We start from the raw sequence: 57,671 nt of genomic DNA, 5'->3' as shown, positions 1-57,671 counted from the left end.
GTCTTTTGAAATTCCATTACCATTGTCTTCTACAGTAATACACAATTGCGATTCATGAAAAACCATTTGCACAATCGCCTCCGTGGCATTCGCATGTTTGATAATGTTGTGCACCAATTCCTGTATAATGCGATAGGAGGTAAGTTCCATGTCGCCCGGAAGTCTTTGCACCTTGCCCCAGATTTCAACGTTGATATTCAACATGTGGCCCTTGCGAACACGTTCGCAGAAAAGCTCCGAAGCTTTTGCCAAACCTTCATTGAGAAGAATTTCAGGCATTAGATTGTGCGCGGTTTTTCGCAAGTCGATAGAAGCTTCTTCAAGTAATTGCAATACTTCTTTAAAATCGCCGGTAACATCTGTTGTGGTATGTTTTCTAAAGATGGCACTCACTCTTGTGCGAATAGCCGCAAGTGTGCCGCCCATGCCGTCGTGCAGTTCACGTGCAATGCGGCTGCGCTCTTTTTCCTCGGTGCTGATAACAGCTTGCAGGTTCGAGATCTGCAATTCCTGTCTCAGGTTGCGGATTTTTTCGGCCTGTAGTTTTTGCTTGTGATGTATATTTCTGTACACTAAAAAACAAAAAACCAAAAGAAGTAAGAAACCAAGAGAAAAGCCAATGATCCAGAAGTTTTTTGTTTTTATGCGGCTCTCGTTCCTTGCAATCGCAAGCTCCTTCTGCGCAATCTCTTTATCCTTATCTGCAATGCGGTATTTCATTTCCACGTTGTACACAAGCTCCAGTTTTTCCGCCTTCATCAACGAGTCCTGCACTTCTGAATACAATCGCCTGTTAATGGCGGCCTTTTCATAGTTTCCAATTGCCTCGTAAGCATCTGCCAGTGTTTTGTACGCATGATCGGTGATGTGCAGCACTTTTTGTTTATTCGCCATTGCAAGTGCCGGCTCAGTAATGGCAATAGCTTTGGCGTAATTGTGTTGCTTGCCATAAGCTTCTCCTAAAAAGATATTCGCGAAGAAATATTGACGACTTGTACCACGCACGTTCTCAGGTATTTCATCCAAAGACCGTTGCATATAGGAAATCGCTTCATTCAGTTTGCCATCTTCCATATAGGTGATGCCAATGTTCATCAGTGTAGCAGCCGGAATAGAGAAACCTGTTTTCAGTTTTCGGGCCAGTTGAAGATTAAGATTGCAATAATATCGCGCAGAGTCATTTTGCTGAATATTATTGTAATAGCCGCCTTTGTAAAAATAAATATTCATCAACTGCGCACTGTCATTGGCTGCCAATGCTTTCTGTTCGAGTTTGTTGATCCGTTGTACTACCTGCAGAATATGTTTGTCGTTGGTAATGTCTCCATGCGCATTCAGCCAGAATTGCAAAATGCTGCAATAGACTTTCATTTGCATCCGCGGGTTGTCGATGTGGTTTGCATCCAGCTCATTCAACGCGGCGTAGCGGTAATAGGCACAAGAGTCATAGCGTCCCTTGTAATAATAATTTTCAGATAACAACACGTAGAGCGACGAGATCATTTCGTGATCTTCAATATCATCACCGCAAAATCTGAGGGCTATTTGTGAATAGTACACAGCTTTTTCCTGCTCATTTTTATTGCTGAAACATGCGCCCAGACCGTAATAGGATTTGGCAATGCCCTTATTATAGTGAAGAAGTTTGCTGGCAAAAAGTGTTTGACGGTAGAGCCATTCAGCGCTGTCAACCGATGATATGCGTATTGAGTTGGCTGTTTTAATGGCTTTATTGATACTGCCGGTATCACGAAGAACAAGTCCGTTGTAGATGACTTGATCACGAGTTTCATGACTCGAAGATTGCGAATAACCGCGCCCATAGCACAGCGCACCTATACAAAAAATTATACAGATCCTGGTTACAAGCCATTTGCCTTCCGGCAAATTGAATTGTGTTCTCCTCATAAGCATACTCATTTGGTTCTTGTCAACAGGCAGCAATGTTTGTTTTGATTGAATATAGCGAAAGGTCTAGCTACGGAACACAGATTTTAAGATTTTCATGAGTTGAGTGATTTGATATTTGAAAACATAGATTTGAAATTTTCGTGAGCATATTGTTGCCAAGAGGCTCACGCTTATTATCTTAAACTTCAAATTTCAAATAAAAAATCTTGATCAATCTTGACAATCATGAAAATCTGCGTTCCTGTTGTTTAAAGTGTCAGGAAGACAAATATGCCGTGTTTTCTTGGAAAAATACCCGTGCGTGTTCCCGGATCACTTCGTCGAGTAAATTAGTAGGATTTAACCGTTCTGACAAAATAAATAGTGGTTTTTCTCTATTTTCTGATTTGGTGGTTTCTCGTAATGGAATTTTAACCGCACAGAAATAATTTTACAAAGCCTGCAAATTGTTCTGAATTTTGTGCCCTTCGGCAAATGTGAGCGCACCTTGCATGGCCATTTATCAACCAAAACTGAGCGTGAGAAAGGATGGGTTTAATTAAAACATGGCAAAAGCACTGCAGGAAAATATTGATTCTCTTTTTGTTATCGATTCCCCTGTCAATGTACTCGCAAAACTTTTCCAACAAAGGAAAAGAATTCTGGATCGGTTATGGTCACAATCATCTGTTCAATTACAATGTAGCCCCGAATAGCCAGCAAATGGTTTTGTATTTAAGTGCTGAGCAAGCGGCAAATGTAAAAGTGAGCATCAATGGTACAAGCTGGGTAAAAACCTATTCCATACCTGCCAATACCGTAATGCCTTCTGATCTTATTCCTAAAACCGGTGCAGAAGATTGTCGCCTGCTGAATGAGGGATTGTCCGACAAAGGCATTCACATCGAAAGTGATGTTCCCATCGTGGCATATGCGCATGTGTACGGACAAAACAGCTCAGGCGCTGCAATGCTCTTGCCTGTTGAATCATACGGCTATACATACATTTCATTAAATAGTGAGCAGAATTACGAAGATGGTTGCTACTCATGGTTTTTTGTAGTAGCATCTGAAAACAATACAACCGTGCGCATAACACCGTCGAAGCCAACCGTTGGCGGCAAACCCCAAGGCGTACCATTTGAGGTGAACCTGAAGAAAGGGCAGATCTATAACGTGATGGGCGTGGGTTTGGGCAATGGCAGAGGCAATGATATGTCGGGAAGCAAAATACAATCCATCGAAGGCTCTGATGGTATATGTCATCCTATCGGCGTTTTTTCCGGTAGCAGCAGAAGTTATATTTGCCCTGTAAGTTTCGGTGGCGGGGGCGACTTTATAATGCAGGAAGTGTTTCCGGTAAGTGCCTGGGGCATGCAATATCTCACGGCCGTTACTTCTTCCACAGATGGGCCATCGGTGCTCAATACCAATAAATTCAGGGTGTACGTGAAAGATTTGAACACGCTTGTACGTCGCAATGGCGCAGTGTTATCTGGCATTACCAATAATAGTTTCTACGAATTTTCATCATCAGGGGCAGATAACATCACAGCAAACAAACCTGTGATGGTGGCGCAATTCATTCCTTCATCCGGTGCCTGTAGCACTACAGGCGATGGCGATCCTGAAATGTTTTACCTAAGTCCCTTGGAGCAAGCCATTAACAAAGCTGCGTTTTATAATACCAATAAAGAAGCCATCGGAACGAATTACCTTACGATGATTGTGCCCAATGGAGGGCTATCAACGTTAAAGATAGATGGAAGCCCGGCTGTTGATTATAGCTATACGCATCCCAACCTCGCTGGCTATACAGTTGTTGTAAAGAAGATGCCAACGCAGCCAATGCAGCACACCATTCAAAGTGACTCTGCGTTTACGGCCATCACCTATGGGCTTGGTTATGTGGAATCGTATGGATACAACACAGGTACTTACGTAAACAACCTTACAACGATTTCGCAGATCAATAATGTGCAATCACAAAATGGAGGATCGAGTGCCTATACATGTCCGAAGACGCCGTTTAAAATTTCCATCAAAACCATTTATCAGCCGTCATCACTTACATGGCAGTTTAGTAAAGCGAGCCACATAACACCATCGCAGGATGTTACGGTTAACAACCCTGTGCCAACAGGTTCGCAAGTGATCAATGGAAAAACATATTACACATACGAATTCGACAAACAATGTTTTGTAGATACGCTCGCAGACGTAGTCATTCCGGTTATTATCAGCGACATGCAAATTGATAATTGTAGTCATGAAGAATTGGTGAGCGTCAAAATACCTATTCAAAAAGGGCCACAGGCGCAGTTTTCAGTGAAAGAGGTTTGTGCAGGAGATACCGCCTATTTCAAAGACGCAACAGCCGAAACGGGCATGTCTGGCTGGAATTGGAAGTTTGGAGATGCATCTATTTCAAGTGTTCAGAATCCTTCAAAGTTGTACAAAGCTGCTGGCAAGTATGATGTGAATTTTTCAGTCGTAAGAACGGTGGACGGATGCGTGGGAGATACTACCGGAAACGTCAGTATTCAAGTATTGCCAACGTCTTCGTTCAAATTGCCCGATGTTGTTTGTATGCCAGGCGGCATAGCTGCTTTCACCAATCAATCGACCATCAACGAAGCAAATAGTTCGTTGCAATATGCATGGAACTTTGGCGATGGTAATTTCTCTGCAGATCAAAACGCCTCCCATGTATACACAACGGCAAAAAATTATACAGTGAGTTTAATTGCCAAATCTTCTTTTGGTTGTGCAGATACTGCAACTCAGTCCTTGAGTCATTTCGTTGATAAACCTGTTGCAAGTTTTGGTATAAAAGAAACAATCCTTTGCGAAGGCAGTGCTATTTCATTTATCAACAACAGTAAAGTTAGCAATGCCGAGTCTGCCAAATGGGAGTGGAACTTTGGAGATGGCACACACAATACGGTCGCAGGGCCTGTTAAAACATTTGCCGGCGGCGGATCATATGCTGTCACACTCAGTGTGAACGATGAAGGCTGCATGTCGGATGAAGCTGAACAAACAGTGGCGATCAACAGAAAACCTTTGGTGGATGCTGGTCCGGATGTATTGACAGAGCCCGCACGCCCTGTCACGCTACAGGCAAATGTAGATGATGCGCAAGCTTCCATTCAATGGACACCCGCGCAATACCTGTCGTCTGCAACAGTTTTACGCCCGCAGGCATCGCCCATGAACTCCCAGGAGTTTTATATCACCGCAACCAACGCAGCACATTGCAGCAGCACAGATAGCGTATTGGTAAAGGTTTTCAGAGAATTGAAAATTCCCAACGCGTTTTCTCCAAACGGCGATGGCGTAAATGATAAATGGATCATACCGGGATTGTCGGATTACCAGGAATCATCTGTTGAAGTGTTCAACCGGTGGGGGCAGGTTATATTCAGATCAAAAGGATACAGCGTGCCATGGGATGGAACGCTTAACGGATCGCCATTACCGGTAGGCGCTTACTATTACATCATTGCTCCGAACGCGAAGGGCTATGGCAGGCTTTCGGGAAGTGTTGTGATCGTTAGATAAGTTGAGAATGGAGAGTTGAGAGTTGAGAGTTATGAATGAAAACTATAAAGTTTGAGGTTTGAATGTGTAACAGGCCCCATCTTATGTTTGTATCGTGTGCGTTGAATAGTCCAATTCTTAATTCCTAATTCACTAGTGGTTTACTCCTGTTTTTTATTTAGGCGACTTTCCATCATGTTATTATAATGTTACTAAGATAATTTTACGAGGATAACCAAAACAAGCATAGGCAAGGAAAAGCAACGAAAAATCTTTGTGTTTTTCGGTAGACGATGAGCCGTTTAGAAACCAACAATTTTTGTTCTGTTATGAGAAAAGCTAAGCATCTTTTGCAGGTAAGTATTTTTTTATGTGCCATTCTTATAAGCTCCGCCTTTAATGAGAGCAGCGCACAAACAAGTCCTGTCTCAGGAAAATTTACCATCAACTCAGCATTGCCCACTTCAGGAAAAAACTTTCAAACATTTGCAGAAGCGGTGTTTTCGCTTGCAAATGGTGTGAATGGTGCCGTAACGTTTGATGTAGCACCGGGTAGCGGTCCCTATACCGAGCAGGTAGTGATTGGAAATGTGAAAGGTGCCTCTGCTACGAACTCGATTACATTTAATTGTAACGGTGTTGTGCTTACATTTAATTCCACCAACTCTTACAACCGCGCGGGTGTTAAGTTTGACAGTACCAACTGGGTAACATTTGATAGCCTTATCGTAAAACCACAGGTAAGTACTTACGATGAATTTGGCTATGGTTTTCATCTCGTGCGCAATTCAGATCATAACACTGTAAGGAAGTGTACAGTGGACATTCCGTTTAAACAGCCTTCTGCGCAAAATACAAGTGGTATCGTGATCAATGGTTCAGATGAGTTGGGCAGCGATCTTGGCGCCAGCAGATGTGACAGCAATATCATTGCCAACAACACAATCATTGGTGGTAATGATGGTATTATGGTTTGGAGCTTCACTGGTTATGTAACAGGTTACGGCGATCCCAAATATTTTATCTCGTACAACCAGATATTAAACAACAAAATTATCAACGCACAGGAAGCGGGGATTTATTTGGCAGGGGGTATCAATACCATTATAGACGGTAACGAAATCACATGCCCTGCTGCAACGGGTTATTCTATCTCCGGTATCAACATGACGGAGACCAATTATAAAACGATCATCCGGAATAACCGCATTCATGATTTTTATCCTGACGCTGCTTTTGTGAGTGGGTTCTATGAATCCACTGGTATCAGTATAAGTTACTCATATGCGGTGTCTGACAATGAAACGATTGTTGCCAACAATCTCGTGTATGGTTTTAAAGCGCCTGCCACACAATACGGTATTAAAATAAGTACGGCAAGCTATGTGAAGTTGTTTCACAATACAGTGTCATTGGATGATGCAGCAACAACAACTTCTGAATCGAGGGCTTACTTTTTTGAAGGTGCGTTGACAAATGTGACCATGCAAAATAACATTGCCAATGTCACACGTGGTGGTACCGGAAGAAAGATTGGATTGTATATGGAGAAGAACGGAACACGTGTAAATATTGATCGAAACGTTTACAATGTTGCAGGTAGCGGAGCAAGTATCAGCTCCATCGGAGGTACGAGGTATTCGACGCTTGCTGCTATGCAAACAGCCGCGGGCATTGACTTTCAATCTGCTTCTGCTGATCCGGTGTTTACAAATGCAGCCAACGGAAACTATATGCCTACCAATCCTGCGATTGATAACATGGGCCTAAACGTTGGTCTGGCAAAAGATATCGTAGGTGCAACAAGAGACCAGGACCACCCGGATGTTGGCGCTTATGAATTTCTTACGCCTCCATGTACTTCACCGGTTACGGCAGGTACAACTAAAATTTTACCGGGGACAACCATTTGCGTAAACAATCCTTTGGTGTTGAACGTAAACGGAAATTCAGTTGGCAGCGGACAAACATATCAGTGGCAAACAAGCGATACGCAAAACGGGACTTACACAAACATTGGAAGCGCTTTGGCTTATCCTGCCACGCAAATCAATCCGACAGCAACGGTTTACTACCGTGCTGAAATTACCTGCGGAACTTCTAAAGTGTACAGCGATCCTATCCAGGTAATTGTGAACCCTGCTTTGCCAGCCGGTACTTACACCATCAATTCAGCTTTGCCAACAGCCAATAAAAACTTCAAGAGTTTTAATGATGCGCTTCTTTCAATGGGTTGTGGAGTTGGCGGTCCTGTTGTGTTCGATGTAGCACCGGGGTCCGGTCCATACAATGAACAAGTGATCGTTAAAGCAATTGCAAATACTTCTCCAACCAATACTGTAACATTCAAAGGGAATGGTGAAACGCTTACTTATCTTTCAACCAATACCAATCAAAGAGCTACTGTGAAACTGGATGGTGCAGATTATATCGTGTTTGACGGACTGAAAATTGTTGCAGAAGCAACCAGTACTTCTAACTATGGCATTGGAGTACAAATGCTGAACGACGCAGATTTTAACGTAATCAAGAATTGTACGATCAATGTGTTAACGAACCAAAGCTCAAGCAACTTTGCAGGAGTTGTGATAAACGGAGCCGCAAATAGTTCTACAGGTTCAGCGATATCACTTTGTGATAACAACGTAATTGACAGCAATAAAATAACTGGTGGTTATTACGGCATTTCAATGGTAGGAGCGCCAGGCACCGATCAGTTGGCTAAGAACAACAAGTTTACCAACAACACAATCCTTGACTTCTATGAAGATGGTGTGTACACATACGGAACTGACGGCCTTGTGATAGAAGGCAACGATATCAGCAAACCGACGGTTACAAAAACAACCAACTCTTATGGTGTAAGATCGATTGGTACAACAACCAACATGTTTGTTTCTAAAAACAAGATACATGACCTTTTTGCCGGAGCGCTTACCAACACCAGCACAGCTTATGGCGTTTACATTTCGAGCACTTCACCGGCAACAATAAGCAACAACCAGATCTATAATTTCTTTGGAGCGGGCCCGCAATACGGTTTCTACAACAGTAGTTCAAGTTCTGCCTTGTATTATTACAACACCGTTTCATTAGATGATACAACAGTTTCCGTTGCAAGAGCAACATACGGTTTTTATCAAACCGGCGATGCAACAGGCATTGAGTTGAAGAATAACAATTTTACGCTTAGAAGAAAAACTTCAACAACAAGCCACGCGATTTCAATGCGTACTGCGACAACTGTTTTTTCAGCCGACAATAACAACTATTTTATTTCAACAACAGGAGGTGTGAAAACTGGTTACATCAATGGAACAGACTATGCATTGCTGAAAGACTGGAAAGCAGCGAGCCTGCAGGATACAAACTCTGTAGCTATCGATCCTGTGTACGAGCAGCCTGCAAGTGGTAACCTGAAGCCTTCGTCAACTGTTTTTAATGATTTAGGAAAAACAGTGACTGGCATTACAACAGACATCAAAGGTTTAACACGCCCTGCAACAAAACCTGATATTGGTGCGTACGAATTTGGTTGCTCTTCTTTCCCTAAAGCAACATTTGTACAGGACTCAATAACTGTTTGTTCAGGAAGTTCGGTGACATTCCAAATTAAAGATGCTGAAGCAACGGTAAGCTATAAATGGTACGACGCTGCTACCGACGGAAACCTCGTAACCACAGCTACTTCATACAAGGTAGACAATCTTACAACACCTGTTTTCTATTGGGTAGAAGCAATCACCAACATGGGTTGTACAGACAAATCACGTACACAAGCCAAAGGTGTTGCGTATCAAAAACTGACGAATCCTGTTGCTTCATTAGATACAGCAGGTGCAGATTACATACGCTTCAAGTGGGCTTCAGTGCCTGGTGCAACAGGTTACAAAGTTTCAAGAGATGGTATCAATTTCACCACGCCTTCTTCCGGTGTAGCAGGATTGACGCATACAATAAATGGTTTGAATGCCATGGACACTGCCGGCATTATTGTGAAAGCAGTGGGCGTTACAGATTGCCAGGAAGCTTTGTCAAACTGGATCTCAGGCCGCACATTGGGTAACAGTGTTTTTGTACCAAATACATTTACTCCAAACAATGATGGCAAGAACGATATTTTCAAAGTGTACGGCAACACCATTGCCTCTTCGAAAATGATGGTATTTAACCAGTGGGGCGAGAAAATATTTGAATCAACAACGAAAGAAAAAGGATGGGATGGAACCTATAACGGACAGGCACAACCAGTGGGAGTGTATGTCTATGTGATCACTCTTAAACTTACAGACGGTACTGACATGGTCAAAAAAGGTTCACTCAACCTCATAAGATAACCGACCCATTTATAATCACAGTAAGTCCATTGCTTGCCGGTAACAACCGTTGCCGGTAAGCTTCCAAAAAAGTAACAACGTTCACCAAAATATTAACTGCAATGAAAAAGATCTACCTGGTAACCTGCTCACTCGTAATGCTGTTTGCCGGCATTGGAGCAAAGGCACAAACCGATCCGCATTTTTCGCAATACTATGCGTACCCCCTATACCTTAACCCGGGTCTTACAGGCGTAATGGATGGCGACTATCGTGTTACAGCCATTTACAGAAGCCAGTGGGGCAATATAAGCAGTCCGTTTTCAACACCGGGCGTGTCTGCAGATGTAGCACTTGACAACAAATTGAGCCTTGGCATCAACATCATGAACCAGACAGCAGGCAACGGCGGTTACAACTATCTTACAGGTTATGCGTCGATGGCTTACAACGGTGTTCGCTTTGGTAAAGATGGTAACCAGAGAATCAGCATGGGCATTTCTCTGGGTTTGATCAATCGCAGATTTGATCAGTCCAAATTCCAGACAGGCGAGCAGTGGAATGCAGCCACAGGGTTTGATCCAACAATGGGTACAGGCGAGGCGCTTGCAAAAACTTCTGCATCGGCCCTTGATGCCGGTGCTGGTATCATGTATTATGATGCGACTCCAGACAAAAAAGCAAATGTATTCGTTGGCTTCTCAGCGTATCATCTTACACAACCTTCCGATCCGTTTATCTCCGGCGGCTATGATAAGAAATTGCCCATCCGTTACACGGCACACGGTGGTGTAAAATTATCGTTGGCGGAAAATTTTAGTTTAACACCAAACCTTTTGTACATGCGCCAGGGCGCTGCTGAAGAAAAGATGTTGGGCGCCTACGCACAAATGCGTGTAAACGAAGAAGCTGATTTTCTGTTGGGTGCAAACTATCGCATCAAAGACGCAATATCGCCCTACGTTGGAGTGTATTATAAAAACTTTTTGCTTGGCCTTTCCTACGATGTAACAACTTCAGATCTGTCGAAAGTTGCAGGCAAGGCAAACAGCTTCGAATTGTCATTAACGTTTTCCGGAAGAAAGGGGAAAGCAGAAGCGATACCATTTGTTTGCCCAAGATTATAATCACTTACCATCACACATTATTTCATTGAATGCTTTTGGTGAAATTGGTTGAAAAGCATTTCACAAATACTATTTACATGAGCAAAGCTTCATTTACATATCATACACTTGCCATTGCTGCGGCAATTTCCATTTCAACAATGTCGCAAGGGCAATATGTTACGGATTATAAAAGAGCGGGAGATCGCTTTTATGCAAAAGGAGATTACAACTCTGCTGCACAGTATTATGAAAAATACCTGGCCGGAAAAAATATCTCCGGCTATGGCATTGAACCATACCAGGTACATAAGGAAGGCAAGGTAATAAAGAGCGATGCAACAGTCGATCTGCAATATAAGCTGGCAGAGAGTTACAGAATGATCAACGACTATGCACATGCTGAAGGTTACTATAAAAATGTTTCGCAGGAAGCTGCTTCTCAATATCCATTGTCGACATTGTGGTATGCAATTTCATTAAGAGCAAATGGAAAGTACGCCGAGGCAAAACAGTCGCTCAATACATTTATCGATTCGTATAAAACGAATGACGCTTATTTGCAACAGGCAAAACAGGAACTGGCGAATGTTACTTTTATTCAAAATGAACTGAATAAAACAACAAACGTTGTCGTAAATAAATTGAGTAGCCAGGTTAATAAGGAAGGCGCAAACTACGCTGCAGGCTGGCTTAACAGCAATGTAGTGTTTACTTCTACCAGCAACCAGGGGCACGTGAACGATCTTTACACGGCTTCGGGAAATGATTACAGCGACGTGCAAAAATTAAACGTCCCTTTTGCAAAAGGCAAAGAGCAGGGAACCGCAACATTTACAGCTGATGGCAATAAGGTATATTTTACAAGATGGACAAATAACAACGCTGGCGATAAGCAAGGCATAATTTACGAAAGCTCGAAATCTGAAAACGGTTGGAGCGAGCCGGTTGTGCTGAATGAACAAGTGAACTATCCGGGCTCAGACAACAGGCAACCTCAAATTACAGCCGATGGAAAATATTTATTGTTCGCCAGCAATCGCCAGGGTGGCAAAGGAGGATTTGATATTTGGTTCGCGCCAATAGAAAACGGTGTGATGGGAAACGCGGTAAATGCAGGCAGCGCCATCAATACGAAAGGAGATGAGGAAGCGCCGTTTTATCATGCGGCCAGCAAAACATTGGTATTTGCCAGCAATGGAAAAACGGGCATGGGCGGATTTGATTTATTTTCTGCAACAGGAAAGATAGGCGGTACATGGGCGGAGGCTGTAAATATTGGAGCACCTGTTAACTCGGTAAAAGATGATATCTACTTTGTCAGTAACGGCAAAAAACTATTGGAAAACGCATTGATCAGCAGCGACAGAAGTTCACAGTGCTGTCTTGAATTGTTTGCTGTCAACAAAACATACAAGCAATATTTGGTAGGTAAAGTAATGAATTGCAGCACCAACGAACCGCTTGATCATGCAGATATTGTATTGCAAAATGCTGCTGGCAAAACCATCGGTGCTCAAACTACCGGCGGCAATGGTTATTATATCATTGAAACTCTTCCGGGCGAAGCGGCTGTATTAAAAGTGAACAAAGCAGATTTTGAAGCAGCGAGTATCTCAGTCGCAAATACCGACGCAGACACTCTTTACAACAACGCCGTGTGCATGACAGCTGTAAAGAAAGACATCTTCGAAGGAAAGAAAACACTGGTAACGCACGATATCAATTTTGCTTTCAGGCAAAAAGATCTTACGCCGGATTCTTATCCTTACCTGGATGAGGTGGCTGCATACTTAAAAGATCACGCCGATGCAAAACTTGAAATTGACGCCCATACTGATGGTATCGGTACAATGGCCTTCAATAAAAAACTTTCTCAGCAACGTGCCGACGCTTGCGTTGACTACCTTGTGAAAGCGGGCATTGCCAAAGAAAGATTGATAGCGAAAGGTTTTGGTGAAAGTGCACCGATAGAAAAAGAAACAACGAAGGATGGTAAAGATATCCCGGAAGCAAGAGAGAAAAACAGACGTGTTGAAATGAGATTGCAGTAAACTACCGGTCGGCCAAACTGGTTGATAAAGCAGAAGCGAAAGCTTCTGCTTTATTGTTTTATGTAGCAGGAAGTTTTTTCGCTTCGCGAATTTTAACATGTCGCCCCGCTGGGGCTGGTATTTGATTTGTTACGATTTGCAAATGCTACTAACGTTTCGCCCCGCTGGGGCTTTGTTTGATTTCTAAGTTGCGTACCATAAACAATCTTGCAGCTCTTCAAAGACGATTTCAATCGTGGTGCACCAAAGCCACATCGGGGCGACACGTTAGTAGAAAATATTACGTTACAGCGATCCAATTGCCAGCCCCGGCGGGGCGACATGTTAAAATTCGCGAAGCGAACGATGTTCGGCTTGACTTAAGTTGATGGTGCAAACACGAGCCACAGCAAGACGGGCTAGATTGCCAAAAGGACAATCTATAAAAAAGATATTTTTTACGGAGTATAATTGCTTTTGTTAGCTGTCTTATATTTTTACCTTTAAGCACCATTAGAAAATTATGAGACAGTTTCTCGCAGTTCTTCTTTTCCTCGTAGCAGGACATGTGGTTTTTGCCCAAACATCGCGGACTCCAAATGTAATTATCATCTACTTTGATGACATGGGCTATGGCGATCTTGAGCCTTATGGCATGACTGGTGTTCACATGCCAAACTTCGACCAGCTTTCGCGCGAAGGAACCCGGTTTACCCATTTCAATGTCGCGCAACCTATTTGTACCGCTTCGCGTGCGGCATTGCTTACTGGCTGTTATCCAAACAGAATTGGTATTTCAGGAGCGATATTGCCGGGATCTTCAATGGCGCTAAATCCCAATGAGGAAACAATCGCTTCTTTGCTAAAGGCAAAAGGTTATAAAACAGCCATGGTAGGCAAATGGCACCTTGGCAACAAAGCACCATATTTTCCAATACATTACGGCTTCGATAGTTTTTTGGGCATTCCTTATTCGCACGATATCTGGCCACGCAATCATGAGGGTGGACGCATCACAGACGAAAAAGATATTCGTTATTCATGGCCGGAACTTACTTTGATGGAAGGCGATAAGGTAATTGATACCATCAAAACGCACGAACAACAAACTAAATTCACAGGCATGTTTACTGAGCGTGCGGTGGATTTTATTAAACAAAATAGTAAGTCTCCATTCTTTTTATACCTCGCTCAAAACGTGCCACATGTGCCTCTGGCACCGTCTGCAAAGTTTAGTGGTAAAAGTGAATTGGGACCATTTGGGGATGTGATGATGGAGCTCGATTGGTCAGTTGGTGAAATTTTGAAAGCATTGAAAGATGCAAAGATCGACAACAACACTTTGCTCATCGTTGCAAGCGACAATGGACCATGGTTGAATTATGGGAACCATGCAGGTTCTTCAGGAGGTTTCAGAGAAGGTAAAGCAAATACATTTGAAGGTGGTACAAGAGTTCCATTGTTTGTTCGCTGGCCCGGTAAAATACAGGCTGGTGGCATTTACAGCGATTTGATGACAAACATGGACCTTTTGCCAACCATTGCTGCTGCAACGGGTGCAGCGCTGCCTAAGAACAATATCGATGGCGTCAATTTTTTACCATCATTGCTTTCTCCTTCAACTGTAAAGGGCCCACGCGATACCTTCTATTATTATTTCGGAAAAAATAATCTCGAAGCGATCCGCTACAAACACTGGAAGCTGGTATTGCCGCACAACGCCGGCTCTTATACAGCAGCAGTTCATGGTAAAGATGGCAATGGAGGAAAAATACCCAGGGTAGATGTTCCGCTTGCATTGTATGATCTGGCACACGATCCAGGTGAAGCTTATGATGTGCAGACGTTATATCCAGATATACTTCAAAAATTACAAAGTATTGCCGAGCAAGCAAGAGAGGATTTAGGTGATGACCTGACGAGCAGAACAGGCAAGAATGTGAGAAAAGCCGGCAGCTCTCAGTAAAATAATGAGTTGAGTAGTGAGTACTTGGTTTTGAGTATCTTGAAAATAGAAATCACATCCTTTTTAGGGGATGTGATTTTTTATTGTTGCTTCGCCGATAGGAAAACTCTTTGCCTTGACAGGCTATGTTTATTTCTTTAGTATCCTCACTGTTTGTTTTTTGCCCCCGGTTGATGCATTCACATAATAAATGCCACTTTTCAAATCTCTGCAGTCAACGATCAGTATACTTGATGTTGACGTTTTAAACTCTTTAACTTTTCGGCCACTCTCATCGAAAAGTTGAATCAATACACGGGCCGGTGATTTTATATTGATCGACAGTTTATCGTCAACAGGATTGGGTACGATGGTTACAATGTCTTCTCCGGAACTGCTGTTAACATTTACCTGTATTACTTTGCTATACTCAAATACCGCATCTTTGTCGATCATTTTTAACCTGTAATAGTTTGCGGGAGCGTTTACAGAATCGTCCTGGAAATTATATTCGTTATTGCCGCTTCCAATGGCCATCACTTCTCCAGTCTTGACAAAATTTGTCCCATTAACGCTGCGTTCCACCTCAAATAAATGGGTATTTACTTCATCGCTGGTTTTCCATTTCAATGAAATGGTTTCTTTTTCGCCAGTGCCCGTAAAACTTAGAAGTTTAAGTGGTAGTGGTTTTACGACTGGTATTAAATAGTCTTCTACTTCTCCATCCTTAAATGCGCCTCCTACGTCATCAGTAGTAATGCTTTCCGTGGTAGTTCTTATCCTTGCATAAGTGTTGCTTACTGTTTGGCCATTGGTGAATGCCACATTTGACCATGTGAATGTAACACTGCCTGTAGTTGAAGCGGCGGCTGTTGTAGCTGTTTGCGCTTCCGAAGCCTCCATTGTTCCGTTATTGTTCCAGTCTATCCACGCAACATAGTTTGCAGGAGTGTTGGTGTTGTTTGTGTAAGTAGTTGTAAGCGTATATTGTGGAATGATCTGTGAATTGGAACCATCACCTTGTATTGAGTTTATTGCTGTAACACCATCATCATCCAAATCAAGATTTGCCAACGCCGAGGGTTGTCCATCTCCCTTTGTTTCATTGAGGCTGCCAAGTGCCAGTGTTCCCACAACACCATGAGAAGGGCCGCCAGATGCAAGCAGTGTTTTATAACTATTTGGCAAATCGCCAAAATCCGGACTGACCCTTACTACGATCGGACTCAATCCCGACGTCTGGCTATTAACCGCAGCTGGAGTTTGCCACAGACCCCAAAGAAGAAAAAAGTTAGTAACGGCTGCACCATCTACTTGCGGATCAAAAAGCACCTGGTTGGTAACGTCGTCCGGAGAAGCACCTCCATTCAGGCTGATCCTTACAGTTAAAGTAGCGGGTAGATTGGCGGCGGCAGTTGCATCAACCGTATTGGTAACAGTTGTTTTCCAAGGGGTGCTGACTGTCGGATTACTGTTTCCCAGGTTTGTCCCGGTTGATAGCGTTTGCTTGTAAGGCACATAGGTGTCGCCATTAAAAGCAAAAGCGGTGACCCATTCTGAGTTTCCATTTGGAAGAGTATTGTTGCCATCAATATCAACAATCAGGAAGCTTATCTTTAATGTGGCGCGATCGAAATAGATTCTGTAACCGACACTATTTTGGCAATTGTTGAGGCGGCCGCCAGCGATCGTGCTTGTGTTATCAGTTCCTATCACAGTAAATTTAGCGGGAGTTTTGTCACCTACGTAAGCCGGAAGTGTTACACCGGTAAATGTCCCACCTATATCTGGACCGGGTGTACCGCTTGACGTTCCATGTCTCCCGGTGCCGGTAATTACTTTTTCAGCTTTGACAATAGTGCCGTTGGGTAACCGCATCCCATTAGGCATTGAGTTCAAAATGTCGGTGATGGGAAAACTGTAGTTCGTTTGTGCGTGGGAAAAATGAAATCCTGTTAACATGACAATGATAGACAATGTTTTGGCAGCAAATGCAAACGGCTTTTGTTTGGCAAAAGCATATGCCGTTGCTTCTGCCATTTTTTTTAAAAAGCAGACTTTCATATTATAAGGTTTTAGAGAAATGACGAGTAGCATTCTCTAAACAATCATCATCTTGAAATGTTCTGGCAGGTAGAAAGTAGGTGTTCTTGTAAAAATTACCTGTCTCTTATTAGTATTCAGCCGTGTTAACCAGGAGAAGATTCTTTCGCATAGCTCCGGTCTCGAAAAATAATTATGTGAAAAGAATTTCATCATTCTTTAAAGCCTTTGCAATTTTTTCTGGTCGGGGATAGAAGATTGGCAAGAGGACGACTTGTATTGTAAGAATTATCAGAAATAATGTTTTGTGACTTAAAAAAAGAATAAGGCCGGAAATTATTACAGACACTAAATTGAGTGCAAGTTTGCGTTTGTAAATGCCCGTGTAGATCATCACTTTTTCCTGGAAGTCTTCTGTCGTCTCGAGTTTAGAAAATCCTTTCTTGTTCATTCCTTCAAATGCAAAATTGAAAATGAAGAACGCTGCAAAAAAGAACCAGAAATATTTGCTGTAGAGCGCCATGAAAGACGGTATCACCGGTAGTAGATACGTGGCCAAACAGAAGATCACAGATATAGATATAGCCGATGCTGCGAAAATGTTGAAATATCTTTTTAAGAGTGTCAAGTCAAATTGATAAATGTTAAGCATAGGGTTAGAGGGTTTGCAGTTTTAAAACGTGAACTTATAAATTTTTATTGGAACCAGATCTAACATACTGCTTTTCTATTTTATCATTTTTGCAAATTATCTCACCAACAAGGCATGTTACACAGAAGCAATTTTCAAATTTCCACATCTTCAGATTTTCAAATTGCTCCCATTTCTTAATACTAAGATAATCTCCCCAAACAGTACCTTTTAAAATTTAGGAATAACCTTTGCACCAATTCTATCTGGCTGGCAAGTGAAAGATTCAATGGTAAAAGAAATACGCAAAGGTAACCAACACGTGTACTATAAAGCTTATGATGAGTATCATGGAAAGCTTTACCAGTACGTCTTTAAGTATACCCGGTCTGCTTACCTGGCTGAAGAAACTGTCCAACTTGCCTTCATCAAACTTTGGGAGAAACGGGAAAGCCTTTCGATTGAACATTCGCTGTCATCGCAACTATTCAGAATTTCCAAAAGCATTTTAGTTGATCTTCTGCGCAAGGAAAAGCTGCGCCAAACGCAGGAGCTGTCAGATATTTTTATAGCCGCTCCGGTTGCCAGCGAAAAGATCATTTATAAGGAAGAACTTGAAAATGTCTTTGCCGCTATAGAGGGCCTTCCCACGCAAAGCCGCCGCGTATTTGAATTAAGCAGGCTCGATAACCTCTCTCACAAAGAAATCAGCGATCGGCTTTCCATCTCTACAAAAACAATTGAGAACCACATCTCAAAAGCGCTTAAGTATCTCAAGACCAATCTGACCATCTTCCTTTAAATAGGCATACTGCAGTTCCACTTTTCTTTTTACCGCAAAGGTCGCAAAGTAGTTGGCTGCCAGACAAGTAGTTGGTCACGAGAGCGCAAAGTAAAGAAGAGTTGTCGAGCATTGCGCCACTCTTCTTTACTTTGCGCTCCACCGAGTTACACCATAAATTAGAAAGTAATTCCTCTGCGCTCTTTGCGGTAGAAAAAAGCTGTTAAACAGAACCGCTGCATGGTAATAATTCTCAACCCGCTCACAAACAATTTTCAAATTTCCACATCTTCAAATTAGCAGCGCCTCAATGTTAACTAATTGTGATGTCGTTAAAAGTAGTAGGGGACAATTCTTTCTCACGCGAATACTATGTATGCAAATGTCAAATCGTTTAATTGAAAAGTTTTTATCGGGAGATTGTACAGAGGAGGAAATGGAAGTTGTAGTAGCACATTTCAAGAACGATCCTGACACATTTGTCCAATATCTCACTGAAAAGAGCTGGGAGACATTTCAGCCGGATGCAAAGATGGCGGTTCCTTCAGAAAAAATGTTGCAACAGATTGAGGGCAGCACAAGAACAACACCTGTAAGAAAAATGAATCCTGTTTGGATAGCTGCTGCATCTGTTATCATTATCGCCGGTATTTTTAGTTTGTACAAACTGGCAATGCCGGTTGAAAAAAACGAAATAGCAAAGGATGATGGATTAAAGATTGAAGTTTTTAGTGCAAAGAAAAATATGCTGAAAACGATAGCCAACAATACATCCAGGGCTTCATCACATGCTTTGCCTGATGGCAGTGTGGTGAAGTTGGGCGCAAACAGCAGTATATCCTTTGACGAGCATTTCGCGAATAACAAAAGAGATATTTTCCTGAAGGGTGAAGCGGTGTTTACCGTAGCAAAAGATAAAACGAGACCCTTTACTGTACACTCTCATACCGTGGCCGTTACTGCATTGGGGACAGTGTTTGATGTGAACGACAGAAACCCTGCAAAAGCCATCGTTCATTTGTATTCAGGGAAAATTGTGATCAGAAAGGAGAAAGATATCGCGGGTGATTTTAAAGAGGTTTATTTGGCGCCGGGTCAATTGTATCAATTGAACAAAGAGAACCTTGTAGCCATTGTTTCAGAAGCGCCAAAGGCAAAAATAACGCCTGTTGCACCGAAAGTAAAGCCGGTACTGAATTTCAATAAACAATCCATTGCTGAAATTCTAACACAACTGCAAAAGGAATATAAACTGATCATTGACTATAACGACGATGTAATTAGGAACATGGATTTCACCGGTACGTACGATCCCTCAGGCGCAACCGTTGAATCGTTCCTTGAAACCCTATGCATGTTGAATGATCTGACATTGACCAAAACCAATGATCATCATTTTTCCATACAGGTAAAATAACAGCAAACAACATTTATTCAATAACAACGCAACATGACAAAAGTGTGCGAGGGATATTCTTTTGTCTAAACTTAAAAATTAAATTAAACAGCTTATGAAGCAGATGCTCTTCTGTATGTTACTTTTTTGTGCCGCGTTATCGCAAACATGGGCGCAAACCGGTGGCAACACTGCAACAGGCATTATTAGAAATGACAAAGGCGATGCACTGGAAGGTGCTGCCGTTTATCTGCAAAACAGCGGCACGGGTTACAAGCAAACCACTATGACCAATGGCAAAGGCTTGTTCAACTTCAGCAAAGTGCCTGCTGGCAATGGTTATGAATTTGTGATTAGTTATGTGGGATACAACAACGACACATTAACGGGGTATGAGATGAAAGAAAATGGTCGCATTTCGTTAAGTGTAACCATGAGCAACAAGTCATCGGAATTGGAAAAGATAATTGTGATTGGATATGGATCTATGAGAAAGAAAGATCTTTCTGCAGCAGTATCAGAAGTGCCTGACATGCAGCAAATACAGGAAAGACCCGTATTTGACGTCGCCAATATGATACAAGGTAAAGTAGCTGGTGTAACAGTTATAAACAATGGAGGCCATCCAAACAGCACTCCACAGGTAGTGATACGCGGCATAGGTTCCCGTGGTTCTGAAAGCCCGTTGTATGTTGTGGATGGAGTTCCCGATGCGCCTTACAATCCTGCAGACGTTGTGTCAATGACCATTTTGAAAGATGCGGCTTCTGCAGCTATTTACGGTGCGTTCTCGGGTTCTTCAGGTGTTATCCTCATTACCACACGCCAGGCAAAGCAAGGCAGGCCAACTGTAGAGTATCAAGGCTTTGCGGGTGCAAAGCAAGCATGGAAATTGCCACAGTCATTAGCGGCGGATAAGGAAGCGGAAGTCGCGAATTTGGCTTTTAAAAATGCAGGTATGCTACCATTAGATGGTTGGGATGCAAACAAAAATCCTTATGCGCAGGTAACACGCACCGATTGGGTGGATGAAATTTTTAGAACCGCAATGGTGCAAAGGCACACGGTTACTGTAAACGCAGGGTCAGATAAATTTTCTACATTGTTCCAGGGAAGATATGAAGAGAACCAGGGAACATTGCTGAACACGTACAACAAGAATATTTCTGCGCGATTCAATGCATCGTACGCTTTCAGTTCTAAAGTGAAATTCAAGCAGGATATTTTTTTAAATAACAATGATAATAGGGGAACAGAAACATCGAGTGGCTATACAGGCACCATTCTTTCTGCGATCTACATGCCGCGTTCCGCCACTGTTTACTATGATGACGGTTCATTTGGTGGTGTAGGTCCGCGCAACTCTGACTATTTGGGTATTCATGGTGACGTAGTGAATCCCGTTGCTACATTGCTGCGCAATCAACCTTACAATAAGTCAACGGACATTCAATCAATTTCAGAGTTGAAAGTGATGGATATCGTAAAGGGACTTTCATTTCTTACACGTTTTTCTTATCGCCAGGGAAACTCTCTGTACAAAAACTTCGAACCTAAACGTACAGAGCCGGGTAAGCCAAACGATCAGAACACGTTAACTTATTCAACAGATAAAAGTTATAACTGGATATGGGAAAATACGTTGAACTACGCCCGCACTTTCGGCAGACACAACATCGGCGCAATGGTTTCAACTACTGCGCAAGAGTTCAACCACAAAGGTTTCAGCGCTGCTGCCAAAACATTTGACAATGAAGCGACATGGGCACAGTTTTTTGTAAACGCAGGCAACTTTACAGATCTGCGTCCAAGTGACTGGGATGAAAAAGACAAAAACGTTTCTTATGTTGGTAGAGTTTCTTATAGCTGGGCAGACCGCTATTTTGTAACCGGTAGTTATCGTTATGATATTGCTGGAAGACTTGCCCCAGGCTATCGCGGCAAAGGCTTTCCCGGTGTAACTGCCGCATGGAAATTGAGCTCAGAACCATTCTTTCATGTTGCCGCAATCGATCTGCTGAAAGTAAGGGCCAGCTGGGGACGTATCGGTAACATCCGCTCTATTGGTTATTATTATGGGTACCAGACTTTGAAACCAGATGTTACTTATCAGATCGGCAATGCAGCGCCGCAGTCAAGCGCATTGTACGTTGCAAACGCTACCAATCCTTCTTTGTCATGGGAAACTTCAGAACAAAAAGATTTGGGTCTTGACCTGAGTGTGCTGAAAGACAAACTTTCTTTCACCTTCGATTATTTTGATAAACTCACTTTCGATCTCATTGATCAAAAACATACCAACTGGCCAAATACAATGGGTTTGAGTGCTCCTTATATCAACCAGGGCAAAATCAGAAACACTGGTGTTGAGTTCGCTGCAACGTGGAGAAACAAGATTGGTAAAGTTGGTTACGAGGTCAGCGGTAACGTTGCGACGCTTAAAAACAGAGTAGAGTACATCGATGATAATCCTGAATCATTCTGGCAACACGGAGATGCATGGAGAGGTACAATTGCTCCGTATCGTTCCACTGTTGGTCAGCCTTATTACTCTTACTGGTTGATCAAGACAGCAGGCATTTTCCAAAGCGATAAAGAAGTAGCGGACTATGTAGGACCTAACGGAACTAAAGTCCAGCCTAATGCAAAAGCCGGTGACTTGAAATTTGTTGATCAAAATGGTGATGGCAAAATTGATGACAACGACCGTGTATACATGGGCAACGCTTTCCCTAAAGTTACTTATGGATTTACACTTAATGCAAACTACAAAGGCTTTGATATAAGCATGTTCTGGCAGGGTGTTAGTGGTGTGAAACTATTCCATGCTTTCAAGGAATCTACACTGAATGCGTCTGAGCAGGGGTATAACAGATGGGATAAAATTCTGGATGCATGGTCTCCAACCAACACAGGCTCGAACATTCCTATCATTTCAGCAAGTGATGCTAACAAAAATTTCCAGACACCTTCTGACTGGTATCTTGAAAATGGTGATTACCTGCGCCTGAAAAGCCTTGTGATCGGTTATACTTTCCCTCACTTCCTCAAAACAGGTTCTCTGCGTGTGTATCTCAGCGGCGACAACCTGATCACCATTACAAAGTATAGTGGCATGGATCCTGAAGTTGGCGGCATTGGTCTTGACGGCGGGCAGTTTCCTGTTTCAAGAGTATATGCAGCCGGTGTAAAACTTAGTTTATAATCAATTAAAAGACTTTAATTATGAAACGCTCGAAATATATTTACTTGCTATTGCTGGTGGCTGTAATGAGTAGCTCCTGCTCTAAAAATTGGGTAGATACAAAACCAAACGGTTCGCCGTCTTCAGCATATTTGTGGGACGGAGAATCTAATGTAACAAGGGGTATTGCTGCATTGTACATCTCCATGCGTTTTGAATCAACGTGGGGACGTGATCTCTTTTGGATGCAAAACGCAAGCGATGATTTAATAGTTGGCCGTTCAAAAGCGGATGGTGAAAACATTAAGAACTTTACCTGCTCCGGAAGGGAAGGCTATATGACAACCGGCTGGAATGATTTGTACACAGCGCTTGCAAACGCCAATGCTGCAATTGCGGGTGTGCAAACTGCAACCAATATTTCTGAAGACTTCAGAAAACGTTCTTTAGGTGAAGCGTACTTTATGAGAGGTTTCGTTCACTTCTGGATCGCTTATTTATGGGGCCACAAAAACCAGGGTGTTCCTTACGATGGAGTGGAAAACAAAGAGTACGGTACCCGCATGCCACCGCAATTGGCGTCGGTTACAGACAACTATGCAGCCATTGCAAGCGATATGCAGAAAGCAGCTGAGCTGTTGCCTTTGTTTGAAACATATGGTTCTGCGGATCAGGGGCGTGCGCACAAGGCTGCTGCCTTAGGTTACCTTGTAAAAACGTATGCTTACTGGGCACAGTACGATAACAGCAAATGGGCATTGATCCCATCTGTTTGTGACCAAATAAAAACACAGTGTAACAGGGCTTTGATCAATGGAAAAGCAACTCCGAAGGATAATTATAAAGCAGTGTTTACCATTGATAACAACTGGAGTTCAGAATACATCTGGTCCGTAACATCAGGCACACAAGGCGGTTCGGAGTTTATGGGTGTTGTGTTGGAAAATAAAGGTTGGGGTGTTTACAATGGCTGGGGCTATTTTCAACCAACAGAAGAATTGTATGATGAATATGAAAACAACGACCCAAGACGCGAAGTAACCATTTTAAAATTTGGTGATGATTTTACATTCTTTGGTCAGCAAAGAAAATATTTTTCTACGAACAGCCTTTCCGGTTTCCAGATCAACAAATACATGGAGCCTTATACATATGGTTCTGACGGCGTTGCGGGAACCAATCCGAAGATCAACCAAAATGGCGACTATCCAACCACTATGCTCAATTTGCCCTTAATGCGCTATGCAGAGATTTTGTTATTCAAAGCGGAAGCGTTGATTCAGCAAGGTAAGAACACAGACGCAGCCGCTCCTTTAAATGAAGTAAGAGCGAGGGTAGGGCTTACACCAATTGCGGCACCGACAATGGCAGATTTGAAGCACGAGCGCCGCTGTGAACTAGCTTGCGAGTGGACGGACAGAGTGGAAGATTTAAAAAGATGGGGGGATGTTGCAACGATCAATGCGCCTTTGCATGGAAGAATTCACGCAAACAAAACTGATCCAACCTCAGCATATACCATTCAACAAGTTTGGCCGGCAAGACATTTCGATCCTGCGAAGCACATGGCATGGCCGATAAATCCCGATGAAATTGCAAAAAGCAACGGCTTTTACAAACAAACACCAGGCTGGTAGTTGTTTCACGCAGCGAACGCGGCGAAGCAGCGACGCAGAGGATTTCACGCAAAGGTGCAAAGGGAAAACAAAGGACGCAAAGGGAGATTTGGATTTGATATTTCAGCCTCTTAATAAGCTCGCCGCGAAGTAATTTTGTGATGTACTTAGCGGCTGTAACTATCGGCAACCCTTTGCGTCGTTTTTTCGCTGCGTTCGCTGCGTGAAATAAATTTTGCTGGTCGGCACTAAAACTTTTTCCTTTGCGCCATTGCGTGAAAAAAAGTTGTATCATTTGTGTGCCTCAAAAAAACAACATGAAAAAAATAGTTTTATTTATCGCTTTATTCGGTTTTGAGAAATCATTTGCGCAGCCTGTTAATTATGGCACAGGCAACGCACATTCTCACAATGACTATATGAATGCTGTTCCTTTCTGGGCGGCTTATAACGCGGGTTTCGGCTCTATCGAAGCAGATATTTTTTTGAAGGACGGCCAGCTTATCGTTGCGCACGATCAGGAAGGAGTGAAGCTGAACAGAACACTCGAAGATCTTTATCTGAAACCTTTGCTTTCTTGCATTCGCAAAAATGATCAGCACGTATATGCCGATCATTCTAAGAATTTGCAAATGCTGATCGACATTAAAACAGAGGCTGTTCCTACACTTGCAAAGCTTGTAAGTGTGCTGCAACAATATCCGGAACTCATCAGCAACAAAAATCTGAAATGGGTTATTTCTGGCAACAGACCCAATCAAGAAGCATTTAGCAGCTACCCAGAGTTTATTTTGTTTGATGGAGAACTAAGCAAAAAATACAGCGATGCAGCACTTAAAAAAGTTGCATTGTTCAGCGATGATCTTCGTAACTATACAATGTGGAAAGGAAGCAAAAGCAGCATTCCCGGCGGCGAAATGCAGAAGATGAAAGATGCGATCAAATATGCACACGATCTGCAAAGGCCCATCCGCTTTTGGGATGCACCGGATTCGCTTAATGCATGGTATCAGTTTATGGACCTGCAGGTAGATTACATTAACACAGATCGTATCAATGATCTTTCGTCGTTTCTAAATAAATTGTCTTCCACCACTTATACATCACAAGTCAGCAACCATCAGTATCAGCCGACATATAAAAATGATGGTCTCGACAAACCTGTGAAAAATGTAATCCTTTTGATTGGTGATGGAACGGGCCTTGCGCAATTGTATGCCGGCTATACAGCAAACAAGGCAGCGCTGAACATTTTTAAAATGCAAAGCATTGGCTTGTCCAAAACAAGTTCGTACGACAACTTCGTCACCGATTCTGCGCCCGGCGCCACTTCTATTTCTTCAGGAGAAAAAACAAAGAATCGATATGTTGGAGTCGATCATACAGGTGCCGCGCTACCATTGATTCCAATGTACCTGGCGAAGAAAAATATCAAAACCGGTATTGTTACTTCGGGAGATATTACCGACGCAACACCTGCTGACTTTTATGCACACAGAAGTGACAGGGACAGCTCTGCTGCCATCTTTGGGGACCTTGCACAATCTCCTGTGCAGTTGATAATGGGTGCAGGCAACAAAAGTTTTAATGCATCCATTCGCAAAGATCTGAACGATCATCAGTTTAATATTACATCGTCAATGGACAGCATTCGAAATGGCGAAAAATCAAAGTGGGTGGTGCTCGATCAAAAAGCATCACTATCTATTTTGAATGGCCGCAACAATTGGCTGCCAGAGGCTTTCAAAAGAACATTGCAACTTCTTTCTGCAAACAAAGATGGTTTTTTCATCATGACAGAGGGTGCGCAAATTGATCATGGTGGCCATGCCAATAATCTTCCTTACGTGGCAACGGAGGTGATAGATTTTGATGAGGTGGTAGGAAGAGCGCTGCAATTTGCAGACTCCAACGGAGAGACGCTGGTGATTGTTACCGCAGATCATGAAACCGGTGGTTTGTCATTGCTCGATGGCGATTACAGCAAAGGAAATATCAGCGGGCAGTTTGCAACCGGCCACCACACTGCTATTCCCGTGCCTGTATTTGCCTATGGCCCTCAATCACAATTGTTCAGAGGGGTGTATGAGAATACAGCGATGTTTGGGAAGATCTTGAAAGCGTTTGGAATTAATTAGGAATTAGAAAATCAGCCACCCCGTAGAGACGCCGGCATCGCCGCGTCTCCTGCTGCACGCTGAAGGGAATCGTTATTACATAACATCTCACATCGTCATTGCGAGCCCTTGCGGAGCATAAAGGTTGAAATGTCGCAACCTCTTAACACCAGAGAGACAGGGCGAAGCAATCTACTTTTAGGGATTGCTTCACCTCGCTCGCCGATTATTTTATTTTGTTTTTATTATTCGAACAATCGATCTCCGCAGAGGCTCGCAATGACGATGCGAATCTCTGCTTTTCAGTCATTCAGTTATTCTCATCAGGCCGGCTCCTCAATCACATATCCCTGCTCAGCCAATCTTTTGCCCATTTCCATGAACGCTTCATTTTCTTTAGGTGCCCATGTCGCAAGGCCATCAACGTAACGGTTGTACATACAAAAAGCTGCGGCAATTAAAACAGTATCATGAATTTCTTTATCAGTAGCGCCTTTCTCTCTTGCTGCTTCTATGGCTGCTGCCGTAACATTTTTACCTGTTTGCTGAACAAGGTGAGCGATGTGCAGCAATGCCCGTAGTTTGTCAGATACTTCAAACGTTGGCAATCCCGCTTTAATCTCATCCAGGAAGTCCGCGCCTTCATTGAAATGCGCAGCGGCAGCGGCGGCATGTGATGAATGGCAAAAGTGGCAATTGTTTTTATGGGAGACGGATGCAGCGATAATTTCTCTTTCGCCTTTCGAAAGCGAGTTGTTATCATCTGCCAATAAAACGTTCGCAAGATCCAGCAATGGTTTTGCTGTTTCAGGACTGTAATCAAGTAAGCCAATGATACCGGGAAGGTTTTCGTTTTTTAGTTGAATGTGTGCCATTGTTTGAAGGTTTATTAATGAAGAAAATTATTTTTTCATTTTCAAATGATCCATTACGTAGTCGCCCACTTTTTTTCCGTACTCATTTGCAACAAGACAGGATGAATGGAAGTGTATGCCACCATAAAATCTAGCGCTGTTGTTTTCCCAGGCCGCATCCCTGAATGATTTGAAAGAACGGCTCTTTACGCCAAACTCAAGTTCACTGGTATCGGTATAAGCGAAGTTGTCACCGAAAACGTTTGTGAGCGCTTCTGCCGCTGCAGAGGAAATGGTGGAGTGTCCGCATGTATATTCAGGGAATGCAGGCGTTTGCAAATAAGGGTGCCAGTTGGGATCAAAATATTTGTTGATCACAGTTTCAGGCCTTGCGGTTTTGTATAGATATTTTGAATCCCAGCATTGAATAAATGCATCAAAAAATGCTATCGACGTTTTCGCATATGCATACACGGTAGTTTTTAAATCAGATTTTGATTTTTCCGCCGCTATGCCCACAATGCTCATCCAGTGGCCGGTAGGAGAGAATTTTTTTGTGTTGAAAGATGCGTGTCCGGATATGTTTAGTTTAAACGGATTGTCGTCCCAAAACTCTGCTATGTGAATTTGCTCAGGCGTAAGACTGTCTCCCGCATGTTTTATCAGCATTACATTTTTGTAGTACTCGCTGTTTTTGTCCTGTATATCAAACTTCGGCGGCGCAGGGCTGCGGAACTGCGATGCACTGTCCATCACCATTGGTCTTATTTCGCCCCAGTGCGGTTCTACCGCTGCTGCGTACATTGGCGGCGTAGGTTGCCAGCTGCCTTCAAGTTCTGTAACTGTGAATTTTGCAGCGCTTCTTGTTTCTGCATAATTATCTTTCTTGCTCCATGCAATGATGGCGCCTGCTACCTGTTGTGCATACTCATCCGAGTTTTTTTGAAGGTCCTGCGGCATACCATGATTAGTTGCCAACGTTTTCAAGCTGTCAACATATTCTTTTAAACTGCCTTCGGGAAATGTGACAGCTTCGCCAACCTTGCAGTAAGCCATTAGTGCGGCGTATTCAAAATCTATTTGCTTTCCTTGTGCCGGTTTGGGCACTTCCTTCAATCCTCGTAGTTGTCCTGCCAATGAGTAGTACTCATCAGGATAACCCGCAGCAATAATTTCGTAACCGGCAATCGCCGCATATGTATAATTGCGTGAGGCAACCACAGGAGAAAAATTATTTCCCATAACAACTCCGTTTAGTTCATACACAGTGTTTGAATAGAGTTTCGGATCATCGAATATTTTCCTGTAATCTTTTTTAGAGTTGCAGGAGAGTAGAACGAGTAGAGCGCAAGCAATCAGAATTTGTTTCATTGAGTAGTGTTTTGAGTTTTGAGTTATGAGTAATGAGTTATGAGCTTTAAGTCGTTATCGAGTTAGGATTGCGATGAAGTAACCATGTTTGGAAATCAGCAACCAACTCAAAACTCACTACTCAAAACTCATCACTTTAAAAGCTTTCATCCTTTCATTATTTATTCCCACTAATACCGTTTTTTCATTTTTGCTATTGTTGATAAGTGCCATGCTTTTAACATCACCGTCAACAATAAAGCCGCTTTTTACTGGAGGTATTGGCTTGAAAGCCTTGTCTTTACTGCCTTTCAGGAATAGTCCATAAGATGCGTCGTACATGCCTGTCATCACTTCTGTCTGGTATTCATTACCGGCCATTAGAATGTCCGTGATGCCGTCATTATCAAAGTCAGTGCAGATAATAGCATTCACCGGTGCAAACTGTGCTTCCATTGGCAATACATGTTTGGTGAATGTACCATTACCATTGTTTTCAAGCCAGCAGCTTGCCATTTCATTGCAGGTGAGTTGTAGCAGATTATCTTTTTTATTGCCTTTAAAAATATCGTCAAATGTGGCGGTTGAATAATTTTCGTGATACAGGAATTGTTTTTTAATCGAAGGCACTTGCTCTGCAAATTGATCCCTGTTGATGGCCGGAAATAATTTTCTTTTTCCATCTACATCTTTAATACTGTAGAATAAAATTGGATCCATGCTTCCGTTGCCGTCGATATCTTTGGCAAATACCTTCATTGGGTATTGCGCGGTAACGTGGTATTTGTTGTTAAGTCCGTAGTTGCCCACAACTATATCCTTGTCACCATCCCCGTCAATGTCAGCAACAGCAAGGCTTCGCCACATGCCATCCATTTCAGTCAAGCCTGTCTTGTTTGTTATGTCTGTAAATGAAGAGCCAGTGTTTTTAAAGAATTTCACCGACATCCATTCACCTGTTACTACTAGGTCCGGCAATTTATTGTTGTCAAAATTTAGCCATGCAGCGGCTGTTACCATGCCGATATTTTTCAGGGCTGGGCAAATTTTTTCTGTCACATCAGTAAAGGTTCCTTTGTTGTTTTTAAGCAAATAGCTTCTTGGTGCCGCTGGGTAACGCTTACTTACGCGACCTCCGATAAACACATCGATATTGCCATCGCCATCAAAATCTCCGCTGGTTGCACATCCTGCAATGGTTCTAATATTATCAGGTATGGCATCAGCTTTCAGGGTGAAATTTCCTTTGCCATTGTTAATGTATAAACGGGGCTTGTAGTAGGCAGAAGTGTCATCATATCGAGTGTCACCGTTGGTAACGAGAAGATCAAGATCTCCATCTCCATCGGCATCAAACAATACGGAGGCCTCGTCTTCTTCCATCTTAACGCCTGTTCCCAAAGGGGTTGAGACGAATGTTCCATTTTTTTGTTGCAGGCAAACATCGCCATACGCGTTGAAACCATTGCCAATAAAGAAGTCTGTTGCTCCATCGTTGTTTACGTCTCCTGTGCTTATGAATGGCCCAAGCTGAGAATATTTTTGTGGTAGTAACCTTTGCGTAGCGAAGTCATAGATAGAAACATCTTTGTGTTGAAATGCAATGTTATCCTGTATTGTAACGTCTTTAAAAAGATTATTGGCAGGAGCAGTGTTGTAATTGTAAGCTGCGCTGGCATTTGATTGCTGCAAAACAACCTTGTGATCTGCTTTGATATTTTTAATTACTTCGTATTTGTCATTCGGCCAAATAACAAGTAAAGAATCTACATTGGTGTCTTTGCCTAAGCCAAACAGCAGATCAACATCAACGTTTGATAAGTAACCTCTCACCGGTTGTTCCTCCTGCACTTGTTCGCCGGAAGCAGTGTAGATCTTTACTTTTGCGCCAAGTCCATGACGATTTAAACTATCTCCTTTTAGTGAAACAGAGAGATAGTGTTTTGTAATGCTGCTGTCTTTTTGAATGGTATTATTGATGAAGATGAAAGGTTCTTCGTTGATATTGTTGGTAATAATGTCAAGGTCGCCATCGTTGTCCAGATCCGCGTAAGCCGCGCCACTGGCCAGTGATAGTTCATTAATGCCGCCCTGCTGCGAGTAATCTGTAAAAGTGCAATTGCCATTGTTGAGATACAAATAGTCAGGCAACATAATATGCTTAAGTGCCGCGAGTTTTTTATTGATCACTTTTCTTCGCTCGTCTTCGTCATGCATATTTGCCGCATCAGAAGTGCTGAACTGTACAAAGTCTGCGTTGATAAAATCCCTGCCGATGCCGTTTGTTATGTGCACATCTTTCCATCCGTCATTGTTAAAGTCTGCCATCAACACACTCCAGCTCCAGTCGGTTTCAGAAATGCCTGCCAGTTGTCCAATCTCGCTAAAGAAGGGCAGGGCAGTATCTCCATCCATTCTGTTGCCGTTGTTCAGTTGCAGCATATTGCGCATGAATTCAGGAGTATAGCCCAGTGATCTTTCGGACTCATAACGTTCGTAATTCATGAACGAATATTGCTGCTTTCTTCTCTTGTTATCTTCCGGCATCATGTCCAGTGTAGCAACATCAGCGAGGCCGTCGTTGTTGATGTCAGCCGCATCGGAGCCCATGCTTGAATAGCTTTGGTGTTTGGTGCATTGTGCAAGATGATTGGTAAAAGTGCCGTTCTTGTTATTGATCCATAAAACATCGTTCGATACGAAATCGTTTGAAACGTAGATGTCGGGCCATCCATCATTGTTGTAATCACAAACGGAAACGCCCAATCCATAGCCGTCTTCGACAACGCCTGCCTGCACGGAAACATTTGTAAATACAGGATGTCCGATGCCGGATTTATCTCCATCGTTTCGATACAATCTGTCGTTGGCAGGAGAGTGCCCCGTCAAATCTTTCGGGTAAATATTATTGGCATTAGGACCATTGAGGCGATAGTTAAGTAAATACATGTCGAGGTCACCGTCTTTATCATAATCGAAAAATGCAACCTGAGATGCATATGAACTATCGGCAAGGCCATATTCGGCAGCTTGTTCCTTAAACGTTAAGTTATGCTGATTGATAAACAAGTAACAGCTGTTTCTTTGATGTTGACCTTTTCCATACACACATACGAAAATATCATCGAAGCCGTCGTTATTAATATCAGCAACACTAACGCCGGTACACCAGGTGTTGGTTGAGATGCCTGCTTTTTCGGTGATGTCTTCAAATTGGTTATTGCCTTTGTTAATGTACAAACGGCTTGGAACCTGGTTGCCGGAGAAGAAAATGTCTTTCAATCCGTCATTATTAAAATCACCAATGCCCACGCCGCCGCCCATGTACGCAAACTCACTAATGACACGGTTCAGCGAATCATTTTCTGAAATGGTATTATTAAAATGGATGCCTGATTTTTCCGAAGACAATTTGGTAAAGAGTGTAGGGGCCGCAGTTTTTGATGTACAACTGCAGATGAGTAAAACGGAAAATAATGAAAGCAAATAAGTTAGTTGGTTTTGGCGCATAATCGTTTTGGTAAGGTAGTGAGTTAAGAGTTAAAAAGTAAAAAGTAAAAAGATTTAATCAAACTCTCTACTTCTTTCGTCTCGATGATTCTCTAATAATAACTTCTGATTTCAGCACAATCTTATTCATAACCTGCACAACGGACGATGCTCCGTTTAACTGGCTGATAAGACTTGTTGCTGCAACGGCTCCTATGTCATAGGCGGGATAGTTTACTGTTGTTAAATTGGGGTCCACTGTTCTTGAAATAGGATCATTGTTAAACCCTGCAATAGCAATGTCCTCAGGAATGCGGACACCATTTTGTTTCAAATGATGCATGCAGTACGCAGCATTTTCATCTTCGGCAATAAACAAACCGTCAGGCCTGTTTTCCATTTGCAGTATCTTTTCTGCTGCAGCAATGCCATCCTGAGGGTTCATATCATTAAGTATCAGCATGTCGTCAGAAAACGGAATATTATAGTCTTCCAATGCCCGTCTGTAACCCCGGTATCTTTCGGCATACACATTTCGTTTGAGGCATGCTGTTATATGCATGATCTTAGAGCAACCTTCTGTAATCAAATGTTTGGTGATGTCGTAAGCGTTCTTGTAATTGTCAATAATAACGCTTACGCCCTGGCTGTTTTCAAACACACGGTCAAAAAATATTACAGGGATGCCCTTGTTTATAAATGGCTCTATGTGTGCAAGGCTTTCGGTATCGTAAGCAAGCGAAATGAGCAATCCATCCACTCTGTTTGCCAGCATCGTTTTGGCATTCGCCATTTCTTTATGATAAGATTCTCTTGACTGGCTGATGATAAGATTATAGCCGGCTTCGTTGGCTACTTTTTCCATTCCATCTAATAAAGAAGAAATAAAATATCCATGCAATCGGTGGATAATTACCCCCAACGTGTTGGTTTTTTTCTTCCTGAAATTGCTTGCAAAAATGTTGGCTGTATAGCCAAGTTGCTCAGCTTTGTTCCATATTTTTTGCCTCGTATCCTTGTTGATATCGGGGTGATCCTTAAGGCCGCGGCTTACGGTAGAAATAGAGATGTTTAGTTCCCGGGCAATGTCTACAATCGTAATGTCCTTCTTTCCAGACATATATGAAGTTTATATGCAATATATATACAAAAAGCAATACTTTTTTAGCTATTTCTTGCAATCGTTTGCAAAATTAAAAATAGATGTGTAATATTATAATGTGATTAGCTTGCGTACTCCTATATAACTTTTTTCATAACATAAGGTACATTCATTTGTGAGGTTTTTCTCACAACCATTTTTAAGTATTTAAGGCTTCGATAGGTGGGATTGGAGTGTATTTTTTTATTTAATGATAAAAGAAATTTTTGAAAGCTTTGCCAACGATTGCCAACTTCAACGCCATGAGAATAACTGCATCTTCATTATGCATTCGTATGCTTGAAACTGTTTTACAGCAAGCATCTAACTATATTTCTATTTTATTTCCCTCTCAACTTTTTACCGTTTTTCCTGTTATATGTTCAGCTCATTTTTCTTTACATCATTTACGTGTGATGCACACCTTTTATCACGCGGAGATGCATAGTACTATTTGTAAACCAAAACAATAAACACCACCAAAATGAACACAAGTTAAAAATGGAACATGGTTGATTATGCTGTTACAAAACAAAAACAACATTTACTAAACGGCGTTTAAATTAACTGCTAAAACACCATTTTATGCAACTTTTAGACAAAAAGAATGCAATCGATTGCTACCGCCTAAAGCGAAATAAACTACCCGGTTATCTATCATTTCTAATGCTCTTTTTTCTTGTTTTGAGCATCCATTTTTCATCAATTGCACAAAATTCCAAAACCGTTCGGGGACGGGTTACGGATGAAAAAAATGCTCCCATCAGCGGCGCTTCAGTAACCGTAAAAGGTTCCACAAAAGGTACCGTTACAAACAGTGATGGATACTATATTATCCAGGCACCCACAAATGGCGTACTTAATATTTCCTTCGTTGGTTATGAAACCAAGCAGGCACCTGTTGGTGCTGGTGAAACAGTGAACATTTCGCTGGCGCCTTCCAATGAATCATTGAACCAGGTTGTGGTAGTTGGTTACGGTACACAACGTAAGGCTTCTATTACCGGAGCCATTGCCTCGGTCAATAGTAAAACAATTAACGAGCTGCCGGTCGTTAGCGTTGACCAGGCATTGCAGGGTCGCGTTGCGGGCCTTTCTGTCGTTAATAACGGTGCTCCCGGAACACAACCTATCGTTGCGATAAGAGGTATTAGTTCCATCAGCTTTGCTTCAGATCCTTTGTATGTAATTGATGGATTTCCAACGGGCAACATTTCCAGTTTTGACAGCAGGGATATTGAGTCTGTGGAAGTTTTAAAAGATGCCAGTGCTGCTGCAATTTATGGTTCACGGGCTACAAACGGTGTCATCATCATCACTACCAAAAAAGGAGCACGCGATAGTAAACTGCATGTGAACCTGGATACTTACATAGGCATGCAGAGTCCAGGAAAAAAACTTGACCTGCTGAACACAAATCAATACAAGACATACGAGCGTATGATCAATGGTTCTGCGGGTATTGCAATGCCTCCGAGGTTCCTTGATTCCAACTTTAATAAACCAATATATGCGGGAGCTAACCAAACGTACGCACAGACAAACACAGACTGGCAGGATGAGTATTTTGTAAATAATGCTTTGATGACGCAGACAAATGTTTCTGTGAGTGGTGGTAATTCTGCTTCCCGTTTTTATTCTTCTGGTGGTTACTTAAAACAAGATGGTATTGCGCAGGGACTTGGTTATGAAAGAGGAAATTTCAGGATCAACTCAGAACATACCATCAGTAAAGTTTTCACCTTCGGAGAAAACCTGTACATGGCTTTTGGTAACCAGCGCTTTGATAATAATGCCACTGCTACGTCGGGTAACAGAACAAGACTCATGAACGTTGTGAGAATGCAGCCTTATCTGCCGGTGTATGATCCAACAACACTGGGTGGTTTCAGGGGACCATTGAATAGTTTCGATGGAGCTGACCCCACCAACCCTGTAGAGCTTGCACTGATCGGTTCCAATACGATTAAGACGTTGAAAGTATTGGGTACGGCTTATCTTGATGTAAACTTTACTTCGTGGTTGAAATTCAGATCAACCTTTGGTGTGGATTATTCCAATGCTTATACGCAACAGTATACACCAATCTATAATGACGGTGGTACGTTGTCTGCATCTCTTGCGACTATTAACAATCAGCGCCAGATATACTCTACACTGCTGTTTACTGAACAGTTAACTTTTGATAAAACCTGGAACCAGCATCACCTCAATGTAACAGGTGTATTTGAAAGACAGGGCCAAAAATACTGGAACGAAACAGCGACTGGTAACCAGGGAACCAACGAAATCAGAACGTTGAACGGTGCATCAAATATTAATGCAAATGCTACTTACCAGGAGAATTTAATTGTTTCTCTTCTTGGTCGTTTAAACTATGACTATGCGGGCAAATATTTTGTGAGCGCTGCAATACGTCGTGATGGTTTGTCTATCTGGGCACCGGGACATAAGTATGGCAACTTCCCTTCAGCATCTGTAGGCTGGCGCATTTCACAAGAGCAATTCATGAAGAGCTCAAAACTTATCTCCGAGTTGAAACTGCGTGCTGGTTATGGCTTAACCGGTTTGAATGGTTTGTTGCTTAACAACAACTATCCATGGTTTGCAGCTGTACAAACCAACCAGGCAATTTATCCATTTGGTGATGGAACTTCTCCAAACAGTTCATTTACCAATACATTGGGTAATAAAGATCTTGAATGGGAAAAAACAAAACAATACAATGTTGGAATAGATCTCGGTTTGTTGAATAACAAGATAACGCTTACTGCAGATTATTTTGTAAGGCAAACTGATAACCTGATATATCAATTGCCAACTCCACCAACATATGGCTTTGGTGTGAACGGCGTGTTGTCAAACGTTGCGTCAATGCGTAACAATGGCTTTGAGGCACAGTTGGGTTATCACCATAATCAATCTGCCTTTAAATGGGAGGTTTCTGGTTTAGTTACTGTTATCAGAAATAAAGTACTGAGCATGAATACACCTACTGCCTCTCTTACTGCAGGAGGTGATGCTGACTTTGGTGGCGGTGATCCATGGACCTACACCACTGTAGGACAGCCGATTCAACAATTCTATGGATGGAAAACAGCGGGCATATTCCAAACAGCTGCTGAAGTAAGCAGTTCTCCTACGCAAGTGGCCGGTAAGACTGCTCCTGGTGATATCAAGTTCCAAAACATCAATACAAAAGACAATGTTATCAACAGTGATGACAAGACTTACCTGGGTAGCTTCCTGCCAAAGTTCACTTACTCTTTTAATGGTAATGCGAGCTACAAGAATTTTGACTTCAGCATTTTGTTCCAGGGAGTTCAGGGAAACAAAATTGTAAACGGTGTACGTATTATTGAAGAAGGCATGGTAAGATTGTTCGGCTCTGGTACGCGTGTACTTGATTCATGGACTCCGAACCATACCAACACAGATATGCCAAGAGCATTTAGTGGTGATCCAAATCAGAATGCACGTCCTTCCGACAGATGGATAGAAGACGGTTCATTCCTGAGATTGAAAAATGTTATGATTGGCTACAATGTTCCGGTTACAAGATTGAACTCACTTACAAGAGGAACGGTTTCCCGTTTCAGAATTTATGTTTCATCACAAAATCTTTTTACTGTTACAAAATATAAAGGATGGGATCCTGAAATAGGTTCTAAGAACGGAACACTTACCAACGGAATTGATTACGGGCAATATCCTATTGCAAGATCATTCCAGGTGGGATTACAAGTGGGTTTTAATTAGTAACCATTTCAAAACATTTTTATGAAAACAAAAACTATATATAGATTACTCTTAGCTGCCGGTGCCGTTGTCACTGTTAGCATGTTTTCGTGCAATAAGGATCTCGACAAAACCAATCCAAACAGTGTTGGTCTTGATCAGTCTTTCAAAACAGCTGCCGATCTTCAAACAGCGGTAAATGCTGCATATTCCGTTATTAAAAGTAGTTCACTTGTTGGTCGTGAGTGGTTCTTCGTGCATGACCTGAGAAGTGATGATGTGTCAACGGGTGGTTCGCAATTGGAGGCACCGCGTGCACAAATATTAAACGGTGGTACACAACCTTCCAACCCGGTTATGAACTCGGTATGGAACGCATTGTATACTGCTATACACCGCGCTAATACGGCTATTTTAAAGGGGCCTGGTGTAACAGACAATCCTGCCTTGCGCGACCGCATAGTGGGTGAAGCAAAGTTTCTGCGTGGGTGGGCATACTTTGATCTTGTAAGCATGTGGGGTAAAGTGCCTTTGTACACTTTGCCTGTTCAATCATTTTCTGATTCAAAACCACGTTCTTCTGTTGACTCAATTTACGCTCAAATCATACAGGATCTGAAAGATGCTGCAGGAAATTTGCCAGGCAAATCAGGTTATGACGCTGCGAACAAAGGTCGTGTTACAAACGCTGCTGCCAATGCAATGCTGGGAAGAGTGTATATGCAAAAAGGAGACTATGCAAGTGCAAAAGCCGCACTGTTATTGATACCTACAACAGGTGCAGACGGTTATTCACTTACCGCAAGATGGCTCGACAATTTTGAAGAAGAACATGAGTTTAACAGTGAGTCAATTCTTGAAGTAATATTTGTTGATAAGAAAACGGCCAACTTCAACTGGGGCGGACAATCTGTAGGTGATGTACTTAACGGTAACACAGAACTTACAACTGTACGCAACCAGGAATATTGCCCTGTTGCATGGAGAAATCTCATTCCATCTGATAAACTTATAAATGAGTTTGAGAACAGTGGTTTTGGGGCTACGAAAACTGATCCACGTTTTTCATGGACCGTTTATCAAAGCGGGGATAAATATAACAATGGCGCGGAAACACTTACAGATGGCGATCAAAACGGTAATGGATCTACATTTCATGGCACCGCTAAAAAGATAAGCTGGCGCAAATTCATGTTGATGTACAAAATGAGTAAAAGTGCCATGGGCTTTTATCCGGGAGGAAATAACCAGCGCCTTATTCGCTATGCCGATGTTTTGCTGATGCTGGCAGAATGCGAAAACGAACTGGGTAATTCGGCCGCCGCAGTAGGTTATCTTAACCAGGTACGCGACAGAGCGGATGTGTTGATGCCGCATTATCCTACAGCACAATATCCGACTGGTACTAAAGATCAGGTGACAAAAGCCATCATGCATGAAAGAAGCGTGGAGCTTGCTGATGAGGAAGTAAGGAACATCGACATCATGCGTTGGAGGATCAAAGGTTATTACCCAAGCATCGCTCCTGAACCATTGTCATACTTCCAAAAAAATAGGGATGAATTATTGCCAATACCTCAGGCGGAGTTGGATAACAACCCTAAGGTGACTGGTGATCAGAATCCTGGATACTAAACCTCACCCCCGACCCCTCTCCAGAGGAGAGGGGGAAGTCGCCGCTGGAATGGAGGTTGCTGCTTTTGCTAAACTTAAGTTGCTACATCCTTTCAACCTCTTTATAGCTGCGGGTTCTTGCCCCTCTCCTCCGGAGAGGGGTTGGGGTGAGGTCTTCTCAACAAAAAAGCAGTTGCAATTTTTGCGACTGCTTTTTGCTAAATAAGAATTTGCAAAACGAAAACAGATTCATGCAACAGAAAATTAAAGTTGTATTGTTTGCACTGCTTGTTATAACAGGCATTCATGTTTACGCGCAGCAGAAAACCGCTACCGGTATGCTGCTTAACAAACTTGAATATTTGCAATACCAGGGTGTGAACGTAATGCTTGCGCATGATTTTTATCCGGAAGGACACCAGGGTGGAGTAGGTGTTATACAAAACGGTGAACGTGTGGCTACGAATGGTGATCTGCGTCTTGAACCAACACCGGGACAATGGCAGCCAATTCCCAAAGTAGGCAAACGAATAATTGATCGCGATAAGCAGGAGATCAGTGTGCGCATGGAATATCCCGATTCAATGATCAATAGAAAAGGATTCAATCCGATTATTTACCCTGATTTGAATTTTAGTTACATAATACGTGTAACACCATCTGGCAAAGGGTTTAAGATTATTGTGGATTTGGACAAACCATTGCCGCATGAATGGATCGGAAGGGTTGGATTCAATTTTGAATTGTATCCGGGAATATTGTTTGGCAAATCATATTACATGGATGAGCAGTCTGGAATATTCCCAAGGCAGGCGAACGGGCAAATGTATACCGATGCACAAAATGAACTACAGATAACGCCGATGGCAAGCGGGAAAAAACTTACCGTTGCGCCTGAGTCGGACAAACAACGGATGATCATTCAGTCATTGAATGGCGATAATTTGCAATTGCTTGATGGACGAGGTAAACACAACAATGGCTGGTTCGTTGTGCGTTCGCTTGTTAAAGATGGAGCCACTAAAAATGCGATCGAATGGCTGGTAATGCCCCATGCCATTGAAGGCTGGCAATACGAGCCGGTGGTGCAGGTTTCGCAGGTAGGATATCATCCTGCACAACAAAAAATTGCGATCATCGAACTGGATGCAAACGATAGCAAAAAGCAAACGGCATCCCTACTGCGCATAAAAGAAGATGGTGGTTTTGAAACTATACTTCAAGGAGCTCCAAAAGACTGGGGAAATTTTTTACGCTACCATTACCTGCAATTTGATTTCAGCAAAATTCAAAAGCAAGGCATGTACATCGTGAAGTATGGCAATAGTCAAACGTCACCATTTCAAATCAACAAAGATGTTTACAAGCACGATGTGTGGCAACCAACACTCGAATATTTTTTGCCAGCGCAAATGTGTCACATGCGTGTGAATGACAAGTATCGCGTATGGCACGGCTGGTGCCACATGGATGATGCACGGATGGCACCAATCGATTCCAATCACTTTGACGGATACATACAAGGGCATTCAACTTTGACAACGTTTGCATCAGGGCAAACCGTGCCGATGCTGAATCGTGGCGGCTGGCATGATGCAGGAGATTTTGACCTGAGAGTAGAATCACAAGCTGAAACCGTACATGGACTCACGCTTGCGTATGAAGCTTTTGATGTAAAAGATGACAATACTTCCATTGACCAGCTAACGCATGTGGTAGAGATTCATCAACCGGATGGAAAGCCGGATGTGTTGCAGCAAGTGGAGCACGGACTACTTTCTATCATTGGCGGTTACAAGGCAATGGGAAGATTTTACAGAGGCATTATCGAACCGACCTTGCGTCAGTACACCCTGCTCGGTGATGCCGCCAATATGAGCGATAATGTGTTTTTTAACACCATTAAACAAACAGGAGCCGTTCCCAGTGTAGGACTGCCCGGCTCTCCGGATGACCGCTGGGTTTTCACGGAAGACAATCCCGGCAGGGCTTTAGAAGTAGGCGCTTCGCTCGCTGCTGCGGCGAGAGTAATGAAAGGCTATAACGATACGCTTGCTGATCAATGCCTGCAAATAGCGCAGCAAGTATGGAACGATACAAAGGAAAAGCGAATCACACAACGTGTTCCGTTAGCGGCAGAATTACTGATCACAACGAAAGATAAAAAGTATGCGGATTTCCTGATTGCAAACGTTTCCGCAATTGCAGACGATATCAATAACTCAGGTTGGGTAGTGGGTCGCACGCTGAGTATTGTAAATAACAATGCTTATACAACTGGCATCACAAATGCCGTAAAAACCTTGTACAGCAAGATACAGGAGCAGGGGAAAGAAACGCCATACATGGTGCCATACAAGCCGAATATATGGGGCGCGGGCTGGGATATTCAGCACTTCGGTTATAAGCAATATTTCCTGCACACAGCATTTCCGGATGTATTTCCTGATACGTATATGTTGAGTGCATTGAATTTTGTTTTGGGCTGTCATCCCGGATCTAATACTGCTTCGTTTGCTTCTGGTGTTGGCGCAAGTTCAATGATACCGGGATATGGATTCAATCGTGCGGATTGGTCGTACATTCCTGGTGGTATAAGTTCCGGTACTGCATTGATCCGTCCTGATTTTCCCGAGCTGCTTCCGTGGCCTTTCCTCTGGCAGCAGGGCGAATATGTACTTGGTGGCGGCACAACTGATTATTTATTTTTGGTGCTGGCGGCTGATAGGTTGCTGAATAAGAATAACTGATTAACTGAATAAGATCTCAAAGGTCACCACTAAGCCACTAAGGGCACAAAGCCACACTAAGGGACTCTCTTAGTGAAACTTAGTGTTCTTAGTGACTTAGTGGTAAAAGAAATAGCTGAATAATAGAGTTACTTAAAACTCATAACTTACAACTCATAACTCACAACTTCCCATGAAGCGTTTGCTGCTTAATATAATCTGCATTTCTTGCTTCATTGCTTGCCGTGAAAAGCGCGGAAATGAAGGAATGGCGAAGCTTTTAGCGTCTATTGACGCGACCGAGCAATCGCCGGCAAATCAGTTTTGTCCCACTGCGAAAATTAAGTATTACGATAGTATCATAAACATTTCAACTTCCAATATTGACCTGTTTACAAACACTTACTATAAAGCAAATGCACTGCTCGAAAATGGCAATGAGCAGTCTGCTGTAGAAACATTAGAAGCGTTGCTCCAAAAAATGCAGGTCTACAATAGCTCTATGACGATAGATATGCAGAAGCTTCTGGCGCTGTCATATTTGCGGTTGGGGGAAAGGACAAATTGTTTGCACAATCATTCAGCCGCATCATGTATTTTCCCGATTGCCAACAGCGGTGTGCATGTAAATAAAACCGGCTCCTACAAAGCAATAGAGTTGTATCAGAATATTTTGCGCAACGATCCTGCTGACCTGGAATCCTTGTGGCTGCTGAATATCGCGTACATGACAGTAGGAGGATATCCCAACAGTGTGCCTCCCCAATTTCTTTTGAAGGGCCTCGATGCAAAGGATTCAATAAGCGTTAAACCATTTATAGATATCGCGGCAAACACCGGACTTAGTATTAACAACATGGGCGGAGGATCGGTGGTTGATGATTTTAACAATGATGGCTATCTCGATCTGATCACATCCGGATGGGGACTGCAGGAAAGCATGCATTATTTTATCAACAATGCAGACGGCACTTTCAGGGATGTGTCGGATAGCTCGGAGTTGAGCAAAATAAAAGGTGGCTTAAACATTATGCAAACAGACTACAATAATGATGGGCTGAAAGATGTATTTGTTTTGCGTGGTGCGTGGAAAAGCAAGTTTGGCAAGGAACCTCCTTCTCTTTTAAGAAACAATGGTGACGGCACATTTACGGACGTTACAAAAGAAAGCGGATTGCTCAGCATACATCCTACGCAAACTGCAACGTGGGCGGATTTTAATAACGATGGCTGGCTCGACCTATTCATAGGACATGAGTGCTGGGATGATGGTGATCCTCAATATTGTGAGTTATATCTTAATGATCACGACGGCACTTTTGCAAATTATACAAAGGAGGCAGGGATCAATGTTTCGAAGTTTGTGAAAGGCGTTACGTCCGGTGATTATGATAACGACGGCGATGCTGATATTTTTATTTCTACTCTCAACGGTGATAAATTTTTGTTTCAAAATGAAGGCGTAAAGAATGGCAAGCTCCATTTTAAAGATGTTTCAAGTAGTGCAGGTTTTGCAAGTGAAAAAACAAAAACATTTGCTACCTGGTTTTTTGATTATGATAATGATGGATGGCAGGACCTTATCGTATGTGGTTATAATTTCACGAGTTCGCTGGCCACTTATGCCGCAGAAGAGGCTTTGGGAAAAACTGAGGCGAACTCCGGCGAAGTGTTTTTGTACCGGAACAATCGCGATGGCAGCTTTACAAACATTACAAAATCTGCCGGATTAACGAAAATGGTTTTTGCGATGAGCGCCAATTTCGGAGACATAGATAATGACGGTTACCCCGATATGTTTTTTGGAACCGGCAATCCAAAGTATCAATCGCTTGTGCCCAATAAAATGTTTAAGAACATGGGCGGGAAATATTTTGCAGACGTTACCAATTCCGCAAGGGTAGGCAATCTGCAGAAGGGGCACGGTATTTCGTTTGCTGATATGGACAATGATGGCGATGAAGATATTTACATTGACATGGGGGGAGCCTATCCCGGTGATGTTTATCAAAATTCATTTTTCATAAATCCCGGACAGAGTAACAATAACTGGATAGAAATTGCCACGCAGGGAACGACCTGCAACAGAGCTGCGATAGGAGCGAGGCTAATGGTCTATTTTAAGGAGAACAATCAACCACGCGTTGTTTATAAAGACGTGAACTCAGGTGGAAGCTTTGGGGCGAATCCCTTGCGTCAACACATTGGTATAGGAACTGCTACTTCAATTGACAGCATTGTCATCAAATGGCCAGGGGATAAGGCTTTGCAAACATTTAAGAATATTTCTCCCAACCGTTACATCAACATTATCCAAGGCAACAATGCTTTTGCTACCACGCAGCTGAAAACACTTGACTTTACAGCGGTTAAGTTTGGTATGCTTGTGAAGGAATGTGGGAGGCAATGACTGAATAACTGAATAACTGATTAACTGAATAACTGAATACCTGAGTGCTGCACCGTCATTGCGAGACCGGCGGAGCGGACAGATTAAACACGTAATAGAAGTTTACATTACTTGGAGTTGTCGAAGCAATCCCATGCGCAAGGAGATTGCTTCGACCGCTCCAAGGCTGTTTGTCTTTCACATCATCATGTTGTTATGCGTTCTCTGCAGGTCTCGCAATGACGTTGCAAGATCGCTTACGTTTAAGGGCACTCAGTTATTCAGTTAATCAGTTATTCAGTTACTAAAAAAAGGCATTCCAGTTTGCACCGGAAGCCTTTTGTGTTATTGGGCTTGCTAATAATTACAATTGTTGCATCAGGCCGTCATCCAATTTTTCGGGAGGTGGCGCTGTTCATTTCTTTTCATAGATCACGATCTCCGTTCTGCGGTTTCTCCATGATGCATTCGGATCATTGGTATTTACCACCGGATTTTCCTTGCCAAAATAGTTCATGAACATTCTGGTTTCAGGAATGCCGCGGCTCTTCAGGTATTCAAGTGCCACCTGTGCTCTTTTTTTGGAGAGCGGCTGGTTGTACTCTTCAGAACCAATCAAGTCTGTATAACCTAAAAGATCCACATACAGGTTGTCATTTGTTTTTAACTGGTAAACAACCTGGTCAAGCACACCAAACGCGCCTGATGTAAGAGAGTACAGATCGTAGTTAAAGTAAATGGTGAATTTTGTTAACGGAGGATAGTTGAAAGCGTTTTCGACATCTGCTGCATTGTTGCGCGCCTGGCGTCTGATGTCGCCGTCGTCGTCACCGCCGTCATCACCACCCATACCGTTGCCCATGCCGTTTCTGCCACCTTTCTTGTTCTTCATGTCAAACGGCGGCATCATGATAAAGATGTTGATGTTAGGAATACCACCACCGAATGAGTTGCCATTTTTTTTCAAGGCTGCCAACGCGCTGGAGTCCGTATCTTTTTTCTTCTCGTCTGTTTTTGCATTGTCAATAGTTTCCTGCACAGTTGGTTTTTTCTTCGCTTTCAACGGAAGATAAACACCAACGGAGTACATCAACGGGTTCAGCCCTTTAATGTTGCTGCTAAGACTGTAAGCGTAAGCAACCTGCGCCGTCGCCATCATACCGTTACCATGATACTTAACACCACCACCCAAAGGCGCAGAAGTGTATTGTCCATCGCCAACGATGTTATAGATACCTGCAGAAATAAACGGTTGCAGTTTGTTTTTATCTTCCAGCAAATGATAGTACACTGTTCCGGTTACAACGTTGTATGTTTTAGATTCTGTTTTGGTAACATTGGTTGAGTTGTTGGCCACATGTCCAAAACTAAAACCAATATCGCCACTCACAGAAACTCTTTTGCTGAAGTTTCTATATACGGACACGGCAAACGATGCGTTCGTTTTTTTGCCGAATGGCAGGGGATTTACCGCGTCTGTGTAAGCGTGGTCGCCTTTGTTTGTCATGCTGTAATCCTGCACTTGCACACGCAGTCCCGGCGATACAAACCACCTGTCGTCGTAGCTTTTTTGCGGAGCTGCCGGCTTTTGTTGCGAGCGTGCAGAATCGCCAATAACCTTGGGTTTGGTGATGAACGGCTTCGCTTCCGGGTTTACGTTAACGGGAGGTGTGGAATCAATTTGTTGCTGTTGTTTAATCAGCATCGAATCGATGTTAACTGCAGAGTCAATGTGCGGCAACGCATGGTGCTGCTCTTCTTCCTGCGCAGTTGCCATAATGGACAATATACTGAAGGCCATTATGGAAAATAATCGTTTCATGATCGGCACGTTTTTATTTAACAGTCGTAAGCCCGACAGATTGAACCGGTCGGGAGAAACATGCATCTTATTTTCCGTGGATGGAAAATGTGTTATGTCAGGTTTCATAAATACAGTTTTTTCGATTGATAGGTTAGGGGTTTCATCTAATAAAATGAATTATTAGAAATCAAGTTTCAGCGCCAGCTCCAGACCTGTGCGTCTGTAACCTGCAGCGTTGATGCTTGAAATATTTATATCGTACAATAGGGCGATTGTCGCTTTATTGTATCTCAAATCAACATTTGGAACAACCGCGTCATTGTAGCGATAACCAACACCAAAGCCAACACCACCTTCCATGCTTGGGATCGCTTTTAAGTAAGACAGGTTGAAGTAATGCTTATAAGCACTTCCCTGCCAGTTTAATGACATGTTGAACGCACATTCGTCTGCATTCGACGTGATGTATTTGTAACCACCTTGCACACTCAATGCACGTTTCGCCTTGAACGTTTCGCTCTTTGTACGTTCTGTGTACGGTGTGTTTACATGAAGCATAGAAGCTCCGATATACCATTTGTTGTATTGGCTATTGCTAAATATAGAGGCTCCTGCATTCACATTGAAATAGCCATACGACCAGCCGGAAGCAACAGGGTCAATGCTCAGTTTGCCATTGATCGGACCATACTGATCAAACTGGTCAGGAAAGGCCGCAATGCCGGAGGTGTTCATTTTGCTTTGATAGTACATCCCCTGGAAACCAATAGACGCATAGACTTCATTTGACGAAATAGGCAATGCATAAGAGACACCGAGCAAGCCAAGTGTGTTGCTCAATATTCCCTGGTTAGATTTATCTGATGCGGCGCCCACACTCATGCTAAAGTAACCTGAGTTGGTTTTTTCCCTTGCAGACTTTGACAGCAAAGGCGCATCAAGAATAGCGCACACTGAGTTATACGCAAGCAATCCCTGGTAGTTTACATTTCTGTAATTGAGTTTCAGGCTCATTTGCTTGTCTGTTTTCAGCGACTGGTTATACCATATTGCCATGTCCTGCACGCGTGAAAAATTTATTTCCTGTGCGTTGGCCATCATGTTGTACAACACGAGTACCATTACGACAAAACCAAACCTCACTGGTTCTTTCAAGCTGGATTTTTTCTTTTGTCTTTTCATAACAGATAGTTTAGTCATGGTGACTAATTCGTCAAATATTTTAAATCAGTTTTTGATCATTCTTTCTTTTCTAATTCCTAACTTCTAATTCCTATTACCTCGCCAGCGTTACCATTCCTTTTCTTTGTATCACTTTGCCATTCTTATCAATTCCCTCAGCGAACCACAGGTAGGTTTCCACTGGTTGCGGCGTGCCTTTCAATGTTCCGTCCCAACCGGTATTAGCATCTTTTGTAGAGAATATCAAGTTGCCCCATCTGTTGTAGATGCTGAATGTTTTTAATTCCGGAACACCTATTAAAATTGGTTTCAAAATGTCATTGATACCGTCATTGTTTGGTGTAAATACTTTTGCAACAATAATGTCAATCGAAAGCGACATAAAGTGAATCTTCGCAGGGCTGCCATTTGTAATGGCGTTGCCATTCACTGCTGCGGTGATTGAAACTTCATTTGGTGTACCGCTGGTAAGTGTAATGATTGCATCACCGTTTGCATCTGTTACAATAGGCATTGGTGTTGTAATAATTGCCGTACCGGAAGGCATATCGAAATCAACCTGCGCGTTGGCAACAGGATTGCCCGCCATGTCAACCAGGTGAACTTTCACGATGTTGGTAGCGATATTGTCTGCCATTGCATTGTCTTGCACCACCGTGATCGCTGTCAGCGGATTGGTGAAATCAATAGCCGGTCTGAAGGTGATTTTTACACCACCGGTAACCGGTGAACCATCTACAGTTGCAGAAATATTTATCTCGCCCGGATCGTTGCTTGTAATACCTGCAGTTGCGTCGCCATTTGCGTCTGTCACCACAGTAATGGTACCGATCACAACGCCGTTGCCATCTTTTTTAGTAAACACTACCGTTGCACCTGCAACAGGGTTTCCGTTGGCATCAACAGCATGCACTCTAACAGAGTCTGCGTCAACACCATCAGCAAACGCATTGTCTTTTACAACAGTGAGTTTTGTATCCGGATTGGTTACCACAACAGTGCCCGATTTAAAGCTTGCTTTTGCAGGACTTCCGTTGATGATATCTGTACCATTTACCTTGGCCGTTACATTGGTAATGCCTGATGCCGTACTGGTTAATGAAATTGTAGCATCCCCGTTTGCATCAGTGGTAAGGGTAGTGGTTCCAACAAAAACTGCACTGCCGGATTTTGCGAAGTCAACCGTTGCGCCTGCAACTGGATTACCATTTGCGTCTGTAACATGAACCGTTACTTTGTCCACGTCGGTTCCGTCTGCCAATGCATCATTTTTTGTAACAGTTATTTTAGTTGTAGGGGTATTTACAGAAGGCACGTCAGATACAAATTTCACTGTTGCCGGATTGCCATTTGTAATTGCCACTCCGTTAACCGTTGCTGTGATTGTATTTGAACCCACAACGGTGCTTGTCATTGAAACAATAGCGTCGCCGTTTGCATCTGTAGTCACCGTATTGGAACCGCTGAATGTTGCGCTCCCGCTAGTTGAAGTAAATACAACAGTTGCTCCCTGAACAGGATTACCATTGGCATCTACCACATGAACTTTTATTTTGTCTGCATCCGTTCCGTTTGCTTTTGCATTGTCCTGTACAACAGTCATTGCTGTTGCCGGATTTGTAACAGAAGGAACATCCGCTTTAAACACAGCTTTCGCCGGGCTGCCGTTTGTGATGGCAGAGCCGTTAACTGTAGCCGTGATATCATTAGAACCTGCAGCTGTGCTTGTCATGCTCACTACAGCATCACCATTGGCATCTGTAATTACTGTAACTGAAGTTGTGAAAGTGCCGCTGCCACTGGCTTTGGTGAATACAACCGTTGCGCCTGCAACAGGATTTCCGTTAGCATCAGTGATGTGTGCAGTTATTTTGTCAACGTCTACGCCATCTGCCGCAGCGTTATTTTTTGTAACAGTTAATTTGGTGGTTGGGACGTTTGTTTTAGGAACATCGGCAACAAACACCGCCTTCGCAGGGCTTCCGTTAGTTATCACTGTTCCGTTTACTGTAGCCGTAATATCGTTAGAACCTGCAACAGTGCTTGTCATTGTAATAAAGGCATCACCGTTTGCATCTGTTGTAACAGTTGTTGCACTTGTAAATGTGCCGCTTCCGTTTGCTTGTGTAAATACTACTGTTGCGCCCGCTACTTTATTGCCATTCGCATCCACTACATGCACCTTAATTTGATCTGTAGCTGTGCCGTTAGCGGTAGCATTGTTTTGAGTAACAGATATATTGGTAGCAGGATTTGTTACAGAAGGAACGTCCGCTACAAAGGTTGCTTTGGCAGGACTTCCGTTTACCACTGGCGTTCCGCCGATAGTGGCAGTAATAGAGTTAACGCCTGCAACAGTGCTTGTCATTGTAATGAATGCATCGCCGTTTGCATCAGTTGTTACTGTTACAGAACCTATGAAAGTACCGCTGCCCGCTGTTTTTGCAAATGTTACCGAAGTATTGGCAACCGGGTTTCCGTTTGCATCCACAACGTGAACTTTGATTTGATCGGTTGCAGAACCATCTGCTTTTGCATTATCCGTAACAACACTTATTGCCGTTGCAGGATTGGCGGATGAAGGCGGACCTGCAACAAATTTTGCAATCGCAGGACTTCCATTAATAATTGCAGTGCCGTTTACAGTTGCCGTAATATTGTTATCCCCGGCAACGGTGCTGGTCATTTTGATGGTAGCATTTCCGCTTGCGTCGGTCACAACTGTTGTAGTGCCAACAAACACGCCGCTACCTGTTGTTTGAGTAAATACTACTGTTGCCCCGGGTACACTATTACCATTTTTATCAACTATGTGTGCAACAATTACGTCTGGTGTTGTTCCATCCGCTGTTACATTATTGGTGGTTACAGATATTTTTGTCTGGGGATTATTTACTGAAGGCACGTCAGCATAAAAGACTATAACTGCAGGACTTCCGTTAATAATAGGAATGCCATTTACAGTAGCGGTAATACTGGAGTAGCCAGCAACGAGACTTGTTAAGTTTACCGTAGCAACTCCAAGGCTATTGGTAGTTACCGTTGCAGAAGTCGAAAATGTTGCACTACCGGCTATAATAGTGAATGTTATGGTAGCGCCAACTACGGGGTTGCCATTTGCGTCTACCACCAATGCAGTAACCTGATCTATATCTGTGCCATCTGCTATGTGTCCTGATTTAGAAACCCATAATTGGGTTTTAGGCTGCGTTACGTCCGGAGGACCCGCCACAAAGTGAACCGTCGCTGGACTTCCGTTAACTACAGTAGCTCCGTTTACTTTGGCTGTGACGATAACACTTCCTGCGGTGGTGCTGCTCAATGGCAGAATTGCATCACCATTTGCATCTGTTTTTACAACGTAACTAACGCCGGAACCTCCGACGTTTACATTAAAACTTACATCCTGGTTGGTGACAGGATTTCCATTCGCATCTACCACATGTACTTTTACAATGTTCTTGGAAGAGCCATCGGCGGGTTGATTATCTGTTACAACGGTTATGGTTGTACCGGCATTTGCCACACTGGGCGAACCGGCTATAAAGTCAACAACACTAGGATCTCCGCTCGTTAGCGGCGAACCGTTTACAAGCGCAGAAACAGTAACCATGCCCGCAACTGTGCTTGATAGAGAAATTTGCGCATCACCGCTTGCGTTAGTAGTAACGGTTGTTGCGCCTATAAAAGAGGCTGTTCCGCTTGTTATTGTAAATACAACACTTTGTCCTGCGAGAGGATTGTTTGATGCATCAACTACATTGACTTTTACAATATTTTTATCAAGATTATCAGCTGTGGCATGAGTCTTGATAATAGATAATGTAGAAGTCACCGGCGCATCTCCTGCGTAAGTAAAGAGACCAGAAAATAATAATAAGGTAGTGAAGGCTAAACAAAGTAAGCCCTTGGATTTTTTTAAACAGTATTGCACGCAGGATCTTGGATTCATGTTATGCGTAAACATAGTATAGGATTTAATAACAAGCTATTTGCCGGTCAATAAATACCTGTTCAGATACATAATATCTGCTATAGCGGGAGCTGAAGTTTCCACCACATTTTATTAGAATGCTTGCGTCTCTTTCACCGTTCAAAACAACTTTTTGCTTGCTATAGTTAGCAGGCCTTATTGCTGATCAACTACACCTCACGTAGATGTATAATTGCTTTACAGTGATAGCACAATATGGTTTGATGAATAGGTAGCTGTTTCGTAAAACCAGCTGTGGGCGGGCGTTTTAGTCGATGTGACATACGGGTAAGGGATTTAGTAATTTGATTCATGGTTTTGGATTTTGTGTTGAATTTCTTCAATTCACAGGGTAATATTAATAAAAATATTTTAATACAATAACTTTTTTTGAGTTTCTACGCGGTAAGTCTTCGTAAAATACCCAAACCAGCGATTCATTTTTTCTAAGCCTTCCTTTCTATTTCGTCTAAGTGTTTTCTTTTATCTGCTTAAATAGTTCATCGTACAAAACAACCTGGCAAAAATGAATTGTTAATCTGTCCGATCTTGTATTTTTACCTTACAACGCAAAATCAGAACTTTTATTTCTTGTTCCTGATCAATAATTTTTCGTTTGTATAGATGATTTTTTACCCGCGGTGATCTTTTACTTTCAACAGATTACAAATCGAGAAAATAATTTCATTAAAAATTAGATCGGAAAAATGCGATTGACCATCACAGTAATTTCAAAAAAATCAGAGTAACGCAAATCAATTCCCCGCCTCACTAAAATTCAGATTCTTTCCAGAATGTAAAAACACGACGCTGTATCGCATATACGTTTATGTTAGTAAAAGCAACAAGTTGTTTTACGATAGCGTGTTTGCATATTTACGGTTCTGATCATTAATGCATGTCGTACATGTGGTTTGACATTTCAATTTGATGAAGTGTTGCATTGCATTGTTTAATGACCCCCGAATATTTACCACTAAGACACTAAGTCCACTAAGCCGCACTAAGGAGATCTCTTAGTGAAACTTAGTGGACTTAGTGACCTAGTGGTGAAAAAATCTAGCAACAGGTTGAAAGTAGCTAAGACAAGGAACGCCATGTGCATTTACGCAATCGTTCCCGGAGTCTTCCATCAATAATTCGATGATTCAATAATTCAATGATTCAGTTTCTCTTCGCCGCAAAACACCTGTAAATATCTGCCCGTTAAACTTTGAATTTCACCTGTTTCATAAATGGTTTTCATTTCTATATGTATAAATAAAAGGTGTTTGAGTATTTCCGAATGTGAATTTTACTGTTATCGTAAGAAATTAATTAAAAAAAATATCCAGATTAAATGATTTTGATAGAATTTTGCGGCCTGAAAGGAAACCAATGGGTAAAGACAAATACTTACAGGAAGCAGATGTGGTTTTAATTGGGGCAGGTATAATGAGTGCAACACTTGGAACTTTGCTTAAAGAATTACAGCCAAATTTAACGATCGAAATTTTTGAACGCCTGGATGTGGCCGCTGCAGAAAGCTCCGACGCATGGAACAATGCCGGTACAGGTCACTCCGCCTTCTGCGAATTAAATTATACTCCGGAAAAAGAAGACGGTTCTGTTGAAATTTCAAAAGCTGTTAAGATCGCAGAATCCTTTGAAGTGTCAAAAGAGTTTTGGGCCTACCTTGTTCAGCATAATATTGTAAAGCATCCTAATACATTTATCAGAAGCATTCCTCACATGAGTTTTGTGTGGGGCGAAAAAAATGTTTCTTATTTGAAAACGCGTTACGAAGCGTTAACGAAGAATCATTTGTTTGAAGGAATGCAATATTCTGAAAACAATAATGAAATTAGAAAATGGGTTCCGCTAATTATGGATGGCCGTAACGAAGGCGACCAGGTAGCGGCAACGCGTATGGATATTGGTACAGACGTGAATTTTGGCGCTTTGACCAAAAGCATGTTTGATTACCTGAAACAGCAGCCTGGTGTACATTTTCATCTTAACCATGATGTGAAAGACCTGGAAAGAACGAAAGATGGCAAAAGATGGGACATCACTGTGAAGAACATGACAACGAAACGCAAAAGGGATATCAAAGCAAAATTTGTGTTCATCGGCGCGGGTGGAGGCTCCCTGCCATTGCTGGAAAAATCTGACATACCGGAAGGAAAAGGCTTCGGCGGTTTCCCGGTAAGCGGCCAGTGGTTGAAATGTACCAATCCTGACATTATTGAAAAACACAACGAAAAAGTTTACGGAAAGGCTTCGGTTGGTGCGCCTCCTATGTCTGTTCCGCATCTTGATACAAGAATGATCGATGGGAAAAAAGCGTTGCTCTTTGGGCCATACGCAGGTTTTTCTACGAAGTTTCTGAAGAATGGTTCTTACCTCGACCTGCCATTATCTATTAAAGTAAATAATATCCGCCCGATGCTCGCTGCGGGTTTCCACAATATGCCACTCACAAAATATTTGATAGAGCAGGTTCGTCAATCTCCCGAAGACAGACTGGACGCATTAAAAGAATATTTTCCGGAAGCAAAAATGGAAGATTGGGAACTTGAAATTGCGGGTCAGCGTGTACAGGTGATAAAAAAAGATCCAAAAGAAGGTGGTGTGTTGGAATTTGGAACAGAAGTAGTAAGTGCGGCCGACGGAAGCATCGCGGCCTTGTTGGGAGCATCTCCGGGAGCGTCTACTGCGGTTTCCATCATGCTCAGTTTGATCGAACGTTGCTTCAAGAATGAAGTAGCCGGTGACTGGAGTGTAAAATTGAGAGAAATGATTCCGTCTTATGGAATTCCTTTAAGTAAAAACAAGGAACTTGCCTTGCAAACACGTGAAAGAACCAGTGAGTTGCTTGGTTTGAAGCAAGCCCAACCGGTATTGGCGTAGGGGCGAATCGCATTCGCCCTGTTATTCATAAAGCGAATTCGCCCTCGCATTCACGAATTGAATTCGCCCAACAAACTTAAAATTGGTTCGACCAATCGATAACATGAGAAGCTGCTTTGCAAAGACATTCTTTGCAAAGCAGCTTTCTTTTTTGATGCATGCAACAACAGAACTATTGTTTCGGAATTAATTTTGATCAAAGACTCATGTAATAAACAATATATTGTGTAAACTCGCAGAATGCTAAGTGCTGAACGCTAAATGCCCAACGCGGAACGCAGAATGTTGCACCATGCGTTGGGCGTTAGGCCTTAAGCGTTAAGCCCAAAAAAAAGCTTTATGAAAAAGTTTCTCGACGAAAATTTTCTGCTACATACGGCAACTGCTCAGCGGCTATATCACGAATACGCGAAGCAAATGCCCATCATCGACTATCATAATCATTTGCCTCAGCAACAGATCGCTGAAAACAAAACCTTTGAAAATATAACACAGGCCTGGTTGTACGGCGACCATTACAAATGGAGAGCCTTGCGTGCAAATGGTGTGGATGAGCATTATTGCACAGGTGGTGCAAGCGACTGGGAAAAGTTTGAACAATGGGCGGCAACAGTTCCTTACACCATGCGCAACCCTTTGTATCACTGGACCCATTTGGAACTGCAGCGCTATTTTGACGTGCACGATGTTTTAAAACCGGAAACAGCAAAAAGCATTTATAATATTTGTTCGGAGAAATTACAAACACCAGATTACTCGGTTCGCGGGTTATTGAAAAAAGCAAACGTGCAATTGGTTTGTACCACAGACGATCCGGTAGATGATTTGTTCTTTCACAAACAACTAAGAGATGAAAATGGTGCAGTGGAAGTGAGGCCCGCCTTCAGACCGGATGTTGCGATGAATATTGACAATCCTGCTGCATTTAATAATTACATGGGCAGGTTGGAAAAAGCAGCAGACGTTTCCATTTCATCTTATGAGGATTATCTCAACGCGTTGAAAAAGCGCCACGATTTTTTTGCTGCAAATGGTTGTACAGTTTCAGATCATGGTCTTGAACATTTGTTTGCAGATGATTACACAGAAGCAGAGATCAAAAATATTTTTACAAAAGTTCGCGGTGGCAAAAAGGCGGATGCTGAAGAAATCAGAAAATTCAAATCTGCCATGCTGGTGACTTTTGCAGAGTGGGATTGGGAAAAGGGTTGGGTGCAGCAATATCACGTTGGCGCATTGCGCAACAACAACACGAGAAGGCTGCGCGACCTGGGTGCAGATACGGGCTGGGACTCAATCGGCGATTTCCCGCAGGGGCGCACGTTGTCTAAATTTCTCGATACGCTTGACAACAAGAATAAGCTGGCGAAAACAATTCTATATAATTTAAATCCTGCCGACAATGAATTGTTTGCGACAATGATCGGAAACTTCAACGACGGCACCGTCGCAGGAAAAGTGCAGTGGGGTTCAGGTTGGTGGTTCCTCGATCAGAAAGATGGCATGACAAAACAATTGAACACCTTGTCAAACATGGGACTGCTCAGCCGTTTTGTAGGGATGCTTACTGATTCGAGAAGTTTTCTTTCGTTTCCGAGACATGAGTATTTTCGGAGAATTCTTTGTAATCTTTTGGGTGATGAAATTGAAAATGGCGAATTGCCAAACGATATTGCATGGATAGGAAAGATGGTACAGGATATTTGCTACAATAATACGAAGGAGTATTTTGGGTGGAGTCACCTGGGGTAATGCATAACGCTCAACGCCTAACGCTTAACGCAGCGTTTAGTGCGAAGTGTATAACTATCAGCAATCAGCGTTAAGCGTTAGGCGTTTAACGTTTAGCATAAAAAATAAAATAACTAACATGAGCATTATACAGAAATTTAGCCTCGAAGGAAAAACCGCACTGGTAACAGGTTTTAACAAAGGAATTGGTAAAGGCATGGCGCTTGGACTGGCAGAAGCCGGTGCCGATATTATTGGTGTTGCCAGCAGCAAAACAGAACCAGGCAGCGATGTTGAAAAAGAGATAACTGCTCTGGGAAGAAAGTATAAAGCATATCAGGCGGATCTTTCAGACAGAACTCAAGTGTATGCTTTCATCAAGCAGGCGCTTGCGGAGAACCCACAAATTGATATTCTTGTAAACAATGCAGGCATCATTATGCGCAAACCATTCGCAGAACATCCTGATGAATATTGGGACAAAGTGATGGCCGTAAATCTTGATGCACCGTTCATCCTTTCGCGTGAGATAGGTAATCATATGTTGCAAAGAGGAAGTGGTAAAATCATTTTCACTTGCTCATTATTAAGCTTCCAGGGAGGTATCAATGTGCCAGGATATGCAGCCAGCAAAAGCGGTATCGCAGCATTGGTTCGCGGTATGTCGAATGAGTGGGCTTCAAAAGGCATCAACGTAAATGGTATTGCGCCTGGTTATATTTCAACAGATAATACAGAAGCGTTAAGAAATGATCCTGACAGAAGCAAATCCATACTGGACCGCATTCCTGCGGGCCGCTGGGGTGAAGCGGAAGATTTCAAAGGCGCCGTTGTTTTCCTTGCATCAGATGCTGCGAAATATGTACACGGAACTATCCTTACTGTGGATGGCGGATGGATGGGGAGATAATTTGAAAATGTGATGATTTGAAAATTTGAAAATTTGAAAATGATGTTTGGTTGGCGGGAAGGCCCGCCCGGAATAAATCCGGCTCGGACGGGCTTCGACAAACTCAGCCTGACAACACGATTGGAGTGTCAGGCTGAGCTTGTCGAAGCCTTATGACACAGAAACGATGACCGCCAAACGTTTCCCACTATTAACACTAATTTGGAAATGTATTTTAGAAACTAATACTTACGAATGAATCAACAAACGATTGGAAAGTATCGCTGGACGATATGTTCACTGCTTTTTTTTGCCACTACAGTTAACTATCTCGACCGACAGGTTTTAAGTCTTTTACAGCCAACACTAGCAGAGCAGTTTGGCTGGAGCAATACGGATTACGCCAACATTGCTTCCGTCTTTCAGTTTGTGTATGCGATATCAATGTTGTTTGCAGGTCGCATCATCGACAAGCTCGGCACCAAATGGGGATATGCATGGGCATTGATCATTTGGTCAATAGGCGCGATCATGCATGCTGAAGCAATCAGAATAGGCCACGCCACTTCAAGCCTGTTTACATTAATTGGCCTGGGAGCGGTTCCTGTTTCTATTGCAGGATTCATGGTATCCCGCGCTGTATTGGGTTTTGGCGAAGCCGGAAACTTTCCTGCTGCCATCAAAGCCACAGCGGAATATTTTCCTAAAAAAGAACGATCACTCGCAACCGGTATTTTCAACTCCGGATCAAACGTTGGTGCAATCCTCGCGCCACTTACTGTTCCATGGATCGCAACAAACTGGGGATGGGAAACGGCCTTCATCATTATTGGAGCCATTGGTTTCCTGTGGCTTCTCTTCTGGTTTGCTTTTTATGAAAGACCCGAAAAACAAAAACGTCTCACCGCTGAAGAGTTGGAATACATCAATAGCGATAAAGTTGTAGAAACCGTTCCGCAGGAAAATGTAAAACAGAAAATTTCCTGGTTCAAACTGCTTGGCTACAATCAAACCTGGGCCTTTGCTGTCGGTAAGTTTTTAACAGACGGTGTTTGGTGGTTCTTCCTTTTCTGGTTGCCAGCATATTTAAAGGCGCAGTATGGGATGACGAAAACGGAAATTGCTTTGCCGTTGTTTGTGTTGTACAGCATGACAATGATAGGAAGCATTGCCGGTGGCTGGTTCCCTATGTACTTCATCAAAAAAGGCTACGAGGCATATGACGGCCGCATGAAAGCAATGTTCATCATTGCATTGTTTCCGTTAGTGGTGCTGATGGCACAAACATTGGGAGA

Annotated in this window: 28 protein-coding genes (2 of these 28 cut by a window edge); 18 read left to right on the top strand and 10 right to left on the bottom strand. The window is 42.7% G+C overall.

From position 1 onward, the window contains the following. On the bottom strand, window positions 1-1,908 hold the 5' portion of the coding sequence (locus KTO63_RS01020; RefSeq protein WP_217789255.1) for a tetratricopeptide repeat-containing sensor histidine kinase. Its footprint begins 159 nt before the window's first position; only the first 1,908 of its 2,067 coding nucleotides appear in the window; it begins with the start codon at window positions 1,906-1,908; its stop codon lies off the left edge, out of view. A 585-nt stretch (window positions 1,909-2,493) separates the two neighbouring features. Here KTO63_RS01020 and KTO63_RS01015 point away from each other — a divergent pair. From KTO63_RS01015 to KTO63_RS00995, 5 genes are all read left to right on the top strand, one after another. Continuing rightward, window positions 2,494-5,454, top strand: a complete 2,961-nt coding sequence (locus KTO63_RS01015; RefSeq protein WP_217789254.1) for a PKD domain-containing protein — start codon at window positions 2,494-2,496, stop codon at window positions 5,452-5,454. A 308-nt stretch (window positions 5,455-5,762) separates the two neighbouring features. Beyond that, window positions 5,763-9,770, top strand: a complete 4,008-nt coding sequence (locus tag KTO63_RS01010) for a T9SS type B sorting domain-containing protein (RefSeq protein ID WP_217789253.1) — start codon at window positions 5,763-5,765, stop codon at window positions 9,768-9,770. Window positions 9,771-9,871: 101 nt separating this feature from the next. Then, a complete protein-coding gene (locus KTO63_RS01005) occupies window positions 9,872-10,876 on the top strand; it encodes a PorP/SprF family type IX secretion system membrane protein (protein ID WP_217789252.1) in 1,005 nt (334 codons plus the stop codon). 77 nt (window positions 10,877-10,953) lie between these two features. Then, complete coding sequence (locus KTO63_RS01000) at window positions 10,954-12,909, top strand: OmpA family protein (protein ID WP_217789251.1); 1,956 nt, start codon at window positions 10,954-10,956, stop codon at window positions 12,907-12,909. Between the two features lie 502 nt (window positions 12,910-13,411). Beyond that, window positions 13,412-14,854 (top strand): sulfatase family protein, encoded by a 1,443-nt coding sequence (locus KTO63_RS00995; protein WP_217789250.1) that lies wholly within the window; start codon window positions 13,412-13,414, stop codon window positions 14,852-14,854. Window positions 14,855-14,983: 129 nt separating this feature from the next. Here KTO63_RS00995 and KTO63_RS00990 read toward each other — a convergent pair whose 3' ends face one another. Together KTO63_RS00990 and KTO63_RS00985 are read right to left on the bottom strand one after the other, a co-directional pair. Continuing rightward, window positions 14,984-16,897 carry a GEVED domain-containing protein gene (locus KTO63_RS00990; protein WP_217789249.1) on the bottom strand — a complete coding sequence of 638 codons (1,914 nt, stop codon included), beginning with the start codon at window positions 16,895-16,897 and terminating at the stop codon, window positions 14,984-14,986. A 172-nt stretch (window positions 16,898-17,069) separates the two neighbouring features. Then, window positions 17,070-17,528 (bottom strand): hypothetical protein, encoded by a 459-nt coding sequence (locus KTO63_RS00985; protein ID WP_217789248.1) that lies wholly within the window; start codon window positions 17,526-17,528, stop codon window positions 17,070-17,072. A gap of 268 nt (window positions 17,529-17,796) precedes the next feature. Here KTO63_RS00985 and KTO63_RS00980 point away from each other — a divergent pair, with 268 nt between their 5' ends. The 5 genes from KTO63_RS00980 (at window position 17,797) to KTO63_RS00960 (ending at window position 26,622) form a co-directional block, all read left to right on the top strand. Continuing rightward, window positions 17,797-18,309: an RNA polymerase sigma factor gene (locus KTO63_RS00980; RefSeq protein WP_217789247.1), complete on the top strand. Its 513-nt coding sequence runs from the start codon at window positions 17,797-17,799 to the stop codon at window positions 18,307-18,309. A gap of 361 nt (window positions 18,310-18,670) precedes the next feature. Next, window positions 18,671-19,705, top strand: coding sequence for a FecR family protein (locus KTO63_RS00975; protein ID WP_217789246.1), 1,035 nt, complete (start codon window positions 18,671-18,673; stop codon window positions 19,703-19,705). Window positions 19,706-19,799: 94 nt separating this feature from the next. Continuing rightward, window positions 19,800-22,889, top strand: a complete 3,090-nt coding sequence (locus KTO63_RS00970) for a SusC/RagA family TonB-linked outer membrane protein (RefSeq protein ID WP_217789245.1) — start codon at window positions 19,800-19,802, stop codon at window positions 22,887-22,889. A gap of 20 nt (window positions 22,890-22,909) precedes the next feature. After that, window positions 22,910-24,505, top strand: a complete 1,596-nt coding sequence (locus KTO63_RS00965) for a RagB/SusD family nutrient uptake outer membrane protein (protein ID WP_217789244.1) — start codon at window positions 22,910-22,912, stop codon at window positions 24,503-24,505. A gap of 296 nt (window positions 24,506-24,801) precedes the next feature. Further along, the gene (locus tag KTO63_RS00960; RefSeq protein WP_217789243.1) at window positions 24,802-26,622 is read left to right on the top strand and encodes an alkaline phosphatase; all 1,821 of its coding nucleotides are present in this window, start codon (window positions 24,802-24,804) and stop codon (window positions 26,620-26,622) included. 302 nt (window positions 26,623-26,924) lie between these two features. Here KTO63_RS00960 and KTO63_RS00955 read toward each other — a convergent pair whose 3' ends face one another. The 4 genes from KTO63_RS00955 to KTO63_RS00940 form a co-directional block, all read right to left on the bottom strand. Beyond that, window positions 26,925-27,476, bottom strand: coding sequence for a carboxymuconolactone decarboxylase family protein (locus KTO63_RS00955; protein WP_217789242.1), 552 nt, complete (start codon window positions 27,474-27,476; stop codon window positions 26,925-26,927). A gap of 27 nt (window positions 27,477-27,503) precedes the next feature. Beyond that, the gene (locus KTO63_RS00950) at window positions 27,504-28,826 is read right to left on the bottom strand and encodes a vanadium-dependent haloperoxidase (RefSeq protein ID WP_217789241.1); all 1,323 of its coding nucleotides are present in this window, start codon (window positions 28,824-28,826) and stop codon (window positions 27,504-27,506) included. A gap of 117 nt (window positions 28,827-28,943) precedes the next feature. After that, a complete protein-coding gene (locus KTO63_RS00945) occupies window positions 28,944-32,291 on the bottom strand; it encodes a VCBS repeat-containing protein (protein ID WP_217789240.1) in 3,348 nt (1,115 codons plus the stop codon). 91 nt (window positions 32,292-32,382) lie between these two features. After that, a complete protein-coding gene (locus KTO63_RS00940; protein ID WP_217789239.1) occupies window positions 32,383-33,414 on the bottom strand; it encodes a LacI family DNA-binding transcriptional regulator in 1,032 nt (343 codons plus the stop codon). Window positions 33,415-34,020: 606 nt separating this feature from the next. Here KTO63_RS00940 and KTO63_RS00935 point away from each other — a divergent pair. From KTO63_RS00935 to KTO63_RS00920, 4 genes are all read left to right on the top strand, one after another. Next, window positions 34,021-37,194, top strand: a complete 3,174-nt coding sequence (locus tag KTO63_RS00935) for a SusC/RagA family TonB-linked outer membrane protein (protein ID WP_217789238.1) — start codon at window positions 34,021-34,023, stop codon at window positions 37,192-37,194. Between the two features lie 21 nt (window positions 37,195-37,215). Further along, complete coding sequence (locus KTO63_RS00930) at window positions 37,216-38,808, top strand: RagB/SusD family nutrient uptake outer membrane protein (protein WP_217789237.1); 1,593 nt, start codon at window positions 37,216-37,218, stop codon at window positions 38,806-38,808. A gap of 230 nt (window positions 38,809-39,038) precedes the next feature. Then, a complete protein-coding gene (locus tag KTO63_RS00925; protein WP_217789236.1) occupies window positions 39,039-41,537 on the top strand; it encodes a glycoside hydrolase family 9 protein in 2,499 nt (832 codons plus the stop codon). A 247-nt stretch (window positions 41,538-41,784) separates the two neighbouring features. Further along, window positions 41,785-43,926 carry a CRTAC1 family protein gene (locus KTO63_RS00920; RefSeq protein WP_217789235.1) on the top strand — a complete coding sequence of 714 codons (2,142 nt, stop codon included), beginning with the start codon at window positions 41,785-41,787 and terminating at the stop codon, window positions 43,924-43,926. Window positions 43,927-44,320: 394 nt separating this feature from the next. On the opposite strand, the gene KTO63_RS00915 is transcribed toward KTO63_RS00920, so the two are convergent. The 3 genes from KTO63_RS00915 to KTO63_RS00905 all read right to left on the bottom strand — a co-directional run bounded on the left by KTO63_RS00915 (window position 44,321) and on the right by KTO63_RS00905 (window position 50,858). Continuing rightward, window positions 44,321-45,835, bottom strand: coding sequence for an OmpA family protein (locus KTO63_RS00915; RefSeq protein WP_217789234.1), 1,515 nt, complete (start codon window positions 45,833-45,835; stop codon window positions 44,321-44,323). Between the two features lie 54 nt (window positions 45,836-45,889). Then, window positions 45,890-46,891 carry a type IX secretion system membrane protein PorP/SprF gene (locus tag KTO63_RS00910; RefSeq protein ID WP_217789233.1) on the bottom strand — a complete coding sequence of 334 codons (1,002 nt, stop codon included), beginning with the start codon at window positions 46,889-46,891 and terminating at the stop codon, window positions 45,890-45,892. Between the two features lie 94 nt (window positions 46,892-46,985). After that, window positions 46,986-50,858, bottom strand: coding sequence for an Ig-like domain-containing protein (locus tag KTO63_RS00905; protein WP_217789232.1), 3,873 nt, complete (start codon window positions 50,856-50,858; stop codon window positions 46,986-46,988). 1,383 nt (window positions 50,859-52,241) lie between these two features. On the opposite strand from KTO63_RS00905, the gene KTO63_RS00900 reads away from it, so the two are divergent. The 4 genes from KTO63_RS00900 to KTO63_RS00885 form a co-directional block, all read left to right on the top strand. Beyond that, window positions 52,242-53,756, top strand: coding sequence for a malate:quinone oxidoreductase (locus tag KTO63_RS00900; protein ID WP_217789231.1), 1,515 nt, complete (start codon window positions 52,242-52,244; stop codon window positions 53,754-53,756). A gap of 339 nt (window positions 53,757-54,095) precedes the next feature. Then, on the top strand, window positions 54,096-55,508 hold the full coding sequence (gene uxaC, locus KTO63_RS00895; protein ID WP_217789230.1) for a glucuronate isomerase: 1,413 nt from the start codon (window positions 54,096-54,098) through the stop codon (window positions 55,506-55,508). Between the two features lie 118 nt (window positions 55,509-55,626). Beyond that, entirely contained in the window at window positions 55,627-56,397 is a 771-nt protein-coding gene (locus tag KTO63_RS00890) for an SDR family oxidoreductase (protein ID WP_217789229.1), read from the top strand. A gap of 234 nt (window positions 56,398-56,631) precedes the next feature. Next, window positions 56,632-57,671, top strand: the 5' portion of a protein-coding gene (locus tag KTO63_RS00885) for an MFS transporter (protein ID WP_217789228.1). Its footprint extends 325 nt past the window's final position; 1,040 of the gene's 1,365 nt are visible here — the first part of the coding sequence; the start codon lies at window positions 56,632-56,634; its stop codon lies beyond the right edge, outside the window.

The sequence above is a fragment of the Pinibacter aurantiacus genome (assembly GCF_019130065.1).
In the GTDB taxonomy this organism is placed as follows: Bacteria; Bacteroidota; Bacteroidia; order Chitinophagales; family Chitinophagaceae; genus Pinibacter; species Pinibacter aurantiacus.
Note: the sequence above shows the minus strand (reverse complement) of the source record. Positions and strands in the feature narration are given on the sequence as shown.

Excerpts from the sequence above, each read along its gene's own strand:
- KTO63_RS00905 (WP_217789232.1), bottom strand. The coding sequence starts at position 50,858 with ATGTTTACGCATAACATGAATCCAAGATCCTGCGTGCAATACTGTTTA.
- KTO63_RS00985 (WP_217789248.1), bottom strand. The coding sequence starts at position 17,528 with ATGCTTAACATTTATCAATTTGACTTGACACTCTTAAAAAGATATTTC.
- KTO63_RS00930 (WP_217789237.1), top strand. The coding sequence starts at position 37,216 with ATGAAAACAAAAACTATATATAGATTACTCTTAGCTGCCGGTGCCGTT.
- KTO63_RS00955 (WP_217789242.1), bottom strand. The coding sequence starts at position 27,476 with ATGGCACACATTCAACTAAAAAACGAAAACCTTCCCGGTATCATTGGC.
- KTO63_RS00915 (WP_217789234.1), bottom strand. The coding sequence starts at position 45,835 with ATGAAACCTGACATAACACATTTTCCATCCACGGAAAATAAGATGCAT.
- KTO63_RS00995 (WP_217789250.1), top strand. The coding sequence starts at position 13,412 with ATGAGACAGTTTCTCGCAGTTCTTCTTTTCCTCGTAGCAGGACATGTG.
- KTO63_RS00935 (WP_217789238.1), top strand. The coding sequence starts at position 34,021 with ATGCAACTTTTAGACAAAAAGAATGCAATCGATTGCTACCGCCTAAAG.
- KTO63_RS00940 (WP_217789239.1), bottom strand. The coding sequence starts at position 33,414 with ATGTCTGGAAAGAAGGACATTACGATTGTAGACATTGCCCGGGAACTA.
- KTO63_RS00950 (WP_217789241.1), bottom strand. The coding sequence starts at position 28,826 with ATGAAACAAATTCTGATTGCTTGCGCTCTACTCGTTCTACTCTCCTGC.
- KTO63_RS01000 (WP_217789251.1), top strand. The coding sequence starts at position 10,954 with ATGAGCAAAGCTTCATTTACATATCATACACTTGCCATTGCTGCGGCA.
- KTO63_RS00920 (WP_217789235.1), top strand. The coding sequence starts at position 41,785 with ATGGCGAAGCTTTTAGCGTCTATTGACGCGACCGAGCAATCGCCGGCA.
- uxaC (WP_217789230.1), top strand. The coding sequence starts at position 54,096 with ATGAAAAAGTTTCTCGACGAAAATTTTCTGCTACATACGGCAACTGCT.
- KTO63_RS00910 (WP_217789233.1), bottom strand. The coding sequence starts at position 46,891 with ATGAAAAGACAAAAGAAAAAATCCAGCTTGAAAGAACCAGTGAGGTTT.
- KTO63_RS00900 (WP_217789231.1), top strand. The coding sequence starts at position 52,242 with ATGGGTAAAGACAAATACTTACAGGAAGCAGATGTGGTTTTAATTGGG.
- KTO63_RS00960 (WP_217789243.1), top strand. The coding sequence starts at position 24,802 with ATGAAAAAAATAGTTTTATTTATCGCTTTATTCGGTTTTGAGAAATCA.
- KTO63_RS00970 (WP_217789245.1), top strand. The coding sequence starts at position 19,800 with ATGAAGCAGATGCTCTTCTGTATGTTACTTTTTTGTGCCGCGTTATCG.
- KTO63_RS00990 (WP_217789249.1), bottom strand. The coding sequence starts at position 16,897 with ATGAAAGTCTGCTTTTTAAAAAAAATGGCAGAAGCAACGGCATATGCT.
- KTO63_RS01010 (WP_217789253.1), top strand. The coding sequence starts at position 5,763 with ATGAGAAAAGCTAAGCATCTTTTGCAGGTAAGTATTTTTTTATGTGCC.
- KTO63_RS00925 (WP_217789236.1), top strand. The coding sequence starts at position 39,039 with ATGCAACAGAAAATTAAAGTTGTATTGTTTGCACTGCTTGTTATAACA.
- KTO63_RS00975 (WP_217789246.1), top strand. The coding sequence starts at position 18,671 with ATGTCAAATCGTTTAATTGAAAAGTTTTTATCGGGAGATTGTACAGAG.
- KTO63_RS01005 (WP_217789252.1), top strand. The coding sequence starts at position 9,872 with ATGAAAAAGATCTACCTGGTAACCTGCTCACTCGTAATGCTGTTTGCC.
- KTO63_RS00890 (WP_217789229.1), top strand. The coding sequence starts at position 55,627 with ATGAGCATTATACAGAAATTTAGCCTCGAAGGAAAAACCGCACTGGTA.
- KTO63_RS00980 (WP_217789247.1), top strand. The coding sequence starts at position 17,797 with ATGGTAAAAGAAATACGCAAAGGTAACCAACACGTGTACTATAAAGCT.
- KTO63_RS00965 (WP_217789244.1), top strand. The coding sequence starts at position 22,910 with ATGAAACGCTCGAAATATATTTACTTGCTATTGCTGGTGGCTGTAATG.